This window comes from Seleniivibrio woodruffii, from assembly GCF_029267515.1.
GTDB lineage: Bacteria > Chrysiogenota > Deferribacteres > Deferribacterales > Geovibrionaceae > Seleniivibrio > Seleniivibrio woodruffii_A.
The window spans coordinates 172,076-228,909 of the sequence record NZ_JAJUIS010000002.1; the positions used below are offsets into that span (position 1 = coordinate 172,076).

Sequence of the window (56,834 nt, forward strand, 5' to 3'; positions counted from 1 at the left end):
TGCAACTTTAAGTTCAGCGTATTTTTCGCCGAGGAAGCCTTTTGAGCGGACTGCCAGAACAAGGTTGGCTGGTAGTGTATATTCCTTGTCTATCAGCATGATTACGACAGCTTTTCCGTTTTCCAGTTTGATGTCTTTAACTTTTCCGACCTCAACGCCGCTGAATATAACGTTCGCGTCTTTTGTAAGTCCGGATGCGTCTTCCACAACAGCCTGAATACTCACTCCGTTTCCTCCGGAAAATGACATATCCACCAGTTTTAAAGACATTGCCCCTATCAGTATAAGACAGCCGACCACGAATAATCCGACCTTAGCTTCAAGTCCCATCTTCATAAAAACACTCCGCTACATGATTTTGATAGGTCCCTCTTTCGAAGCCGAGAAGAACTGCTTCACATAAGGGTTATCTGTGGTTTTAAAATCTTCGGCAGTGCCGTAAAGCACGACCTTGCCGTCGTAAAGCATTGCTATATAATCCGCTATTTTAAGTGTACTCTCTATGTCATGGGATATAACTATCGACGTTATCCCCAGTTGTTTCTGCGTATCGTTGATGAGGTTATCCACCACGTCGCACATGATGGGGTCAAGTCCGGTTGTCGGCTCGTCATACAGCATTATTTCAGGTTCCAGGGCAATGGCTCTGGCGAGTCCCACCCTCTTTCTCATACCGCCGGAAAGCTCCGAAGGCATCTTATCCTCAATGTTGCTCAGTCCCACAAGACGGAGTTTCTCAGTAACTATGGCGTCAATCCTGCTTTTCGGCAGTTTGGTATGTTCAATCAGAGGAAACGCCACATTCTCGTATACGTTCATAGAGTCGAAGAGTGCTGCGTTCTGGAACAGTATCCCGAAGGTTTTGCGCATATTGACAAGCTCTTCCGGCTTCATAACAGTGATGTCCTGTCCGTTCACAAACACTTTGCCTTTTGTCGGAGGCATCAACCCGCAAAGCTGTTTCAGCAGTACGGACTTACCGGTTCCGGAGGGACCGATTATATAGGTTATCGCACCTTTAACGATTTTAAGGTCGATACCCTTGTGTATCTTGTGCGTTCCGAAACTTTTATGCAGATCAAAACATTCTATAGCGTATTCCATCAGCCACCTTAGAACATGAATGCCGTAAGTATATAGTCAAAAATGAGAATCATGACACAAGCCATGACAACGGATTCTGTTGTCGCCCTGCCGACACCCTCTGCGCCGCCGCGGGTCATATAACCCTTGTAGCAACCGACAAGGGTCACTATGCCGCCGAAAACGACTGACTTTATCATCCCGTTGGCGAAATCTTCAAAGTCTATGTAAGTGTACATATAATCCAGATAAAGGGTCTTGTTTATGCCGAGAACCTTGATGCTCACCAGATAGCCGCCGATAACACCGCAAAGCACCGTCACGGCGTTAAGCATCGGCATAACTATCAGTCCGGCGAGGATGCGCGGTACGAAGAGATAATGCACAGGGTCAACAGCCATGGCGTTCAGTGCGTCAACCTGCTCCGTGACCTTCATGGTGCCTATTTCGGCGGTGATGGCGGAACCTGCACGTGCAGCAACCATGATTGCCGAAAGCACGGGACCCAGCTCCCTTGCCATTGCAAGGGCGACCACCGTTCCAACAAGCTGGTCGGCTCCGAATTTGTGAAAGCCGATATAGCTCTGAAACGCAAAGACCATTCCTGTGAAACTTCCGGTCAGGATGATTACCGACATTGAGTTTGCACCGATGAACTCTATCTGTTTTAAAAGTAGTTTTGTACGGAACGGCTTTTTAAACGTTAGTTTAATCGTTGAATAAAATAAAAGAGCCATATGCCCTGCTACTTCAACGATATTTACAAGCGGTCTACCGAAAAAACTTAATACTTTTTCCATCAAACCCCTTTATCCGAGATAAACTCTTGGTATTCTGTCGGAAATGCCGCACAGCATTTCATATGAGATGGTGTTTGCCCACCCTGCCCACATATCCGCCGTGATATTTTCCCCCATTATCTCAACCCTCATTTCGCTGTCTGTGTCAACGCCTGAAAGGTCTATCATGGTCATATCCATGCACACTGTGCCTATAACCGGGCATTTGATGCCGTTTACAAGCATGTGGCTGACGTTTGTGAAACAACGCTGGTATCCGTCGGCATAACCGATGGGAACAACGCCGTATGTCATATCTTTTTCGGCGAAAAAGCGCCTGTTATAGCTGACCGCTTCGCCTTTTTTTATCTGTTTCACATGAACAACTTTTGAATAGATGCTCATTACTTTTCTGAGTGTAACATTATTTTCGCCGTAAAGGTAGCCGTAAAGCATCAGTCCCGGTCTGGCGAGTGAAAATTTATTGTTAAAAGCGGAAACTCCTGATGAGTTGAAAAGACTGGTGTTGCAGGTTATTCCGTTGTCAACAATGTATTTTTCAAAAATTCGTATCTGTTCTTCGGTATATTCCGTGTCGCTGTCTGATGAAGACAGGTGGCTCATAACGTGAACAGGGCGCAGGTTTTCATATCTGGAGAGGAAGTCGCTGAAAGGCATTTCAGGCGAAAATCCCAGTCTGTTCATTCCTGTGTCAATCTTGACAGACACATAGGCGGTGCGGTTCATTTTTCCGAGAAAATTATTGAAGGCAGCCGCAAATTTCTCATCAACCATGTTCAGCACGAGATTGTATTCCAGCACGTCGTCAAAGAAATCGCCGTCAACGTAGCCCAGGATGAAAATCATCGGTTCGCTGCCGAGATATTCGCGCAGAATCATTCCTTCAAGTATGGTTGCAACGCCGAATTTTTTGACCTTGTGCTTTTCATAGGCATAAGCGGCTAGCTTCATAGCTCCGTGTCCGTAGCCGTCCGCCTTAACGATGGCGATTATGTCGGTTCCCGCTTTCGCCCTCGCCTGTTCAATGTTGTGTCCGAACGCCTGAAGGTCAATTTCAGCGTAGGTTGGTCTCAGTGATTTGATCTTAGTCTTTGTCATACTCTATTCCTGCGTTGTGCAGCAGATACGCACGGATGAAAGCATCGAGGTTTCCGTCCATCACAGAGTCCACATTGCCTGTTTCGTGGCGGGTGCGCAGGTCTTTCACCATTTTGTAAGGGTGCATAACATATGATCTTATCTGGTTGCCCCAGCCTATATCGGTTTTGGTGCTTTCCAGTTTCTGCTTTTCTTCGTTCTTTTTTTCAAGTTCGTGCTCGTAAATCCTTGATTTAAGGATCTTCATGGCGTGAGCTTTGTTTTTGTGCTGGCTTCGTTCAGACTGACAGGTTACGACTATACCTGTAGGCATGTGTGTAATACGCACAGCGGAGTCTGTTGTGTTGATGTGCTGACCGCCGGCGCCGCCAGCTCTGTATGTGTCAATCTGAAGGTCGGATTCGTTTATCTCAACCTCGATATCGTCCTCTATCTCTGGCATAACGAATACTGCGGCAAATGACGTGTGGCGTCTGTTTGCGGAGTCGAAAGGCGAAATGCGCACAAGTCTGTGTACGCCTGTTTCTCCTTTAAGATAGCCGTAGCAGAATGGTCCTTTGATGTTTATCGTAGCGTTCTTTATGCCCGCCTCGTCACCTTCCATATAGTCAAGTATCTCGTATTTATAACCTCTTGTCTCTGCAAAACGGATATACATACGGTAGAGCATGGAAGCCCAGTCACTGGCTTCCGTTCCGCCGGCGCCTGAGTTTATGGTGACAATGGCGTTGTTGGCATCGTTGGGACCGCTGAGAACAAGCTGAAGCTCGAACTCGCGCACTTTTTTTGAAAACGCTTTGATAGCGTCCTCAATGTCCCCGTCAAGTCCTTCCTCGCCCTCTTTTATGAGTTCCAGAAGCACTTCGGTGTCGTCACGCAGTGTCAGAAGTTCATCCCACGATTCAAGTTTTTTCTTGAGAGTGGACTGCTCTTTCAAAATCAGTTTGGATTCTTTTTTGTTCCAGAAATCCGCATCATTCATGGACATTTCATCTATTTTCGCGATTTTTTTCCTGAGTTCGTCCTCATTCATCGCAGTAGCGAAGCTCGCCACCTCTTTGTTGAGTTTTTCCGCTTCGCTGATTATTTCGTCGATCATCATAAAAATTTATTCTCCGCTGACAGTCATTTTATCAAAAAGAGCAGAGGCAGATGTTACCCCCGCATAAGTTCTGTAGTCTTCAAAAACGGCGATAATGCCCCGCAGCAGGTCTTTCAGATTTCCTGAGAGCACAGCTTCACGGAACGGATGGACAATCTCCCGTCCGCTCATGAGCACACCGGAGATACCGACTGAGAAATCGCCGCTTACGGTGTCTGCCGTATGCATCCCCATAACGTCTGTGACTTTAACATATTCATTCATAAAATCATAAGGCATTTTATCCGTACTCGCTTTTAAAATAAGGTTGGATGTACCTATACCTATATGTCCGCCTCTGCCGGTCTGCGCATTTGCCGTGTTGCGCATTCCCATTGCGGATGCTGTGTAGCTGTTGTGGAGGAACGAATCCAGTATCCCGTTTGCAAATATGGGCGTAAGTCCAGTGTGGTGTCCTTCGTCGTCAAAGTACCTTGAACCGGTTCCGCCGCGCAGCTTAGGGTCGTCAAACAGCGTTAACGCTTCCGAAGCGGCTTTCTTCCCCAACCTGTCGCCCAATACGCTTATATTCTTGTAAACGTTATCTGCATTGACAAGCTCAATGATAATTTCAAGGAAATCTGCCATTACCAAAGGATTGAACAGTACCCCGTATTTACCTGTTTTCAGCCTTTTGGCGCCAAGCAGAGCACATGCAGAGTACGCAGCTTCTTCCGCAGCTTTTGTATAGTTAAGACCTTTAAGCGAAAAACTGTCCGCCATGCCGGAACCATCCTGCTCGCCCTTATGGTTAGCAATAGCATATGTGTATGAAGAATAGTATGTTTTTTCTGAGTATAGATCGTGACAGAACGGGGTGATTATTTTTGTTGATTCTTTTGCAGCGCTGATGACTGACTGCTGAACAGATTTCACTCTTATGTCTGCCGCTTTTGCAGTTTCAACAGCTTCCAGTGCCATGTCAGCCATTTGTGCTGTGGTCAGCGATTCGAAACAGCCGTCGTTCTGAATAAAGTCTTCGGCATATTCAGGCTTAAACGGAATATTATGAATATCCTTCGGCATAGTGTCTATAACTCTTTGGTGTGAAGAGAGAAAAGTTTCTATTATGTCGGTGTTTAAACCGTCTGCGCTCATAGAAACAATCCGTCCCTCTTTGAATGCACGGATAACGATGCCAGTTTCTGAGCCTATATCGATGCTTTCAAGGGTTTTACCGTTTAACAGGACGGATTTTGAAACAGATTCCGAAACAGTTACAGTGACGTTATCGTAAAAATGGCTGTGATGCTCCAGAATACTCTTTATATCATAGTTCATAATGTCCGTTTCATTGCTATTTCGTCGCAGTCGGGAAACTTAGCACATTTCAGGCAGTCAGACCATATTTTTTTTGGGAGCTGTTCTTTTTCTATCTCGACAAAGCCGAGCTTGCCGAAAAATCCCGGCTGATAAGTCAGCAGAAATGCGTCAGTTATACCGACTTCCCTTGCCATCTGCATCGAGCTTTCAACAACGGCGGTACCTATGCCCTTTTTCGTGCTGTACTGGCTCACGGCGACGGAGCGTATCTCCGCCAGATTCTCCCATGTCGGGTGCATTGCGCTGCATCCGAGTATCTCGCCGCCTTCATCCCAGACGACAAATTCAAGTATCTTTTCGTATATTTCGTTTATGCTGACAGGGAGCATCAGCCCCACTTTCGCATGGGTATTTACAAGGTTCTGGATGTTCTTCGCATCCGCCATAACGGCTTTTCTTATCATTTCACGGTTTCCTTGATGAACAGTCTGTAAATCCTTACTGCGGTATCTTTGTCGGGGAGCAGCTCAACGTGTTTCTTTGCGCTGAAATTGATCTTAATGTTTTCTGCGTTGAACTGCGTGATTGTTATGTAAATTACAGCGTTGTTTGTCCGCGCTTCAATTTTACCGTCTGCAATGCTTGAAAGGGTTATCTGTGCGTTCTCGCTGTTGAATATGCCTATAAGCACTTCAAAAGCCTGTTCCTTGGGCATTGTGAAAACGTCTGTAACGGAATCGTTTGTTGTTGTGTAAACAGCTCCGCCCGCAGCGCCGCCGAATATAAGGGGTGCCGGAACACAGCTATACATAACAAGAGCCGCTGCCGCAACGATAATAAGTTTATGTAATTTCATAGCATCCTCACAAAATCTTTATTTATTGAATAGTTTATAGAACAGACAGATTTTTTTCAAGAAAATTCGTTGACAAGATAAAATGGCAGGGGCTATTATCTCAAGGGTGAATGATGACAGAACGGATTAACTTTTTAAACATATCTTTATGAGTACACGGCCTTTTAGCCGCCACTGGCGGTTGAAAGGCTTTTTTTTTGAATAAACGGAGGCTGAAAAATGTCCGCGAAAGAGATTATGAACAAAGAAGAGATGGCGAGAACCCTGAACAGGATGGTGTTTCAGATTCTTGAAGCCATCAAAAGCGAAGACGGCTTCTGTCTGGTGGGAATCAGACGCGGCGGCGCTGTGCTTGCAAAGCGCATGGCTGATATTCTGGCAAAGGAGGGAAAAAAGGATATCAAAATCGGATATCTGGACATCACCCTTTACAGAGATGACCTCACCAGTATACACGACTATCCGGTTCTGCAGAGCACCGAGATAGATTTTGACATTACTGGCAGAAACATCGTGCTGGTAGACGACGTTATCTACACCGGAAGAACCACCAGAGCAGCTCTTGACGCTCTCATAGACTACGGAAGACCAAAAAAGATCCTGCTTGCGGCGTTCATCGACAGAGGACACAGGGAGTTGCCCATTCAGCCTGATTTCACAGGCAGAACAGTGCCTACATCCCGCAGTGAAATAGTTGATGTTCAGCTTGAAGAACAAGCCGGATGTGATTGTATATTAATAAATAAAAAAGCCTAGAACACAAGGAGTCAAACCATGGCTTACAAAAGAAAAGACCTTTTGGGGATGAAGGACTTGACCAAAGAGGAGATACTTTATCTTCTGGAAACAGCTCAGAAATTCACTGAAATCAACGAGCGCGACGTTAAAAAAGTACCCACTCTGAAAGGGAAAACGGTGATAAACCTGTTTTTTGAGCCTTCCACAAGAACAAGAACCTCTTTCGAGATCGCCGGAAAAAGGCTCTCCGCCGATACCATAAACTTCACTGCGTCCTCCAGCAGTACGACAAAGGGCGAAACCCTTATAGATACTGTGAAAAATATGGAGGCAATGAAATCGGACATCTTCGTTGTGCGCCACTCCTACTCCGGAGCGGTTAAGTACATCGCGGAACATACAGACGCAAAAATCATCAACGCCGGCGACGGACTTAACGAACACCCGACGCAGGCGCTTCTGGATATGCTCACCATCAGACAGAGCAAAGGCAGGCTTGAAGGGATTGAAGTCGCAATAATCGGAGATATCACCCATTCCCGCGTCGCACGCTCTGATGTGTGGGCTATGACAAAGCTGGGCGTTAACGTCCGTCTTTTCGGTCCCACGACAATGATACCCAAACACTCACAGGTATTCGGCTGCCGAGTATGCAAATCTATGAACGAAGCTGTCGAAGGCGCCGACGTTATTATAATGCTGCGTATTCAGAGAGAACGTCAGGGTAAGCTGCTTATCCCCTCTACAAAGGAATACGCAAAATATTTCGGTCTCACAAAAGACAAACTGGCTCTGGCAAAACCAGATGCGCTGGTAATGCACCCCGGCCCCATCAACCGCGGCGTTGAGCTTATGAGCAACGTTGCCGACGGCGACAATTCAGGAGTTCTGAAACAGGTGACAAACGGCGTTGCCGTGCGTATGGCTGCTCTTTACATTCTTGGCATAGGAAACAACAAGGGAGGAATTGATGAAAACGCTTCTTAAAAACTGCAAAATTGTCAATCATGATAAGGTCACAGAGGGCAATGTCCTGATAGACGGCGAAATCATAGCCTCCGTTACGGCACATGCAGACGAAAAAGCGGATAAGGTCATCGACTGCAAAGGGAAATATGCAGTTCCCGGTCTGATAGATCTCCACGTTCATTTCCGTGACCCCGGACTGGAATACAAAGAGGACATCACTTCCGGCGCGAAAGCTGCCGTTGCAGGAGGCGTTACGGCCGTATGCCCCATGGCGAACACAAAGCCAGTGAACGACAACAGGATAGTGACTGAATACATGATAAGAAAGGCTCAGTCTGACGGACTCATAGACCTTTTCCCAATCGGAGCAATGACAAAAGGTATGGAGGGCGAAGAACTTACAGAAATGGGCGATATGACCGAGGGCGGAGCCATAGGCTTTTCGGACGACGGCAAACCCGTTTGCAGTGCAGAAGTTTTCCGCCGCGCCGCCGAATACGCATCGCAGTTCGGTTCTTTCGTGATAAGCCACGCAGAGGACAAGAGCCTTGCCGGAGCGGGAGTTATCCACGAAGGCGAAGTTTCCGCCATTACAGGGCTTAAAGGCATTCCTTCAGAATGTGAGGAGGTCATGGTCGCCCGTGATATCCTGATGTCAAAGCTGACAGGCGCCCATGTCCACATCTGCCATATCAGCTCCAAAGGTACACTTGAACTGATCAAATGGGCTAAATCCATGGGGTATAACGTAACTTGCGAAGTTACCCCCCATCATTTCACATTGACCGAGCAGGAACTTCTGACCTACGATACCAACTGCAAAATGAACCCTCCCCTGCGTGCACAGGAGGACGTTGACGCGCTTATCGAAGGGCTTAGAAACGGCGACATCGACTGCATCGTTACCGACCACGCCCCACATCATCCCGATGAAAAGGCGCAGGAGTTCGACCTTGCACCGTTCGGCATAACAGGACTTCAGACGATGCTCCCCCTCTCTCTCGCACTTGTTGAAAAAGGTGTGATAGATATGCCTGCTTTCGTAAGGCTTACGTCTTATAATCCTGCTAAACTCATCAAAAAGACGGACAGAGGCGAGATAGCCGTCGGCAAACTGGCTGACATCGCCATTGTTGATCCGGAACTGGAGTACGTTTTTGACCTTACCCTTAACAAATCAAAATCAGTCAATACTCCGTACATGGGTAAAAAACTGAAAGGCGCTGCGCTTTACACGATTAAAAGCGGAAAGGTAGTTTTCGAATTTCCTATGAACTGATAAAGATATGCCGCCGGATGAAATATTCCGGCGGTTTATTTTATCATTGAAACCCCTTTGTCAGAGAATATTATCTGCCTGAAAACCGGTGTGGTTTCATACATCTTGCCATAAATATCGTTTCCTGTGAACTCCGCGGAAACGGCGTCCGCAGTTGTTTTCATATTAGTGTTTCCGAAAATATCAGGGAATATTATTGTCCCGATGTAATAAGCGTTTATGAATAGATTTTCATAGTGCGCCGCGTACCTGTTGTAAGGCAGGATTGTATATACCCTGTTGTTTTTTATCGCCGGAATGTTCCTGAAAAGTGCCTTATTTGCGGCGTAGTCCTGTTTCAGCTTATCCAGCATGGTATATTCGACAAAAAAGTAGTCCGGTTTTGCCTCAACCAGTTCGTTCAGGCTTATTTCGGAATACGGGATGGTGGATCTGAGATCTGATCCTATGCTCATATGATTCAACATTCGAAGATATGTGTAGCATTTTTCAACCGTATAGCTTGCTTTAGATGGTTTATACTGCTGGGAGAGAATGAAAAGTTTCTTTTTCGGTGCGTCCTTTGTCTTTTCTATAAGCTCTTTTCTGGTTTTCGCCATAAAGTTCATGATATCCTGCATATCTTTCTGTTCATCAAGGATATAACCTGTCAGCCTTATGGATTGGAGGATTGCATCAAAGTGGAGATATCCTGTTTCAGAACAGTTCATTGCGGCAACAGGAATTTGAACGGACTGAGCGAGTTTTTCAACCTGCTTTTCGTTTAAACCTGAAACCAGAATGATGTCGGGATCTGCTGCTTTGATGGATGCGTAATCCGGAGCGAAGTTATAGAACGACCTGAATATTGGCGGCATTTTATCGTATCCCTCAGGATAGATACATGAACAATACTTATGCACTTTTCCCATAGATGGTGATAAGTCTTGTGTTACCAATTGTTTGGAGTAGTCTGCATATTCGGTTAAAGCGGAACTTCCCGGTCCCACAGCCGAAATTTTTCTGATCTTATCCGGGACATAGACCTCTCTGCCGCAGGCGTCAATAACCTTGAAGTTGTCAGCAAGTGAGTAGCCGGACATTGCGAAAAGCACTATGACAATAAATAATTTAAACATTGCACACCGTATGAGACGATAATATCGGAATAATTATATACCCGCAATACAAATGTATTGACAAAAAAAGCGTCCGAGTGTTCAACTTCACACGGAGGTTCGCAATATGACAGAAGAAACAATTGACAAAGCTGCGGAAGCCGCTGTACGCCTTTTTAAAAGCGGATATTCCTGCTCCGAGGCAGTACTTCTTGCGTTTGAAATGAATACTGAAAAAAAGTTTTCTGAAGATGCAAAACGCGGTATGAGCGCCTATGTTGAAGGTCTCAGCGGTTCAGGCTGCGTTTGCGGCGCCCTTGCCGGAGCAGTATTTGTTTTAAGCACCATGGGTGGCAGACTCAGCACAGACGAACCCATAAATAAACTGAAACATGCCGTAAGCACACTTCACGACGATTTCCGCAAAGAGTTTTCAAGCGCCTGCTGCCGCGTGATAACCGCTAAGTCTGCAAAGCTGTTCGGTATAGGCAAGTTCAACACCTGCCCTCTCACAGTTGAGTTCTGTATCAGAAAAATAATGATTCTTGCTTCAGAAAACGAATGGATAAAGTGACAAAAAAAATCCCGGTTACATGCTTTAAGGGGGGAGGAGGGATAAAGCATAGAAATAACCGGGCAATAGTCTGTTTGGTATTTTTATTATAGTCTTCTTTATATAATTTTCAACTGAAATCGTAAGATATGTCAAATATTCAGCGGTATTAAATGAAAAAAGCCGCTCCCTGCAGGAAGCGGCTTTGTTTTGTCAGTTTGTGCGCTCTTTGTCTTTCAGAAGTTTATATTCCATTGAATCCATAAGAGCCTGGTATGAAGCGTCTACAATGTTTGCAGCGACACCAACCGTTCCCCATGTGCTGTCCTTGTCTTTTGATTCGATAAGAACTCTGGTAACGGCTTCCGTTCCCTCGCCCGATGTAAGGATGCGAACCTTATAGTCAACCAGTTCCATATCCGATATGCGGGGATAGAATTTTGAGAGAGCTTTGCGGACGGCTTTGTCCAAAGCGTTTACGGGACCGTTTCCGGATGCCGCTGTATGCTCCTGTTCATCGCCAACAACTATTTTTACAGTCGCTTCCGCCATTGGACTGTCAGATTCACCATGCTTTTCGTCGATGACTCTGTAGCTGACAGAGTCGAAGAAAGGCGTGAAGGTTCCCATGGTCTTTCTCATGAGAAGTTCGAACGAAGCCTCTGCCCCTTCATACTGAAAGCCTTTGTTTTCAAGCTCTTTCAGCCTGTCAACAACGGAGTTCACCTTCTGGTCGTTACTGTCTATATCCAGACCGAAGTCCTTTGCCTTGTAAACAAGGTTGGACTTGCCCGAAAGGTCGGAAAGCAGAACTCTCTGTTTGTTGCCAACCAGTTCGGGTTCTATGTGTTCGTAGGTTCTGGCGTTTTTAAGGATGGCGCTGACATGCACCCCGCCCTTGTGCGCAAAAGCAGCGCGTCCGACATAAGGCTGGTGTATGTTGTGTTTCAGGTTGCCAAGCTCGTTGACATATCTGGATACACTGCGAAGTCTGTTCAGTTTGTCTGCCGGAACACACTCATATCCATACTTCAACTGAAGGTTTGGAATTACAGAGCAAATATTTGCGTTGCCGCATCTTTCTCCGTAACCGTTTATCGTTCCCTGCACCTGAGTTATACCGTTCACAACAGCCATAACGGAGTTTGCAACCGCGCAGTCGCTGTCGTTGTGGCAGTGTATGCCAAGTGGATAGTCGCCTGTCACTTCTCGAAGCTGACGGATGATATCCGCAAGTTCCTGAGGCATGGTACCGCCGTTTGTGTCGCAAAGGATGATGCAGTCGGCTTTCGCCTCCATGGCAGCCTTGACGGTTTTAATGGCGTATTCTTTGTTCGCCTTAAAGCCGTCGAAAAAATGCTCCGCATCATAAAAAGCCTTGTCCACCTTTGATTTAAGGTATGACACTGAGTCATAAATTATATCAAGGTTCTGCTCAAGTTCAATTTTAAGAGCTTCAGTAACGTGCAGATCCCATGTCTTTCCGAAGATGGTCAGGTTGGGAACTTCAGCCTCAAGAAGCGCCTGAATGTTTTCGTCCGTGTCGCAAGTTCTTTTCGCACGTCTTGTGCTGCCGAACGCCGCAACATGGTCAATGGGTACGGATGATTTTTTAACATCTCTGAAAAACCCGATATCTCTGGGGTTGGAACCTGGCCAGCCGCCTTCGATATATCTTATGCCGAAATCGCAAAGTGCTTCAGCTATTTTCACCTTATCTGCTATGGTGAAGTTAACGTCCTCCGACTGAGTGCCGTCTCTCAGCGTGGTGTCGTATATCTCTATCTTTTTTGACATAATTTTACCTTAAAAAGATTACGCTTCGACAAAAGCCTCGTGCAGTATTCTCACCGCAAGCTCGGAGAATTTCTCTTCAACGACGCATGAAACTTTTATCTCGCTGGTGGTTATCATTTTTATGTTGATGTTATTCTCCGCCAGAAGAGAGAACATCTTTGCCGCAACGCCTGCATGGCTTCTCATACCCACGCCGACAATAGATACTTTGGCGATGTTCTCATCAGCCAAAACCTCCTTGGCACCTATCTCTTTTGCGATTGCGTTGCATACGTCGGTTGCGCGCAGGATGTCTGTTTTCTGCACGGTGAAAGACATATCTGTATTTCCGTCCTTCCCTACGTTCTGAACGATAACGTCAACGTTGATATTGCTATCGGCAATTTTATTGAATATTTTTGATGCGATTCCGGGATTGTCCGGAACAGCCGTAATAGTAATTTTAGCCTGATTTTTGTCTGAAACGACGCCGGTTACAACAACCTGCTCCATGTCTGAATCCTCCTTGGTTACTAATGTTCCGGGTTTGTCCTCAAGTGATGAAAGAACCATGATGTCTACGTTGTGGTTCATGCCCAGTTCAACGCTTCTGGACTGGAGAACTTTTGCGCCGAGAGACGCAAGTTCCAGCATTTCGTCATAGGATATCTTATCCAGTTTTTTGGCATGTTTGACAATTCTGGGGTCGGCGGTGTAAACACCGTCAACGTCGGTATATATTTCGCATACGTTGGCTTTCAGCGCGGCTGCCACAGCAACTGCGGACGTGTCGGAACCGCCCCTGCCGAGCGTTGTGATATCGCCCGTTTCAGGAAAAAGTCCCTGAAAGCCTGCAATGATACATATCTTTCCTTTTTTAAATTCTTCTCTGATGCGGTCTGCCTTAACGTCCATGATACGGCTGTTGGAGTGTGCCCCGTTGGTCACCATCCCTATCTGGATACCCGTTAGGGAAACAGCGGGATAGCCCATTGAAATGAGAGACTGCGCAACCAGAGGTGAGCTTGCGGACTCGCCTGTGGAAACAAGCTGATCGTATTCTCTGGGGCTGTACTTGGGGTCAATCTCTTTCAGGAGGTTGATAAGCCTGTCTGTTTCGCCGGACATGGCAGAAACCACACATGCTACGTCATGCCCCTGATCTTTCTTTTTTGCGATGATTCTCGCGACATTTTTGATGCGTTCGATGGAGCCTACGCTGGTTCCGCCGAACTTCATAACTACAATGCCCACTAAAGTCCTCCTTAAAAGCTGTCAACCGTTGATAACGGGACTTTTCAGAAAAAATTCTGCGATACGGAAACCGTTTTCTATGAAAAACGTGGGTTTCATAAACTCGTCATAGGTCTGGTTTTCATCCGGTTTAACCCCTGTTCCGTATATTATACAGGGTACAGGCTCCGCAACGTGCGTGCGGCGCTTAACGGGTGTGGGGTGGTCGGGTGAGACCATGATCCTGAAATCCCCGAATTTTTTCAGTCCGTCAAGGAGTATAGGGAGAAGACGGCTGTCGATGTTTTCCACAGCTTTAATTTTTTCACTTATACTACCCATATGTCCAGCTTCATCAGGGGCTTCGACGTGTATGAATACATAATCATTTTTTTCGAGAGATTTCAATGCGTATTCGGCTTTGCCCTCAAAATTGGTGTCTATAAATCCGGTCGCTCCCGGAACGTTAATAATTTCAAGTCCGCCGAACCTGCCTATACCCCGGATAAGGTCAACAGCGGCAACGACAGCACCGTTCAGCCCGTAAAGTTCTTTAAACGAAGGCATTTCGGGTTTAACACCCTCTCCCCAGAACCATATACTGTTGGCACGGGCATATTTTCCGCCATCGAAAACTTTTTTTGCACGCTCCATTATTGAGAGCAGTGTGTCTGCGCCCTTTCCTTTCGGGAGATACTGTTCCCATTCCTGCCCCATTATATCGTGAGGAGGTGTTGTCTGAAGTTCGAAATCGACATTGCGCATTATCATGAGGTTGCGGTATCCAACGCCTGGGTAAAATTCCGCACCTTCGCTTCTGAATATGCTGTCAAGCTCAGCTATACAAGCCTTTGCGACGTTTCCGTCAATATGGTGAGCGGAGAAATCGTCCATCACTTTTCCGTCCAGAGTAACAAGGTTGCAGCGGAACGCCATGTCCCCTTTGTTCAGTTCAATACCCTGACTGCCCGCCTCAAGCGGGCTTCTGCCTGAGTAGTAGACAGTGGGGTCATAACCCATCAGAGAAAGATTGCAGATATCGCTGCCGGGGTAGTACCCGTCGGGTGTGGATTTTATAAATCCGCCGACGCCCTCTTTTGCCATTCTGTCCATATTCGGCTTATCAGCCGCCTGCATGACGGTTTTTCCGCCAAGTTCTTCTATTTTATGGTCGCTCATCCCATCGGTGAGCAGTACGACATATTTCATTTAAACAAGCTCCTTAACTCTTATGGCGACTGTTTTGTCAGTAACACAGTCTTCTCCGTCTATTTCGGCTATCGCCTTCATAATGTTGTGCGCCACGGTCTTGTGTGTCATAAATACCATGGTCACAACCTCTCCGGGAGCCCTGTCGTCGGGCTGGATAGCCTGTGATATACTGATTCCGTATTTGCCCAGTATTCCGGCTATCTTTGCCAGAGTCCCCGGTTCGTCCAGAACCGTGAAGCGCAGGTAAAATTTTGATTTGATGTCTTTTATGTCCCTGATGGGATAGTAGTAATCGAAATCTCTTGTGAATCCGAGCACAGGAACTCGCTCTGCGCATCCGCTGGCGATGTCTCTTGCTATTGAAACAACGTCCGCTGTTACCGCTGAACCTGTGGGTTTGCCACCTGCGCCGCGTCCGTAGTACATTGTTTTGTCCACGCTGTCACCGATGAACTCGACAGCATTGAAAACGCCGCTGACCTGTGCCATCATTTCCGCGTTGGGCAGAATTGTCGGATGCACCCTTACTTCTATACAATCGTCGTGTTTTTTGGCTATTGCAAGGAGTTTTATCTTGCAGTTCAGCTTCTTGGCAAACTCAATATCCACCTTTTTGATGTTTGATATGCCTTCAACGTATATCTTGTCGAAGGGTACCAGAGTCTTAAAACCGATAGACGCAAGAATTGCTATTTTGTGGGCAGTGTCTATCCCTTCGATGTCAAAAGTTGGATCTGCCTCTGCGTATCCTTTTTCCTGAGCCGCTTTCAGAACTTCGGAGAACTCTTTTCCCTCAGCCTCCATTGAAGAAAGAATATAGTTTGCGGTACCGTTGATTATGCCGAATATCTCTTTGATATTGTTGCCGACAAGATCCTCTTTCAGTACGCCGATAAGAGGGATTCCGCCTCCGACAGCACCTTCGAAGCCGATTGTCACGTTGTTTGCCTGCGCCGCTCTGAAAATTTCTTCCCCATGCACGGCAAGGAGTGCCTTATTTGCTGTCACAACATGCTTTTTTGCGTTAAGTGCTTTCAGCATAATATCCTTTGCAAAAGTATATCCGCCCACAAGTTCGATTACGATATCGATTTCGGGGTCGTTGATAATGTCCTCTGCGCTGTTCGTGACAACCTGACAAAGCGCGAGCGTATCGTCAAGTTTGGTTTTATCTATTTTAATATCTGCAATAGTTTTCAGACAGATGTCGATTCCCGTTTTTTCAAAAATATTCTGCTTGTTTTTAAGCAGAATTTCAGCCGTTCCCTTGCCAACAGTTCCGTATCCGATGAGACCTGCGTTCACTTTCTTTGACATTAATTCCTCCGAATTTGGATACAACACAACCGTTAAAAATTATGTCCAACGATATTAGTTGATTTGGTATTTCAAGTCAAGAAAACTGCTGTGTTTTTTACGGAAAATCTAATCAATGTTTTAATTAATCGGGGGTAAATTCCACATTTCTTGTGCCTTCGGGTCTCCACGCCGGAGAGATGGTCTTTGCACCTATCCTTTTGCAGTTGAGTACGGATGCGTATGAAACAGTGTTTTTTCCGAATTTTGAGTTTATTTTATCTATAGCATCATATAGTTGAGGATATTTCTGAAAGTTATCCATTATGTTTGTCAGCGCAACATATTCTGAAACAAGATTTCCAAGAGTAACACCAAGCAGCCTTACAGGTGTTTCGTCCCATATTTCATCGAAAATGTTCACCGCTTCTTCATATATGTGATGGGTTGCGGAAGTGAAAAAACCGAACGTTTTCCGTTTGCCTATATTTCCCATTTGTGTGTCGCGGATGGTCAGGTGTACTGTTTTACCGGCAAATCCGTTTTTTCTGGCGCGGGCGGAAACCATCTCTGAAAGCTGAAGCAGATAGTTAAGCGCCTCCTCCCTTTTGTTCAGAAAAACCGGCATAGTCATGCTGTGCCCTATAGACTTCACCGGTGGTTCTTCCGAAACGACACCATCGGCATACTGTCCGCAGACCATCTTATAAAGTCTCGTGCCGTAAATTCCGAACATCTCTTCAAGCCGCTCCTGCCCGAAATCTCTTAAATCTTTAGGGGTGAATATCCCAAGTTCACGGAAGCGTTTTGCAAGTCTGCGACCTATACCCCAGATATCGCCGAGCTCAAAACTATCTATGAAGTCAATAACTTCATCCGGTTCAACCATGTAAAATCCGTCCGGCTTGTTAACGCCGCTCGCCATCTTCGCAATCAGCTTGTTCGGTCCGATGCCAACGGAGCATGTGATGTTAAAAGTCTTTTTAACATAAGATTTTATCATATATGCAGCATCAACTGGGTTTATCTCGGTTTTGGAAATATCCAGAAACGCCTCATCTATGGAATAAACCTCAACTTCCGGTGTTATGGTTCTCAGGTATTTGTTAATTTCGGTTGATATATAAGTGTATTTCCCTGTGCTTGCCGTAACCATTGTTACATGCGGGCAGGCTTTCATTGCCTCATACTTGCTCATTCCGGTTTTGACACCGCAGGCTCTCGCTTCGTAAGAGCTTGTTACAACTACCGTTCTTTCCTTTGCTCCTATAACGGCGATTGGTTTTCCGCGCAGATGAGGATTAGCCGACTGTTCAACAGACGCGAAGAATGCGTCCATGTCCATACAGAGGATCATCTTCCGTTCCCCTCGTCCATTCCTTCAAGGTACCAGCAGGCGTCCAGAGAGCTGAAAGACAGTTCAAAGACATTGAAACCGTCCGTCACTGTGTATTTATGTATTATGTCGTTTCCGGCGCGTTCCTTCCAACGGTAGCAGATGTCCTTAACAGTGACTTTTTCACCGTGCAGGCTGAACCATACCGGTCTGGGGGTTGCTTCAAACACAGCGCCCACGCGCACCCTTTCATGCAGGTTCAATATCATAACCGCCCTCCAGCGCGCGTATCACCATTTTGACAGTGCCGATAACCTGAAAGTCATCGTATTCACCGACGGGGATAGGAGCAAAATCGGGATTTGCAGGCATAAGAAAAATACCGGCGGATGTTCTTTCAAATGTTTTAAGAGTTACTTCGCCGTTCAGACGAAATGCTCCTATCTGTCCGCTTTCAATATGGTTTGTTATTTTGATGAGAACGCAGTCACCATCGAGAATCGCCTTATCCTTCATGCTTTCGCCATCGACACGCAGGAAAAAGTGGTTGTCGCCTATAGGTTTATCCAGACGTATATAACCTTCGACGTTTTCCTCGGATGTTACAGGTACGCCTGCTTTTATGCGTCCGAGAACAGGGGTGCCCTGTGTGTGGGTTTCGAGGCTTCTTGCAATGTTTCCGGTACGTTTCAGAGCGCCGGACTGTTCCAGCCTGTCCAGCATATTCTTTACGCTGGCGGTGGACGAAACGCCCATGCCCTTTGCTATCTCACGCACAGACGGAGAATATCCGTTGTCCTTTATGAACTTATCGATGAACTGCATGAACATTTTCTGTCTGTCTGTCATAAAAGCCTCCATAGACGAACATGTGTTCGCCTATGGTTATAATAGCTCAACAGAGACAAAAGTCAAGAGAATTGATTTACTTAATCTTTGAGCAGGAAAAGTCGTGAAATTTCACGTCTTTAAAGGTTTTTATATCGTATTGTGCTGCGTATCCGTCTTTGAGTGATTGTATCATGATATCTTTGCCCTCTTTTGTGACAGCTTCGCCAGGTTCGATGCCTCTAAGCGGTTTTGCCAGAAGTGGCGCTATGTTATGGCGGAATTTGAGAACCAGTTTCGCATCCTTTTCACGCGGGAAAACTATATCAATATTTCCTTTGCACATTGTTCTGCTGCCTATCCTGCTTGAATAGAGTTTAACATCTGACAGAACGAGAGAATATGTGCCGTCAGAGTTTTCTTTGATGTTAATCGTGTCAAACTCGCCTGACGGAACGTCAGTAGCTTCGTCTATTTTTTTTGAAACGTCGGAATTTTTAACGGCATAGTTCACAAACAGAAGCGCTATGAGCGCCACAAGAACCGAACCGAGAAGATATTTACCCATTAAGCCTTTCCGTCGGCGGGCTTGAATTTTTCCAGCCCGTACACTTTTATTTTCCGGTGCAGATACGTCCTTTCTATCTCAAGTATCTTTGCGGACTGGCTTATATTCCAGTCGTTCGCCTGAAGAGTCTGAAGGATATATTGTTTTTCGAAGCCTTCCTTTGCGTTTCGCAAAGCCGCTCCGTTTTCGGACTCATATTTGTCTTCTTCCAGAGCCCGCAGAAAGTCAGGTGCGTCCTCAACGTCCATTGTCTCGTGTTCGGACAGTACAACCATGCGCTCTATAAGATTTTTAAGCTGGCGGACGTTTCCGGGCCAGTCAAAAGCCATAAACAGCTCCATCAGAGACAGGCTGACCTTTTTAAGGTCGAGTCCGTTGAGTGAACATGCCTCGCGTATGAAATGCTGCATCAGAATCGGGATATCCTCTTTCCGCTCGCGCAGAGGCGGAACTGTGAGCGGCACCACGTTTATCCTGTAATAAAGGTCTTCGCGAAAATTCCCCGCCTCTATCTCGTCTTCAAGGTTTTTGTTGGTAGCTGTGATAAGTCTGAAATCGGAGTTGACCGGAGTGTTGCCTCCGACACGTGTAAAGCTGTTGTTTTCGAGCACTCGCAGCAGCTTAGCTTGTGCCGGCATGGACATATCCCCTATTTCGTCAAGGAAGACCGTGCCGTTGTCCGCCTCTTCAAATTTACCTGTTTTCTGTGACACAGCGCCTGTAAACGAGCCTTTTTCGTGTCCGAACATCTCTGTTTCCAGAAGCTCCGAGGGGATAGCGGCGCAGTTTATTTCAACAAACGCCTCTTTTGCCCTGCGACTGAGCATATGGATAAGCCTTGCAACGTGTTCCTTTCCTGTGCCGTTCTCTCCGTTTATCATCACCCATGCGTTTGTGGGTGCAATCTTTTCTATCTTCTTTTTAAGCTCGTTTATTGGTCTGCTGACACCGAGGATGTCATATTTTTTTATCAGATCACTTCTTGTTTCGCGCAGGTCGTGCATGAGTTGGAATTTGTCTGTAAGGTGTTTTACTATAAGAAGTATCCGCTCCAGAGAAAGGGGTTTTTCCAGGAAGTCATAGGCTCCTCTGCGTGTCGCCTCAACAGCGTTTTCAATGTTTCCGTGACCGCTGATTATAACCACCTCAAGGTTGGGGAAATAGCTTTTTATATCGCGCAGACCGTCTATACCGTCTTTATCCGGCAGCCATATATCCAGAAACAGTATATCGTAAACATGTTTTTTCAACTGGTCGAACCCGTCCGCAAAAGTTAGGGAGAAATCAGCCGAATATCCTTCGTCCTCAAGGATATCTTTAATGGCCGTGCATATTCCTTTTTCGTCGTCGATAATAAGTATTCTTGCCATAATTTAAGCCTTGCGAAACTCCATAAGAAAACGTGTGTATTGTCCGTATTCACTCTCAACGGTGATATTGCCGTTGTGCACCTCTATGATCTTTTTGACTATCGCAAGCCCCAGTCCGGTTCCGTCAGGTTTCTTGCTGAAATACGGGATAAAGACCCTTGTGATATCCTCCTGCGGGATACCCTCTCCGTTGTCTTTGTAATCAATGCGGATCATGTCGTCGGTTTCAGATACGTTGACGCTTATTTTACCTTTCTGGTTCATAGCGTCAATGGAATTATTTATCAGATTGATAAAAACCCGTTTAAGCTGCTGCTTGTCCCCTATGAATCCGATGTCAGGACAATTGATGTCTATTTCGACATTCTGGTTCGATGCGGCATAGAACGCGTATATTTCGTCAAACAGCCCTTTCAGGCTGAACTGCACCATTTTAAGCTCAGGCAGACGTGCAAACATGTTGAACTCGTTCACCATGCTCTGCAGGCTCTCCACCTCGGCAACGATAGTATCCATACTGGTCATTATGGTTTCTCTGTCACTTTCGCCCATGGACGCTTTTCTTTTTATCCTTTCAGCAGTGAGCTTTATGGGGGTCAGAGGGTTTTTTATCTCGTGGGCGATACGGGTTGCAATCTCTTTCCAGATACCGACACGCTGGAAATTCAGCAGGTCGGTAATGTCATCCAGAACTATGACAAGGTTGTCCACTTCGCCTTCCTGACTGAAAATTTTAGTTATTGTAGCTGTCATTGTGCGCAGTTCGCCTTTAAGCAGTATCTCTATCTGGAACTGGGTTTCACGCTCCTCTGTCTCTATGAATGACGCTGCGGGGGTGAGAACAGACGAAAGGAATGCCTCGTTAGCAAACTCTATGACGGTTTCGGCGTAATCATTCTTTTTCAGCAGTTCAAAACTATGTGTATAAAGGAAAATTGCCGATTTAACGTTTTTAAAGATGGAGTCGATGTACTGGTTGTCCCGCGTTATCTGGATGAACATTTCCGACAGTTTTTCGTTTTTAAGATTCAGTTCTGTGTTATGCGCGTTAAGACGTTTTATCATGGAGTTGAACGACCGCGCCAGATATGCAAGCTCGTCGTTGCCCTGCACATCCACCTCAACATCCAGATTTCCCTTTGAAACCGCCGCGGAAGCGGACGCAAGATTCTCTATCGGTCTTGTTATGCTTTTGGCATAAACAAGGCTGCCCCATATCGCTGCGAATACAACAAGCAGCGTCATGAGCATGGTTATCGCCTTGAAAGAGTTTTTGACTGGATACAGAAAGTGCTCTGTCTGCCTGTAGGTATTGTAGGACTGAAGGATATTCGCAACGTCCTCAGCCTGGTTTTTCGGAAACTCTTTGTAAACAACTACAACGCCCATTATTCTGCCGGAATTTTTGCTCGAATAAACCGGTCGCCCCACCCAGTATATCTGTTTTTTGTTAACAGCCGCATATCTTGCGATAAGTTCTTTGTTTAATATTCTCGATATGGTCTTATCAGTTACAACTTTTCTGATATTCTTGTTATCTTTGGATTTTTTTAGTATCAGCTCACCAAATCTGTTATATATCATAATGCCGTCCACACGGTCTTTGCCCATGTAGCTGCCGATAAATCTGTCCATTTTTGTGTGGTTATTTTTATACACGAAATCGCCAGATGAGATGAAGCTGGCAAGCAAATCGCTTTGCTCGATAACATAGTTTTCGGCCTGCGTTTGATAAACCTGCATCAGATTCATAGAGCTTTCAATAGCTACCTGAATCTGCGAATTGAACCATTTGTCTATGTTTTTTCCTATTATCTTGTTATTAAAAAAGAAAACTATCACAACAGGAATCACGGCGATAACTATTGAAAATGTTACAAGACGCGATTGGAGACGGGTGCCGAAGATGTTTTTCTTCCTGTCGATGAACATCTTAATAAGGTTTCTGAATATCAGAATAAAAACCACAATCAAGAGTATCAGATTTATGTTTGCCAGAAGAAAGATGGAGATATTAGAGTAAAGGGGGAAATCGTTATCCAGAAGCTCAGAACCGGCTATCAGATTAAACATCAGCAGGACTATGAGGATAGTTACGTAGATATATTTGTTTTTCCAGTTTATCTTAGGCAGATAAGACTTGTTTGTTCGAAATCTGAATCTCACGCTGTCAGCCTTCCATTTCTTTTGAGAAGAAATCATCTTCAGACTTACCGGATGACGGTTTCAGCTCGGAAGCATCGAAACTTATCTCCGCAACTTCTTCTTTAGGAACGTTTTTTTTCTCTTCCACAAGTCCGTCGAACATATCGGAAGCGTGTTGAGTATCTATCTCCACGTCTGACATATCAAAAGGGATTACGTCTTCCGCCCTGTCTTTCTTAGCGGGAGCATTAAAAAAATCATTATCGTTGATGGAGATATTCTGTTCCGGTTCATCACCGAATCCGCTGAAAGCTCCCTGAACTTCATTTTTTTCAGGTTCGAAATCAAATTTCTCAAATCCGCTGAACGACGTATCAGCGCTTGATTCTTGTTGTGACAGTCCGAAATCATCGGCAATATCAATTGATGTATTAACCTGAGAAGGTTTATCGTCCGAAACAAAGCTGTCCAGAGATATCGGTTCGTAGTCTGAGATACCGGCTGCTTTTTCAAACGTTTCAAACTCCGCAGAATCATAAGGAACAGGTTCAGGTTCGGAAGTGGCTGCTGCTTCAGGTTCAGTCACAACCTCTTCCCTCTTTTCCTCAGCTTTTTCATGGGCGGTTATTTTCTTTGCCTCTTCAATTGCAATACTGCATCCGGATCTTTCGCATACTTGCTCTATCTCGTTTATATTGAGTGTGTTTTCGAGATACATCTCATAGATAAGACCTTTTATCCTGTCTCTGTCACCGTTCAATGATTCCAGATAAAGCAGATGGTTAAACACGGACTTTTCTGAAACCGCATCCTTTATCCGCATTGACATATGGTAGGTAGCCGCCGGAGGAGCCACGGACACTATATCGTTAAATTCCACAGGATTGAAACTTTTACTGAAATATGACGCAAGCATGTTCTCCGCCATTTCAAAACTTTCCGGATTGCGTTCAATGAAGGCTTTCAGAAACGGTATTACAAACTGCGGCTGACTGTTTGATTCCAGAAGATACACGATCATATCGTCAATTTCAAAATCTGTAAGAACCCGGCTTTTGATACAGTCGGCAAGTATGCCGGAAAGCTCTTTATGGGATCCAAGAACGGTGAGTTTACGCATAACTTTTATTATCAGACGCTTATCATCGGAATTACGTTTTGCAATCTCTGTAAGCAGTGCCGAACATTCGGCAAATTTTCCCGCTGCCCTATACATATCCGCCAGAGCGAAAAGGTAGCGCATGGCTATTTTCTGCCTGTTCATTTTCTCATAGACGTCAGCAGCCGTGCGGTAAAATCTTGGTTTGTCGGATGAGATTATTATCAGTTTGGAAATGATGCTAAGTGCTTCATAATATCTTTCGGAGGCGAGATATCTTTCCATCAGCTTAATAAGCAACGATTCGCCTTTAGCCCTGTCGTCAGACATCAGATAGATGTTTGCCATCATTCTGATTGCGGACAGACTGTCACTGTTCCGAGCGTAATACTCTTCGTAGGCATGAAGGGCTTTTATATATTTCCCTTCCACATACAGACTGTGGGCGTCGAAAATATCCGGCTCTTTTGACCCGAAAAGCATCAGACATCCTTTTTTATTTTATTTTACCGTAAATTTCCGCTTATTCAAAGTATTCCGCGGACTGCACGTCAGTTTCCCAGACCATGACCTTTTCGGTAAGACCGCCGAAGGTTTCTTTCAGCCTGCCATATATAAAACGTGCGATATTTTCGCTGGTAGGGTTGTTTGTAATGAAAAATTCTACCTGTTCATTCAGGTATTTATGATCCAGTTCCTCAAGTATATCTTTAAGCCTTTTTTTGAGTACGGTAAAGTCTACAAGCATCTCAGTCTCGTTGAGTCTGTCACCTTTAAGATACGCTTCCACCCGCCAGTTATGACCATGCAAATTTTCGCATTTTCCATTATAATTCCGCAGGTTATGCGCACCATTGAACTGCTGTATGACTCTTACTCTATACATTATAACATCCCCTCAAGATCTTTGCGTGAAAGCACCCGTATCTCTCCGGCTTTCAATCCGTCGAGATTGACGCGCCCGATGCGCACACGTTTAAGGCGTTTCACCTGAATATTGAAATGTCTGAACATGTTGCGTATCTGCCGCTTTTTGCCTTCGTGGAGAATAACCCTGTAGCGGCGTTCGTCCATCTCCGTTACGATGCACGGAAGATAGTCTATCCCTTCGTAGCTTATTCCTCGTTTAAGTTCATCAACCTGTGCCTGATGAAGGCGTCTGGTAACACTTACGATATACTCTTTCTGTATCTTTTCATCGCTTTTCTGCAGTTTTCTGATGAAATCGCCGTCATTGCTGAAAATTATCAGCCCTTCGCTGTCATAGTCCAGTCTGCCGGAGTATGCAGGTTTTTTCTCTGCAAGTTTCGGGAAGATATCCAGAGTTTCTTTGCCCTGTCCGTCACCGTAAGCCGTAAGTACCTTCACCGGTTTATAAAATGCCCAATAGAAGAAGTCTTCGACCCCCACCTTTCCGCCGTCCAGTGTAACAACTGATGTTTCGTCCACCTGCACCCACGGACCTTCCGCAACTGCACCGTTAACCGTTACGCGTCCATCCGCAACGGCTTTGTCCGCATCCCTTCTCGAAAGGGATGTGTTTTCTGCTAAATATTTGTTAAGTCTTATCATTGTCTGGATTTAAGTTCCTGCCACTCTCTGAAAGTGGGAAGTTCGGAGATGTCGTTTATCCCCATGTATTCAAGGAAAAACTTGGTTGTGCTGTAGAGCAGAGGTTTTCCGGGTACGTCTTTTCTGCCTGTAACCTTTACGAGGTTTTTGTCCAGCAGATAGCGCACGGTTCCTGATGAATTCACGCCTCTGATCTCGTCTATTTCAAGCCTTGTAATAGGCTGTTTGTAGGCTATTATTGCCGCCGTTTCAAGTGATGCGCGGCTCAGTGTCTCTGTTTTTTCGCCGAAGAAAGGCTCAAGTTCCGTAAAAAGCTCTTTGTCAGTAACCATCTGGAAGCCGCCTGACACCTGACGTATTTTGATGCCCAGCGACATTTTGTTGTACTCTTCCATATAATCCAGAAGCCTGTTTTCGAGGTTTATGGGGTCGAGTATCTTGCGGAAAAATTTATTGTCCAGCGGTTCGCCCGCCAGAAACAGTGAGCTGTAAAAGATTTTTTTTTCTCTATCCATTTGCCGCACCCTGCTCTATCTGTTCAATAACTATCTCACCGAAGGTTTCCGCCTGCATGGCGCGCACGATGGCAAGTCGCATAAGTTCCAGCACGGAGAGGAATGATATCACAACTTCACGTCTGCTTGCACAGGTTTTAACTATGTCGGTCCAAAACAGCTTCTGTTTCTCCTGAATAAGCGCCTTTATCTTAACTATAACATCGGAAACGTCCACGATATCCTTCTCAAATTTCATCGGTTTTTCGGTATCCCTTTCCAGAGCGCTGAAAAATGCGTTTGCAATGCGGTACGGATCCTCCGTCTGCATGGATTCCCGCTCAATGTAGATTGCGGAGGTGCGCATCAGGTATTTCCCTGAATCGCCCTCAAGATCCTTCAACCTTTGTGCAACATCCTTATAGAACGAATATTCCACCAGTTTCTGTGTAAGGATGAATTTTTCCTCTTCCGGGTCAAGCTCTTCAAGCGGAAGAGATTCTTTCGGCAGCAACATTCTGGATTTGAGGTATATGAGATAGGACGCCATGTTTATAAACTCGGCGGCAACCTCGATATCCATCTTTTCCATCTCCTGCACGGCATCTACAAACTGTCCGGCGATAAAGGCGATGGGGATATCGTAAATATTCAGTTCGTTCTTATAAATCAGGTGGATAAGCAGGTCTAACGGACCTTCGAAGTTATCCAGCCTGACATCGAGCAAACGGCTCATATTTTAAGCGCTTTCCTCACTTTTTCCATCATGCAGGCTGCCTCTTCGTTGGCTCTGTCCTGCATGGGTTTTAAGAACTCGTTTATGTCTTTTATCTCGCTTTCAAATTTTCTGCGGCGCTCCTGCATGGGCTCAAGAAGCTCCTGCATGTGTCTGTAAAGTATCATTTTGCACTCCATACAGCCTATTGAGGCGGATGTGCAGCCTTTTACAATGTATTCTTTCTCCTCTTCTGTGGAGAACACTTTATGGTAGTCGAATACAGGGCATACTTCGGGGTTCCCCGGGTCTTTCAGTCTCTGACGGTTGGTATCCGTCACCATCTTTTTAATTTTGTTCTCAACCTCTTTAAGGTCTTCAGAAAGCATGATTGCGTTGCCGTAGCTCTTGCTCATCTTCCTGCCGTCCAGACCTGGAAGTCTTGGCACTTCGGTGAGCACGCCTTTAGGCTCTGTGAAAACCTCACAGTTATAAAGGTGGTGGAATCTGCGGATTATCTCACGGCTTATCTCAATGTGCGGAAGCTGGTCTTCGCCCACAGGAACGTATGTTGCGTTGTACATGATAATGTCCGCGGTCATAAGCACCGGATAGCTGAGAAATCCGAGGTTCGACAGATCTTTGTTGGTCTGTTCCTGCTTTATCTCCTTGTATGTGGGGCATCTTTCAAGCCAGCTCACAGGGGTGAGCATGGAGAGCAGAAGGCTAAGCTCTGCATGATAGATGTTGTGGGACTGAACGAACATAGTGCATTTGTTCGGGTCTATGCCGACACTAAGCCAGTCGAAAATGAGCTGTCTGCGGTTTTCTATGATGTCTTCCGGGTCTTCGTAGTTAGTTGTAAGGGCGTGCCAGTCCGCAACGAAGTAGAAACAGTCGTGTTTCTCCTGCAGTTCCAGCCAGTTTTTAAGTGCGCCGAAATAATGTCCGATATGCAGTCTGCCCGTTGGGCGCATTCCGCTTAATACTTTTTCCATCTATAAAACCTCTAAAGTAGAATATTCATAAAAAAGTTCATTGCAGGCAACAGGATATAATCTATCGCCCTTGTGAGGAACAGCACGAGAATGATTATGAAACCGTATCTTTCGATTGCGGCGAATTTGACAGCTTTGTCATATGGCAGGAAATTCGTAACAATACGCCCTCCGTCCAGCGGCGGGATAGGGATCAGGTTAAAAATGAACAGAGCAAGGTTTATTGATACGGAGATTTTCAACATACCTGCAAGGGGTACCAGCACCTTCATAAGCATACTGCCCTCCTGAACCTGCACGTTGTAAAGGACGCGCAGAAGGATAGCGGAGACTATCGCAAGAACGAAATTTGACAAAGGACCGGCAAATGCAACTATCGCCGGACCGTATTTCGTTTTGCGGTAAAGGTTTCCGTAATTCACAGGAACAGGCTTTGCCCAGCCGAACAGGCGGGTGATGATAAGAAACAAAAGCCCGAAAAGATCAATGTGGGCTATGGGGTTAAGTGTGAGTCTGCCCGCTCTTTTTGCCGTATCGTCGCCAAGGATGTATGCGCTCATGCCATGGGAGAACTCATGAACGGTAACCGCAAACATGAACGGAACTATCGCCAGCGCTATAAATCGTAAGTATTCTGCTATATTAAAATCCATCATAATTATTTATCACCTCTTACATTTCAAGTCAAAGACTTTACGAATCGAGATATGTTCAATTTTGAGATAATAGTTATTCAAATATGCACATTATGCTGTTCAAAGTCGAAATTTGTATTATACTTAACAATGCTTGCTCTACGTGAGAAGATATGAAGAATATCGAACATAACAATATTTTTGAATTAATTTCTTTAGATACAGGACTTTCTGAAGACGAACTGCCCGCGAAACTCCGCAGTATGGGAAGACGTTCCTTTATTGATTACGCTGTAAAGAACGGTTTCTCACTGGTTGGGACATCCATGCCCTTCGGTTCCGAAGTTCGCGACCCGAACGGCAAAGTGCTTATTAATTCAGGAGTTCCTATCGGGAAATACTTCGAAGCTCTCCTTGACAGATATGTCAACGACGACAGATTTAATACATCAACCATAACCATAGAATGTACTTCGGACGTTCTTAACTACTATCGCTCAAAAACCTACGAACGCATCGGAATGATACTTAACGATTTTATTTTTTCGCAGGACAAATACAGTTCGTTTTATACCAAGATAAAAGAAAATATGTTTGATGTTAAAGCTATAGACGTTTTTAACAGAGCGGTTGACCACATGCTCGCTTCTCCCGACGGCATAACCGCTATGGTAAAAATCTTCAAAAACTCCGTTGAAAAGCGTGAGATGATAACCGACAATTTCAACTCGGCATTTATAAGCCTCGCACTTGCGCCCTATTCCCGTAACCTGCTGATAAGTGACGAATCCGGCGGATTTCTCATGAAAATAGCCCTGACTTCCATACTCCAGAATATTGCAGAGCTTATGGACTGCAAAAATCAGGACTGCACAGACCGTTCGGCGCAGATTGCGAAGTCTCTGATAAACGACGATTCCGTTGAAGAAGCGATCCGCATGAAGATATACGCGGACGGGGACAAGTCGGTTCCGATATTTACGGATCAGGTGAACAGAAAAAACTTCTTCCTGCGTATGCTTGTAACAGTCAATCTGTTTGTGGAATTGGTTAAAATCAACAAAACAGACCCCCACAACCTTGAGGTGCACAAGTCGCTTTACGAGCTTTCAGAGCTTGGATATGCGGACAAGGAGATGGTTACTTTCATCAGCAAACTATTTCTGCCGGCTGTGAAATCTCTGGTACTGGAATATGCCTATAAAATCAAAAACAGTTGCGGCGCAGACCCTGTCATATGGAGCACCATAGGAGACATGCTGCCTGTGAAATTCCTTTGCCCAAAGCCTGACTGTCTCCATGCCGGACAGCATAAAACATTTATACCGGAAGATGTTAAAATTGAAGCGGACAACGTTTACCAAACCAGAATAAACGCCGGAATGTACCACACATGCAAACTGCTCACAGATAAATTGCAGGAATATTATAAATCCGTTTCTCAAAAAACTGAAGATTAAGCGCCCGCCTGCCTTTTATAATGCTCCCCCCACTCCGCCATGGCATCCAGAACTGTTTTCAGGCTGTATCCGGTCTCTGTAAGAGTGTACTCAACCTTTGGCGGCACCTCCGCATAAACTTTTCTGTCAACCAGCATACACTCCTCCATCGTACGCAGATTTGCTGTCAGCATCTTTTGGGATATGCCGCAGACAGACCTTTTCAACTCGCCAAAACGTTTCGTTCCATCCAGAAGGTCGCGTATTATCAGTATCTTCCATTTATCGCCCATAAGCATCAGTGTTACCTCCACCGGGCAGGCAGGAATATCCTTTTTCATTATCTTCCTCAATAGTATCTTTTAGGCAACTATAGCACAAAAAGGTGCTTACTTTACAATATATCCTTTGGAACTTAATGTAATCTTACAAATTGATTTTACAAGGAGATTGTCATGAAAATAGCAGTCATAGGCGCAAGCGGAAAACAGGGAAAGATGCTTGCAGAGGAAGCGCTTAGAAGAGGACACGAGGTCACGGCTGTTGTACGGAACAAAGCCAAACTTAATGGTTTCAGCGGAAAAGTCATCGAAAAGGATATTCTTGCACTGACATATGAGGATGTTAAAGATAATGATGCAGTGATAAACGCCTTCGGAACGGGTGCGGCTGACGATCCTGTTCTGCACCAGACCGTTATGGCTCATATGATTGATATTTTTTCCGGAAAACCCAACAGACTGCTTGTTGTTGGCGGAGCGAGCACCCTTTTTGTTGATAAGGAACATAAGGTACGCCTCCTCGACACGCCGGAGTTTCCTGATGTATGGAAACCGGTTGCGGGCAGCATGGCAAAGGCTTTTGAAATGCTTAAAACGCATAACGACGTGAACTGGACGTTTTTCAGTCCGGCGGCATTTTTCATTGCAGACGGCAAACGCACAGGCAGCTATATACTTGGTGAGGATGAGCTGATACTGAATTCGCAGGGGAAGAGCGAGATAAGCTATGCGGATTATGCCACAGCAATGGTTGATGAAGTTGAGAAAGGAAACTATATCAGAAAACGCTTTACGGCAGTTGCTGGATAAACACGGGGCTTTATGCCCCTTTTTTATTGTCCGAAATACTTTCTGACGAGTCCTTCAGCCATGTCCATATCGTTCAGGTAGGTTATCTTGATATTGTCCGGCTGCGATATCACCCATTTAACCTGAACTCCGTAAAGTTCCATTGCCTGCGCTTCATCGGTGATAACAATTCCCCTTTCGTCGGCATTTTCCACCGCCTTTTTCAAAAGGGCTGTCCTGAAAACCTGCGGTGTGTGCGAAAGAATATATTCATTCCTGTTGACGGTCTTTTCCACCCCGTTTCCGGATATCTTTTTCAGGGTATCCCGCACAGGCAGACCGCATATTGCCGCACCTGTTTCCTGCGCTGCATCAGCAACGCTTCTTACAGTATCATAGGTGAAGAAAGGTCTTACTGCGTCGTGTATGAGAACATATTCAGTCGAAACGGCTTTCAGACAGTTGTAAACCGTTTCATAACGCTCTCCGCCGCCCTGAACAAGCTGATAGTTTTTAACGTCCGCCTTTGAAAGCTGAGAATAGAGAAAATAGAAATCATCCGGATTCGCACCGAGAATGAACTCTTTGAAGGGACAGGCACGGTTCAGCGCTGTAAGTGTATAGTACAGAACAGTATGTCCGAGAACTTCAAAAAACTGCTTTTTAACGTCGCCGCCGAAACGTTTGCCCATTCCGGCGGCAGGAATTACAGCGGTTATATTCAATATTTCACCTTAGTAAATATAATTCGTCCCGATTCCGTCTGCAATAAACTTGTGACATTGACCTTTACGGTCTTACCTATCAGTTTGCGCCCGTTTTCGACCACAACCATGGTGCCGTCGTCAAGATAGCCGACCCCCTGATTGGACTCTTTACCCTCTTTAACCACGCTAATCTCGAACTCTTCACCGGGAAGAACCGACTGACGCATCGCCATTGACAGGGTATTTATGTTCAGAACTTTGATGTTCTGTATCTCAGCAACCTTCAAAAGATTGAAATCTGTTGTTATTATATCAGCTTTCAGCTTTTTAGCCAAGGCAACAAGTTTTTCGTCAACAGTGCCGATTTCCGGAAAATCGCTGTTGTTTATCTCAACGGGGATAACCGTCTGTTCCTGCAAACGTCTCAGCACATCAAGCCCGCGCCTTCCCTTCTGTCTGCGCAGGTGATCATGGGAGTCGGCGATGTTTTGCAGTTCTTTCAGAACGAACGTAGGGATAACAAGTCCGCCCTCAATAAGACCGGTATCAACAATGTCTGCCATTCGTCCGTCGATAAGAGTTGATGTGTCAAGCACTTTTGGCGATGCACTGTATTTTATCTGTTTGGGTTGTTTCGCCATAAGCCTTGAGAGAAGGCTCTCTATTATCCATGAAAACTTCTGTCCGGTGTTGACACCCAGATACAGTACAAAGAAATAGAACGCCAGCCTGAGCGAATCGTTGTTGAAATATGCGTCAAAGATTGAAGCGATTGAATAGCCGATTATAAGGAAGATTACCGCGCCGACAACTCCGCCGAAAAATTTGTAGCTTTTGATATCTGCAATAAGCGTTTCAATAAAAACTATGGCAAAAATAACACCAAGGGAATATAAAACTGCCTGCATCATGCCGATGCCAAGAGTATCCCTTACCAGTACGAATGCCGCCATTATGAAAAGTGCGTATAAAATTCTGAAAACCCACATGTTATCCTCGTTTTAAATGTTTCTCAAGAGCCTCGAAGTCCCCTTTTCTTCCAAGGGCGATGAGTGTGTCTTCGGCTCTGATGACCTCGTTGGGTCCGGGGTTGTAAACAAACCCGCCGTCGCTCTTTCTGATTGCGACGATTATGATACCGATCTTTCGGACGTTTGAATCAACAATAGATACGTTTTCCATAACACTGCCTTCTTGGATTACAACCTCTTCAACCATTATACCGTATTCCTGATTTCCCATCGCCATGGAGAGAAAATCGCTGACATATGGTTTTATGATGCTGTATGCAATGCTCTGCCCGCCGATGGTATACGGCGAAACTATCTTGTCGGCACCCGCCCATTCAAACTTTGTCGCAGCCTCTTCCTGTGCGACTTTTGCGACGATATAGAGATTTTTGTTCAGCCCCTTTGCGGTAAGCACGATGTACAGATTTTTCACATCTGTATCAACAACAGTGATTAGCCCTTTTGCGCGCATCACTCCCGCTTTTTTAAGAACCGCTTCATGGGTTGCGTCGCCGGTTACAAACACATATTTCTCGTCTGCGGATTCGCTCATCCTCTCTTCGGGATCGACTATGACAAAAGGAACCTTGTTCTCGCTGAGCAGCCCTGCAATTATCCTGCCCATGCGTCCGAAGCCGCAAAGGATATAATGGCTGTTCATGTTGTCGATGATGTGATTCATCTTCCTTCTCCCGAAAAAGTTTGTCAGATCCCCTGTTACCACATAGTCGATGAACTGGGTTGCTGTGTATGCAACCGTGCCCGTGCCTGTTATGATGAGGAATACTGTAAATATCTTTCCTGCGTCGGACAAAGGAAAGATTTCACCATAACCCACTGTTGCCATTGTGATAATAGTCATATACAACGAATCGAGAAAACTCGCGTGTTCGATGTGCATATAACCCAGAGTACCTGTCACAGCGACAAGAAATATAAGTGCTGTTCCGATGTAAACGTATTTGAGCTTATTGAATCCCATTAAAGGAACATTCCGATAAGCCTAAGCAGTAAATTCTTGAGAAAATACAGCAGGAATATCAGAATCATAGGGCTGATGTCCACAGGTCCCAAGGGGGGGATTATCCGGCTGAAAGGTACCAGCACAGGATCGGTCAGCGCGATTATCGTCTGCACAACAGGGTTCGAGGGATCGGGACTCACCCAGCTCATAAGTGCACGGATGATTATTATCCAGATATAGATACCCAGAAGACTTACGATCGACAAAAGACCTGATTTAAGAGACATGAACATCGAGGAAATAAGACTGGATGAAACAAACGTAAAGTCTGTTCCGTGCTGCATAAAAAGAATTACTGCTCCGTTTACAACGGTAAAAAAAACAAAAACGAAAACGATTGCCGGAATAGCCACCGCATTTGAGCGGATGGGAAAAACCGATCTTGCCGCTCTGACCCATAATGAGCCGAGACGGTTAAAATACATGGAAAAATATGACATGCGTCCGTTTCCGGCAAAAATGCCGAGAATAATGCTGACGATATAGAATATCATCAGGAAATTAAGCATGTCGGATATAGCGAAGAAAGCCGAAATGAAAAGGCTCATTCCGCCGAAGGCATAATACAGCAGAGCCATAAGCGCCGTCGCAAGAATAATGAACAGAAGCGTGGATCTGTCGGCGTTCTTTTTGTTCAGTTTAAGCATTTTTTCAAGGAGAGGATCGGTCAGCTTTGCCACCATCTTTCCGATGGGGTTGAAATAAAGCTCCTGCCTGGTCATAACGGTGCGCAGCAACAGCACAACCAGATAAGATTTTATCAGCATTGAGATAATAGACATCGCTTCCCCTTTTTATCTTCCGCCGAAAAGTGCAGTGCCAATGCGCACCATATTGCTGCCCTCTTCAACGGCTATTGTGTAATCGTCGCTCATTCCCATGGACAAAATGTCAAAAGCATTTCCCATTCTGACAGACAGCTTATCGAAAAGTTCTTTCATCGCAGTGAAATATTTCCTGTTTTTCTCTTCGTTGTCTGTCAGAGGCGGAATCATCATAAGCCCTCTGAGATTCAGGTTATTCATATTTATTATAGCTTTACAAAGAGCTTCCGCCTCTTCACCGCTTACACCGGACTTATCAGGGTCGTCTGCTATATTTACCTGTACCAGCACATCCTGAACTCGGCCTGTTTTGGAGAAGTATCTATCCAGTTCATCCGCCAGCCTTTCGCTGTCAACTGAGTGTATCAGCTTGAAAATATCTCCCAGATACTTCACTTTGTTGGTCTGCAAATGCCCGATGAAATGTAGCTCAAGCTCCGTAAGGTCTTTAAGTATCTCTCTTTTTTCTACAGCTTCCTGCACCCTGCTCTCGCCGAAAACACGATGCCCCTGTGCGTATGCGTCTGAAATCGCCTCCGAAGGATAATATTTGCTTACGGCGACCACCTCAACCTTATCAGTTCTGCCGACCTTTTTCATTGCGGCATCAATGTTTTTCCTTACTTCTGAAATTCTGTCAGAGAACATTTCCTCTCCTGACTATAACTCCCATCATGCGCCCTGTAACCCCTTTGTCCCTGCGGTGGGAGTAAAGGTTTTCATCTTCGAAAGTGCAGTTGCGCAGATGTTCAATGTGTCTGATGCCCGCTTTCGCGAGATTCTGCTCAATAACGGTGCGCAGACTGAGGAACAGTTTTCCGTCTTTAACCACTATGCTGTCGTGGCATATCTTTCCGAACGTATCCGCGAGGTCAGGACCTATCTCGTAATTTGAGCAGGAGATACCGGGACCGATACCGGCGAAAACGGGGAAATCATCGTATTTCTTAAATATTTTTATAGCTTCGCCCATTATGTCGGATGAAACTGATTTATGACCGCAGTGCAGAGCTGCGATGCCCTTTTTACCTGCCATGAAAACGTTGTAGCAGTCTGCTGTGAGCACACCGAGTGCGATATCCGTTTCCAGAGTAAAAAGTCCGTCTCCTTCTCTGTACATCACATCCGTGTAGTTTTCAGACGTAACCTCATAGACCATATTTCCATGCACCTGATTCAGGTTGACCAGTTTTTGAAGACTGAACTCACTTTTAAGAAGCTCAATATTCTTCATGGCTATGCGGTGATCCTCCGCTGTGCTGACTGCGAGGTTAAAACTGCCGTATTCTCCTCTGCTGTAGCCTCCGTGCCGTGTGGTAACGAAACATTCCACCCCTTCCGGCACTGTTTTATATGAATTTATGACGATGTTGTTCATAAAGGCAAATTGCTCCTATTTTGGGGTTATAATACAGCGGGTTAATTTGTACTTCAAGTAAAAAAGAGAAAAGCCCCGCGGAAGCAGGGCGCGAAATGTTAAATCTGATCCAGAATATCTTTTTCCACATGAGTTCTGGCACTTATTTCATCATCTGTCATGCCGGATAGTCTCAGACGCTTTATAGCATCCCCCATCCTTTCACCGATCTCTATAATGTGCCCGTCCGGATCGGATATTCTGAACGTGATCTGCCCCCATGGCTGTTCTATCAGCGGATTTACAACTTTTACCGCTTTCGACAGCCTTTCATAGTCACCCGCAATATTATCGCTTTCAAAAAAAAGCTCAAACAGAACAGAACTGCCCTCCTGTGGAGACCCGAAAATCAGCTTCTGTGCTGCGTCGCGCTTCCAGAGAGCCACTCCGCACCTGAACATTACATGTTCGTTTCCGTTGTCCATAAGCAGTTCCAAACCGAGAACATCCCTGTAAAAAGCCAGTGAAGCTCTCACATCCTCTGCCATTACTGCCATTCCGCCATATTTTATCATACGGCACCTCCTGAAACTAAAATATCACATACAACCATACGGAAATTGTATGAAACGGACACCGAGAGAGTTTTTGTAACGTATAAAATCGGAAGGAACCGAACCGGAATATTTTCTGAAATCTTTTATGAAATGTGCCTGATCGTAATATCCGGAGGCATAGGCGATGTCGGTTAACCGCCATATACCGCTGTTGACCATGGCAAGAGCCTTCTGGAAGCGCCTAACGGCTACCATCTTTGCTGGCTGTGCTCCTGTGTGTCTGTAAAACATTCTGTTCACTGTCCGCGCAGAGCATCCGAAATAAGAAGTGATATCACCAATGCTTTTTTCAGGTTCTGAAAGCCAGAAAGATATCATGGAGTTAAGAACAGGTTCGCATGATGCGAAAACAGAGTCCAAAGCGGATGGCAGAAAACTTTCACCCGCTTTTTTAAGTCCGTCCGCCATTTTCCTGTTCAGAAGACAAGCTGCATCGTCCCCGTCGCATATACTGTCTGCGGACATGCCTGTCAGGGCTGTGAAACCTCCCGGACGGAAGCGTATGCCTCCGATATGCACACTGCCAAAGAGAGGTACAAAGCTCAGCTCCACTCCGGTACTTACAGTCTTCGCTGGAGTGCCGGAGCCGAGGTCAAAAATTATGTCGCAGCAGCCGTCGGCGAATACAGGAAACATAATTTTTTGATTATAAAAACCTTTAGATACCCAGTATGCAGCTATGAATGGTCTTAGATGCAGCGCAGGCTGAAATTCCTGATAGATAGGCTCTCTCATTGCTGTTTCTGGTGTTTTCTGAGTTCCGACGGTATAAACTGCGCCAGAACAAGGGACAAAAAGGCGAGCAGAGCGGCGATAAGAAACGGTATCTTTCTGTCAACCATCCACAAGATACCGCCTGCAAAGGGTATGAACACCGCAGCGATGTGGTTTATGGTAAATCCCATAGCTGAACCGTTGGCAAAATCTTCCGGTTCGGCTATTTTCTGATAAAAGGTTCTGATGGATATGACAAAACTGTAAACAAGGTTATCTATGATGTACAGCAGTGCCACAAGGAGCTTGCTGTCAGTGAAAGCGTAGCCGATAAAAACCATTGTCAGTGTAGTATATTCTATGCTTAATAGCCTGCGCTCTCCATATTTGTTCACCATCTTTCCGATAACCGGATTGAAAAAGAAATTGGTCATGTTGTTTATAATGAACAGATAAGCTATTTCTTTGGTGGAAAAACCGAATTTCTCAACCATGAGGAACACTGAAAATGCTGTGAATACCTGTCGGCGTGCACCAGAAAGAAAAGTCAGGGCATAATAGAGCCAGTACTTGGCTTTAAGCTGTAATTTCTTTTTCTGTGCCGGAAGGCTTGAGTCAATAGGATTCAGTTTCAGGCAATATATGCCCGCCGCCACAGCGAGAAGTCCGGTTACGAGAAAAATATACTTATATTCCATAAACTTGAGCAGAATTATAACCAGCACTCCAGCAGCTATGTTTCCGCCGGCGGCAACACTGCGCAAACGGCTAAGAACGAGCGGAGTCTCCAGCTTGTTAAAATACTGTAATGTCAGCGACTGGTTAACCGTTTCAAAGAAATGGAAGCCGAAAGACATAATCAATGTCGAAATTATTACGCCCGTTGTAGATGGAAGAAAGCCCGTCACGGCAATGCCGAATCCCAGGACTATGAGGCTTACAACGGCAAGTTTGTGTTCCGGCAGAACGACGATAGCAAGTATCACCAGAAGCGACAGAAAGCCCGGTATCTCGCGTATTGACTGGGTAAGCCCCATGTAAAAGCCGTCCAGAGAGGCTTTTTCCACCGCAAAGTTATTGAATATCGTTGACCAGCTCTGGAACGATATGTATACCGCAAGATTTAAAAGAAGCAGGAACACGAACATGTCCCTGCGGTTTTCTCTGATCATATATCCTTCAGATGCTTAATACATTTTTCATGATAGCAGACACCCTCATCCATGATGAGGTAATGGATCGTCTCTTTCATTTTTTCCGGACTTATGGGGATAAATCTTCCGGACGCCGAGGCATAAACAGAGCCGGCAGCGTCTTTCAATTCACCCGTGACCTCGCATATTCCTTTGTGCATCCCGTGGTATTTTGCTTCCACAATAAGGTTTGTCATTGTGGGAGTATTCCTTCGGAACTTCACTTCAAGACTTCTGGTGAAGCAGAGTCTGTTCATGCTATCTTCAAAGATAAAGGGCGACCAGCCCATCGTTTCGTCAAGAAGCGCTGTGCATATGCCGCCATGTACAACATCTTTAAATCCGCAATAATCCGAAGGGATGAAAACGTCGCTGCACAGCATTCCGTTTTCGGCATAAAACTTATGTTTCAGCCCCACAGGGTTCTGCTGCCCGCAGATAAAGCATCCTGTGGAGTGCGGGATGTATTCTTTCACTTAGCCCACACCACAAGGTTCAGCTCGAATATATTCTTCAGATATTTATGGCGTGGGACAACGGCAAAGCCCACCTTCATTTTGCCTGCGTTTTCAATTCTGAAATGAGCCGTATATCTGCTCAGTTCCCCGTTTTCAGCAGATTCAAGCTGTATGAATTTAGGGTTTTTCAGAACGCCGCTCTCGCCGTCATACTCAACAACTGCGTAAACAGCAAGACTGTCGTTCCCGATTTTAGGCGAACGCACTTTCGCTTCGAAAGTGACATATCCACCCATTTCTATGGCTTCCGCCTGCACTCCGCTGTCGGCTATTTCAACAGAATCCCATCCGCTGATAACATTTTCCTTCCACTCAAGATACTTGGAAGCACCTTCGAAATCATTGGATGAGATATCTTTGTAAAGTTCATGAAGCTGAACGTAATATTTATCAGTGTACTCCATAACCATTCTGGACGTATTAAAGAAAGCGGCACAGACTTTGACAGCCTGCTTCATCATATGCGTCCACTCTCTGGGGATGCCCACCTTGTCGCGGTTATAGAACAGCGGGATTATCTCATTCTCAAGTTTGTCGTAAAGTTCCATGCTCTCGACAAAATCCTGATACTCCTGTTTGTCGTATTCCTCTCCGGCACCAATAGCCCATCCGGTTTCGCCGTTATAGCCCTCAGCCCACCATCCGTCGAGAATGGAGAGGTTCAGACCGCCGTTAGCGGCTATCTTCATGCCGCTGGTACCGGATGCCTCCATAGGGCGCAGGGGTGTGTTGAGCCAGATATCCACGCCGTGTGCGAGGTGTCTTGCCACTTCAATGTCATAATCCTCAATGAAAACAACTTTGTCTCGGAACTCAGGCTTGCGGCAGATATGGAATATCTTTTTGATTATTTCCTTTCCGCCGTCGTCTTTCGGGTGCGCTTTTCCGGCTATGATTATCTGGACGGGTCTTTCCGGATTGTTCAGGATTTTTGCCAGACGCTCCTCGTCCATGAACAGCAAATATCCGCGTTTATATGTTGCAAAACGGCGCGCAAAGCCGATTGTAAGTGTATCTGAATTGAGAACGTCATCCGCTTTGGTTATTTCGCTTGCGGTTCCGCCGCGCTTCATAACCTGTTTTTTCAGCCTTTCGCGGGCAAAGATAACCAACCTCTCCCTCTGCTTACGTTTTGCATCAAAGAATGCGTTGTCAGGTATCTTCTCAATGTCGTGCCATACGTCGAAATCGTATGGTTTGTAATACCATGCCTCTGAAAGATATCTGGTGTATATCATTTTGAAGCTCTCAGCAATGAACGTAGGCAGGTGGACACCGTTGGTAACGTGTCCGATCGGAACGTAATTATCAAGTGCGTTGCTCCAGAGGTTCTTGAACATCTGCCTTGAAACCTCACCGTGTAGGGCACTTACACCGTTTCGAAACGTGCTGAGACGTATTCCCGCGATAGCCATTGCAAAGCCTTCCGATTCGTTAAACGGGTTCTCACGTCCGAATCCCATTATCTGGTTGATATTAAAGCCGGACGGCTCGAATATAGGTCCGAGGTATTTTTTTATCTGGTCGAAACTGAACACGTCGAAACCTGCGGGAACAGGCGTGTGGGTAGTGAACAGTGTACTCTTTTTAACGACTTCAGCCGCCGTGCGCAGGCTCATTCCGCCTTCAACACAGAGTCTTATGCGCTCAAGAGCTGCAAACGAGGGGTGTCCTTCGTTCAGATGGTAAACCGTGGGACGGAATCCCATGGCTTTCAGTGCTCGAACACCGGCTATGCCGAGAATTATCTCCTGTTTCAGTCTCATATCCGAATCGCCGCCGTAAAGCTGCGCTGTAATGCTTCTGTTCTGCGGGGTATTGCTCGTAAGGTCTGTGTCCAGCAGATAAAGGGTGATTACGCCTATCTCCATTTTCCAGACCTTAACGTTCACATCGCTGTCTGCGATTCTGATCTGAACGTATATTTCGTTGCCTTCCGCGTCTTTAACTGGTGTTACAGGCATTCTGTGAAAGTCGTTGTAAGGTATTGACTGCTGCTGCCAGCCGTCAGAATTAAGATACTGATGGAAATAGCCGTTTCTGTAAAGAAGACCGACAGCTATAAAGGGTATGCCTATGTCGCTGGCAGACTTGCAGTGGTCTCCTGAGAGTACGCCCAGACCGCCGGAATAGAGTTTAACGGACTCGTGTATACCGTATTCCGCGCTGAAATAGGCTATCTGCATCCCCTCCTCTGTTTTTCCGCTGTGGGCGAGGTCGAACCATTTGGGGAGCATTTTATATTCGTTAAGGCGTTCGTGTACGTTGTCCATGACATTCATGAAGACCGGATCGCCGACAAGTCTGCGGAAATCCTTATCTGTGAGCTTGGAAAGAATCCACACAGGGTTATGCTCGCACTGTTCCCAGAGATCCATATTTATCATACGGAAAAGCTCTCTGGCTTCCCAGTTCCAGCTATACCAGAGGTTATGCGCTATCTGCTCCAGAGGGCGGAGTTTGTCGGGGAGTTTGGTTTTCACATTAAATTCATAGACTTTCATAGAATCACCCTTAAAAACTTGATAAGTCATATTAGCACACAAAAGAGAAAATTTATAAACATAATTGTGTCATATTCCTGTGTGTCCGAAGCCGCCTGAGCCCCTTTCCGTTTCAGACAATTCGCCCGCAGGTTCAAAAACGGCTCTTGTTACGGGCGCAACGACCATTTGTGCTATTCTGTCGCCTTTTTTATAGACAAACGTTTCCTGAGAAAGGTTTATAAGAATAATGCCTATTTCGCCCCGATAGTCTGAATCTATCGTACCTGGGGTGTTGACAATTGTTATGCCGTTTTTAAGCGCAAGACCGCTTCTGGGGCGTATCTGCGCCTCGAAACCATCAGGCAGCTCTATGTATATTCCTGTTTTAACCAGCGTTCTTTCAAAAGGCTCAATTTCGCCGCCGTGCGCAGCCATCAGGTCAACGCCGGCAGCGTGCGCGGTTTTATATTCCGGCATCAGAGCCGGATCGTCCGCCTTTATCTTCACTTTACAAGTCTGCATAAAGAATACTTCCTCCCGAATATTTCTGCCGCCGTGCGCATTATGCTCGTTTTGTCCAGCGCCTCGATTCTGCCCATTATCTCTTCACTCTCTATGAGCCTGCCGAAATGATATATCTGCCTGAAATTCATCTGAACGCGGCTTTCAAGTGTTTCGAAATTTGACACATATGAAAAAATAAGCTGATTTTTTATCATGGTCAGCTCGTCGTCGGTTATACCCTTTTCAGCGAGCTTTTTAATTTCAGCAAACACCAGTTCAAGTACCTTGTCGCCGGATTTCTCCGCACAGGAATACATTATGTTGGCATAGCCGGCGTTTTTATACTGGACAGTTTCAGCCTCAATATTGTAGCACAGCCCGCGCTTCTCTCGTATCTCCTGAAACAGTCTGGAACTCATAAGCCCGCCAAGTATCATAACTCCGCCTGACAGTGAATATCTGTCGGGGCTGCCATATTCGAACGCAGGGTACATGAGCTGAACGTAGCTTTGTCCTGATTTGAAATGAAAATCGTGATTTTCAGGCGTATAACTTGGGATGTAATGATTTAGCTTTCCTGCATAATTATCTTGTGATAAAGGAAAATATTTATCAATATGTTTCGATACCTCATCTCTGCTCACGTCGCCGCTTACGGCGATTATACAGTTGTCGGGAGTGTAGTTTTCTTTATAAAATCGCTTCAGTTCCTCAAACTCAAGTCCTTCAACGGAAGCCACAGTGCCCGACACAGGGTATTCCAGAGCGCAGCCTCTGAAAAGCTCCTCCTCTGCCACTTCTCCGAGATATTCGTCCGGATTATCCATAACGGAGTTTATCTCGTCTATGATAATTTGTTTCTCCTGAATAAAGTCCTCTTCGCTGAAGACAGGGTAAAAACAGATATTAGCCATCAGTTTAATGAAGAGTTCCAGATTACCTGAAAAACCTTTTATGTAATATGCAGTTGTCTCTTTCGATGTATAGGCGTTCATATAGCCGCCGTACATCTCCGAAAGTCTGCTGATCTCTTCGTTGGAATAGTCTCTGGTGCCGCGGAACGCCATATGCTCTATGAAATGGGAAACGCCGTTGTTCTCCCTTGTTTCGTTTGCGGAACCGGTGTCAAAGAAAACGGAAATGGTAAAAAGCCCCGGAAGACTGGTTACATTCTCGTAAATAACGGGAATATCTCCGACTTTGTATATTTCTCTCATTAAGTGTCCTTATGAATTGAATGAAGACGATTTTACACCGCAAAACGGAGTATATCAACGGCAAAAATAAAGGGGCTTTGCAGCCCCTTCAAATTTAATTTTCTTCTTTTTCCGCAGGTTTTTCTGTGGAGAGAAGAACTTTTCTGGAAAGTTTGTAGCGTCCGTTGGGGTCTTTGCCCACAACTTTCACCTGAACGGTATCTCCAACACTGAGGTAATCCTCTATCTTGTTGATACGTTCGTTGCTGTACTGGGAAACGTGAAGCAGCGCCTCGATTCCGGGGATAAGCTCCACAAACGCGCCGTATTCCATTATCTTTTTGACTGTGGCATCGTAAACCGCGCCCTCTTCCACCTCTGCAACGATCTCGTTTACACGTCTCTGAGCGATGGTTATAGCGTCTTTGCTTACAGCGAAGATGTTTATCTTGCCTGTGTCGTCGATATCTATGGATGCGCCTGATTCCTCGATGATGGATTTGATCATCTTTCCTCCCGGTCCGATAACCATACCGATCTTCTCAGGGTTGATCTTCATGGTAAGGTATCTGGGAGCCGTGGGAGCGAGATCTTCTTTAGGCTCGGCAAGAACGTCTGTCATTTTGCCGAGAATGTGAAGTCTTGCAGCTTTTGCCTGCTCAAGAGCAGTTTCAAGAAGCTCTTTGGAAAGACCTTCAATTTTGATGTCCATCTGAAGTGCTGTAATACCGTCTTTGGTACCGGCAACTTTGAAGTCCATATCGCCGAGGTGGTCTTCAGTTCCCATAATGTCGCTGAGAACCGCGTATCTGTCGTTACCTTCATAGATAAGACCCATAGCAACGCCCGCAACGGGAGCTTTAACAGGAACGCCTGCATCCATAAGGCTGAGGCATCCGCCGCACACAGTCGCCATAGAGGATGAACCGTTAGATTCAAGAACCTCTGAGACTATACGCACGGTATAGGGGAAGTTGTCCTCGTCGGGCAGAACGTAGGAAAGAGCGCGCTCAGCGAGTGCACCGTGACCTATTTCACGTCTGCCGGGACCTCTCATGAAGCCTACTTCACCAACACAGAAGGGAGGGAAGTTGTAATGCAGCATAAAGCGTTTTCTGCCTTCGCCGTCGATGTTGTCGAGTATCTGGGTATCCATTTTGGTACCGAGAGTGGCAACGACAAGCGCCTGAGTTTCGCCTCTGGTGAAGAGTGCGGAACCGTGAGTCATCGGAAGAAGCGCGTGTTCAATATCGATGGGACGTACTTCAGTGTATGAACGTCCGTCGATTCTTGTTTTAGAATCTATTGTGAAGTTTCTGAAAGCTGTTTTCTCAACTTCGTGATAGATGTTTTTATAGTGACCTTCTTTAGCGGCATATTCCTCTTCGCCCACTTTTTCTTTCATAAGCTCAAGAAATTCTTCGCCAAGTTTATCGATAGCGGCGTATTTCTCAAGTTTCTGAGGAATAACCAGAGCCGCTTTGATTTTGTCACCGATAACAGCCATGGCTTCTTCTATGTCCGAAGCGGGAACGGCGAAGCTCTCATATGCGAACTTCTCTTTGCCGAGGGCTTTGACCATCTCAAGCTGATGAGCCACGAGCATACGGATGTGTTTATGTCCGAACTGAAGGGCTTCAACAACCTCTTCTTCGGAAACGTTGTTCATCCCTGCCTCAACCATAACTATTGCGTCGTCAGTACCTGCAAGGGTAATGCTGATGTCGAGTTCATCATAGCGGTTTGTGGGGGGATCGATGACAAGCTGCCCGTCCAGTCTGCCCACTTTGACACCGGCGATAGGTCCGTTGAAAGGGATATCAGATATCATGAGCGCCGCGCTTGCAGCGTTCATTGCGAGCATATCGGGGGAGTTTACGCCGTCGTATGAAACAACGGTTGCTATCACCTGGGTCTCATTTCTGAAACCGTCAGGGAACATGGGGCGCAGTGGTCTGTCTATCAGGCGGGAGATAAGGGTTTCTTTATCAGAGGGCTTCGCCTCTCTTTTAAAGAAACCGCCGGGGATCTTGCCCGCAGCATAGAATTTTTCGAAGTAGTTCACTGTCAGAGGGAAAAATCCCTGATTGGCAGCAGCTTTCTTCTGACCAACGGCAGTAACGAGGACGATTGTGCCGCCCTGTTTAATCCAGATGCTGCCATTTGCCTGCTTCGCTTTCCATCCGGTTTCAAAAATTATTTCGTCGGCGTCTTCACGCAGGCGAATGGGAAAAGTCAGTACATTTTTTTCCATTTAGTGTTACTTCCTGATTCCGAGAGCTTCGATGATTCTGCGGTATCTCAGGTAGTCTTTCTTCTTAACATAGTCGAGAAGTTTTCTACGCTGACCTACGAGAAGAAGAAGACCTCTTCTTGAGTGGTGGTCTTTGGGGTTAGTTTTAAAATGTTCTGTCAGATAAGAAATTCTTTCTGTCAGAAGTGCAATCTGTACTTCGGGAGAGCCTGTATCGGATTCGTGGGTTTTGTTCCCTGCGATAATCTCTTCCTTGCGTTCTTTGGTCATTACCATTGTAAATTACCTCCATGATAAGCTAAATATTAGCAAAATTATTTTATTATATCCAGTCTGTCAGACCAGTAATTTCACAATTATGAAAGGCTGATCAGTAAATTCGCTTTTTTCTGCAAATGCCAGCAGTTCGCCGTTTCTGTCCGTAAGAAAAACGTGACCCCCGTCAACGTCTGGCAAACTGAGATAATTATGTCTTTTGACGGATACTCCGTTTTTAACCAGTTTAACCGCCTCGTCCCTTATTATCGCCTTTTCCCAGCCAAGAGCTTTATCCACTGGAATGACAGCCTCTTCGAGCCTGCCCTCTTCCTTCATGTTTTCAAGATCTCCGAGTCTGAAAGCTGTTGACTGGGTGAACTTACCGTTCACCGTGCGGATTAGTCCGCTCATAACCCCGTAACAGCCTAGTTTCAGCCCCGCTTCGTGGATAACACTTCTGACGTATGTGCCTTTTCTGCATTTCATGCGAAAAAGCCCGTCCGGATAGCTGTATTCCATAAGTTCAATGTCCGTTATGAACATCACGCGGCTGCCTGCATCCTCAATCTCGCCCTTTCTGGCAAGATCATAAGCTCTTACACCGTTAATTTTGACGGCGGAATAAGCCGGAACAGTGAGTTCAACATCGCCTATGAAGGTTTTCAGAACAGCCTCGACTTCCTCTTTTGACGGTTTGATATCGCGGTTTTCCGCGGTTATATCACCGTCGGTGTCGTAACTGTCTCTCGCTTCGCCAAGACGGAACTGAGCTACGTATTCTTTGTCGAGAGCCATCATGTAATCTGCAAGTTTGGTGGCATAACCCAGACAGACGGGAAGAACACCTTCCGCCAGAGGGTCGAGAGTGCCGGTGTGACCGCATTTTTTTGTGTTAAAAATCCTGCGGGCAGCCCTGACAACTGCGAATGATGAAATACCTTTTTCTTTATAGATATTTACAACGCCATCCATTACTGCTCATGATTGATGGTTTTCAAAACGTCGTCAATCTTCTGACCGTAATCGGATGAGTCATCATAAATGAAGCGGAGGTCGGGAACCTTTTTGATGGTAAGGTTTTTAATGATGCAGTGCTTAATGAAGCCTGCGGAGCGGTTAAGCCCTTTTTCAATCCCTTCTTTTGCACTTTTATTATAAGTGCTGAAAAATACTTTGGCACTGGACAGGTCTTTGGAAATTTCAACGCCCGTGATAACAACATCTTTAACTTTCGGGTCTTTGACCCCGATAAGGATCACGTTTGCAATCTCGGCGCGTAAAAGCTCCGCCACTCTTCTGTCTCTCACCAAAATATCTCCTGCTCAATCTCCGATTGCACAGCAACCGCCCCATCATGAGCGGAAACCGTATCAACGGTCGGCAAAACTGCGTTCCGCACCGAAAAACGGTGCGGAACATTAACTATCGTATATTATACTTAAAAGGTCAAGAACTTATTTGTTCTCCGGCTGATATATAAGATATCTTCGTCACATATTCTTCCTCGCAAAGACGCAAGCTGCTGTCATTGCGAGGAAGCCTTCAGGCTGACGCGGCAATCTCAAACCTGAAAAACTTATTTATTCTCTTCCTTCTCTTTTGCTTCCGAGTCTCTGCGGACGTCCTCAAGAGTTCTCTTCTCTTCAACCATAATATAGAACTCGAAAACGTCGCCTTCTTTAATATCATTGTATTTTTCAACGCCGATACCGCACTCGTAACCCTGAGCAACCTCTTTTGCATCGTCTTTGAAACGTTTCAGAGAGTGGAGTTTGCCGTCGTAGATAACGATGGAGTCACGGATGACTCTGACACTGGCGTTTCTTGCAACCTTGCCCTCTGTAACGTATGAGCCTGCAATCTTACCGATTTTCGGCACAGAGAATACCTGACGAACTTCCGCACGTCCGAGAACCTCTTCTTTGCGGGACGGGTCAAGCATACCTTCCATCGCCTGTTTAACGTCATCAATCGCCTGATAGATAACGGAGTAAAGGTTAAGCTCAACGCCCTCCTGTTCCGCTTTGGCTTTCGCCTGCTGTCCGGGGCGTACGTTGAAACCTATGATAATGGCGCTGGACGCTGTAGCGAGAATGATATCGTTCTCTGAGATACCGCCCACACCGCTTGAAATGATATTTATCTTCACTTCGGGGTTGGAAAGTTTTATCAGAGAGGATTTCAGAGCTTCCAGTGAACCCTGAACATCAGCTTTGAGAACTATGTTAAGCTCTTTCAGCTTGCCCTCTTTAATCTTATTGAAGATATCAGCAAGGCTGACAGCAGATTTCTCTGCCAGAGTGTTTTTACGTTTCTCATCAGTTCTGAACTCAGCGATAGCCTTAGCTGTTTTTTCATCGGCTGTAACGATGAACCTGTCACCAGATTCAGGAACGCCGGAGAAGCCCATTATCTCAACGGGAACGGAAAGCCCCGCTTCCTTGATTGCGGCTCCTTTATAGTTGAACATCGCCCTTACCTTACCGGATTCCGTACCGACGACAAAGTTGTCGCCTCTGGTCAGCGTACCTCTGTTGATAAGAACGGTCGCTACTGGTCCCTTCTGTTTATCCAGCTTGGACTCAATTACGATACCCTCTGCCGGAGCATGGGGGTTGCCTTTAAGTTCAAGGAGTTCCGCTTCAAGAAGAACTCTTTCAAGCAACGCGTCAACGTTGATGTTCTGCTTTGCGGAAATTTCCTGAAACTGAGTATCGCCGCCCCAGTCCTCGGAGATAACTCCGTATTCGGAGAGCTGGTTGCGCACCATGTCAGGGTTGGCGTTCTCTTTATCTATCTTGTTGATTGCGACAATCAGCTTAACGCCAGCCGCTTTCGCGTGGTCGATAGCCTCTTTTGTCTGGGGCATAACGCCGTCGTCAGCCGCAACAACAAGGATAACAATATCCGTAACGCTTGCACCTCTTGCACGGAGGGTTGTGAACGCCTCGTGACCGGGTGTATCAAGGAAGGTTATTGTTCCGTGGTCAAGTTTCACTTCATAAGCACCGATGTGCTGTGTGATACCGCCGGCTTCACCCTCGGCAACGGCTGTAAGACGTATTCTGTCCAGCAGCGACGTTTTACCGTGGTCAACGTGACCCATAACGGTAACGATGGGCGGTCTGGGAACAAGGTCTTCGTCCTTGTCCTCGTGTTTAGGAATAAGGTCGTCTTCCGTAAGGAATTTCACCTTAACATCTATACCGTACTCTGCGGCAAGCAGAGTTGCCGTATCGCCGTCAATAGCCTGATTCACGCTTGCCATTACGCCCAGCCCGATAAGTTTTTTGATAACCTCGGTTGCTTTAACGCCTATGAGTTTGGCAAACTCGGAGACAACAACGTTCTCGCCTATCTGAACGCTTGACGGGCGCACAATAACAGGTTCCTGTTTCTCCTCTTTTCTGCCTTTCTGTTTTTTAAAGGGCTTGCGTACGTTCCTGTTGTCGTTTCTTTTCTCTTTGGGAGCCTCTTCGACTTCCTTTTCGACTTCCACAACAGGGGTTCCGTCGGAAGAGAGTATCTGCTGTTCAAGCTCGAAAAGCTCGATACCTTCGTCCACACCCTTATGTATATTCTTTTCCTTTTTTCCTACTACAGTTTTTGCTTTAACTTTTTTAGTTTCAACTGTCTCTGTCTTAGGTTTTTCACGGATAACTTTTTTCTTTTCAGCCAGTTCCGCTATGGATTTTTCCTCCATCTGCGGTCTTCCTGCACCACCGCCCTGCGGACGGTAAGGCGGTCTGTCACCACCCTGATAAGGTGGTCTGCCGTCACGGTTATAGGGAGGACGATCACCTTGGGGTCTGTCGCCCTGGGGTCTGCCGTCACGGTTATAAGGCGGACGGTCGCCGCCCTGATAGGGAGGTCTGCCGTCACGGTTATAGGGCGGTCTGTCGCCCTGCGGACGGTTATCTCTGTTGTATTGAGGTCTGTCACCTTGCGGGCGGTTATCTCTGTTATACTGAGGTCTGTCGCCGCCTTCGCGATTATACTGGGGACGATCACCCTGCGGACGGTTATCTCTGTTGTACTGAGGTCTGTCGCCGCCTTCACGGTTGTATTGAGGTCTGTCGCCATACTGACGGTTGTCCCTGTTGTATTGAGGTCTGTCACCCTGCGGGCGGTTATCTCTGTTATACTGAGGTCTGTCACCGCCTTCACGGTTATACTGGGGACGGTCACCCTGCGGACGGTTGTCCCTGTTGTACTGGGGTCTGTCTCCGCCTTCACGGTTATACTGGGGACGGTCGCCCTGCTGGCGGTTGTCCCTGTTGTACTGAGGTCTGTCTCCGCCCTCGCGGTTATATTGGGGACGGTCGCCCTGCTGGCGGTTATCTCTGTTATACTGAGGTCTGTCGCCGCCCTCGCGGTTGTAATGGGGACGGTCACCCTGCGGACGGTTTTCATACGGGCGTTCCTCTCTTTGGGGACGCTGCTGCTGTGCAGGTGCCTGAGGCTGTTCCTGTTTAGCAGGCTGTTCCGCGGGTGCAGACTGATCTGCCGGTTTTGCAGTTTCCTGAGCAGGAGTTTCTGTTTTCATAGGCTTAATCTCTTCTGCCGACGGAACCTGATGGGGAGCCGCCGTTTTCTCTTCAACCGGAGCGGAAACAACTTCTTCTCTGGTTGTTACTCTTATTTCATCAACAGTACGAATAGTATTCTCAAGTTTCTTCTTTCTATCGATAAGCTCTTGTTTGGAAATCTTTCTGACTGCTTCATTTTCTGTAGACCCCATCTTGATTTCTCTTGATTTCGGGTGTCTTTTATGGCGTTCCATAGCTTTTTTAAGCATTTCCTGTCTGCGGTCAAGGTTTATGAGCTTAGGGTCAAGCCCCAGCGACTTGACAGCATCGTCGGAGATGGTTCCGTCTTCAGCCACCTTGTGTCCGGCTCCCTGTACGTTGTTGAGAACCTCGTCTTCATTTTTTCCAAGTTTTTTAGCTACATCAGTCAGTTTGATTCCAGACATATAATTTCACCTGTTCAGCGGGTACGTCTAAGTTGGTTGCAAAGCAAAGATCTTGTCAGCTTCATCTTTTTCAGCCCGATATCCCTGCACTTTTCATTATCGCAGACATAGGCTCCACGCCCTTGTCTGTTCCCATCTGTGTCTTCTTCGGGTTTTTCAGAGTAAACATAGCGCACAAGCTCCGATTTCTCTCTTTTTGCTCCGCAGGACACGCAGGTTCTTATAACCCTTTTCATAGTATCTTAGTTTTCTTCGTTCTCCTCAGAATCCATATCTTCGAATTTGCTGGCAAGGAAATCTATTGCCGCATTGATTATATTAACGGCTTCGTCCTCACCTTTGCTCACGGCATCCGCAACCTCATGAGGGCTGGCGTTCGACAGTTTTTCTATATCATCAAGCCCAGCCTCTATAAGTTTTGAAACTTCCTCAGCGGAAAGCACTGAAAGGTTTTCAAGATTGTATATTTCATAAAATTCTTTAAGTTCCTGTTCCTGATCCTGCATACGCTCTTTTCTTATTTCAGCGTATTCGGATTCTTTCAGAACGTCCAGTCTCCATTCGGTAAGTTTCGCCGCGAGTCTTACGTTCTGACCTTTTTTACCTATGGCAAGTGAGAGCTGGTCGTCAGGAACGACAATCTCTATTGTATCTTCATCTTCAAACACGTTGGTAAGCACAACGTCAGCAGGTGAAATTGCATTGCATACGAATTTGATAGGATCCGGAGACCATTCTATAACGTCTATCTTTTCGCCTCTGAGCTCGTTGCTGATGGCATTGATACGAACACCTTTAAGACCGATACATGCTCCTACGGGGTCAATACTGCTGTTCATGGTGTAAACGGCAACCTTTGCCCTGTCTCCCGGTTCTCTTGAAACGGCTTTAACGTCGATAATACCTTCGTAAACTTCGGGTATCTCAACTTCGAACAGTTTTTTAAGGAACTGAGGATGCGTTCTGGAAAGGATAAGCTGAGGCCAGCCTTTCACTATTTTGATATCCAGAAGCAGCGCGCGGACATAATCTCCTCTGTTATAGAAGTCGCCGCCTATCATCTCCCTCTTGGGAAGAACAGCTTCTGTTTTACCTATATTTATGATAAGGTTATCTCTGTCAGTTTTGAGAACTACACCGTTGACAACATCGCCGACCCTGTCCTGAAACTGGTCGAGGACAACCTGTTTTTCAGCTTCTCGGATCTTTTCGAAAAGTTTCTGTTTCGCAACAAGTGCCGCCTGTCTGCCAAGCTCCTCCAGTGTTGTTGGAACCATGATAACGTCGCCGAGCTGCGCGTTTTCTTTATATTGCTGGGCATCGTCAATATAGATTTCCGTCCATTTGTCGTCTACTCCTTCGCAGACTTCTTTGGGGAGCAGAATGTCTATGATGCCTCTGTCTATATCAACCTCAACGTCGGGTTCAAGAAGTTTGCCGATCTTTCTTGCAACGGCAGCCAGAATGGATTCTCTGAGAGCTTCACAGAGGATATCTCTGGATATTCCTTTCTCTCTGCCCAGTTCATCGACAACTTTCGTCAGTTCCTTGCTCATTAGTCCTCCTAAAACTCAATCTCCAGATTGGCCTTGGAAATATTTTCTATGTTCAGTTTAAAAGTCTTATTCTCTTTTTCAACAAACAGATCTACAACGCCGTTTTCCGCTTTTCTGATAACTCCGGTATAATTGGACCTGCCTGATTCATCTTTGGTTTTAGTAACAACCTTACACTTACTTCCGATAAATCTACTGAACTCGTTTTCTGTGCGCAGCGGACGCATAAGTCCGGGTGTAGATACCTCAAGCATATAGTTTTCATACGGTATAAGAGATTCGTCCGTATCAAGATATGCAGAGATAAGTTTACTGATTTCGGAACAGTCTTCAATCCCCGTTCCTGTGTCGTTATCAATGGTGATTCTAAGAACTTTGCCGCCCGGTTCGCTTCTGAGCGTAATGTCGAAAAGTTCGCAGTTTTTGCCTTGGACGATAGATCCGATCTGAGGTCGTATCTTATCAAGAATTATTTTACTAACAGGGTTCTTCATCTGTCTCCGAATAGCAGTTTATACCACACAAAAAAATTGGCGGGCTATGCCCACCTGATTTTGTTTCTAGCACACGGCTGATTAAATAGCAAGCACTTTCTTACAAGAATGCCCGATGTATGGGCTTTCAGATGAAATAGAAGCCGTATTTCAGGTCAACCACCCTTTCGATGAAGCTGTCTATCAGAGTCGAGTCAGTACATCCGTGACCGCCGATGTGTATTCCCGGTTTGATACGGTCGCCGTGGAAATCGCTTCCCGCCGTAACCAGCAGCTTATGCTTTTTTGCTGCGTCAACATACTTCTGCACCTGCTCAGGGGTATGATATGTGCTGTACGCCTCAATACCGGAGATACCGTCGGTTATCAGCTCCTCTATGCTCCTGTCCTTATAAAGCCCCGGATGGGCTATACAGAGAACGGCTTTGCCTTTCAATCTTTCAACAGTTTCGTAATAGTCCAAAAGTCTCACATCAACCCACGCCTTTCCGTCCTTGAAAAAGTAGTCGAAATAAAAGTTTGTGAAAGGCGATACGGATTTCTCACCCTCAAGGTAGTCGTAAAGCGCATCTCTGTTTTCAGGATGTTTCGTGAGCACTGTCAGAAAAGTAACACCGGAAGCTGTTCTGCCGTTGGCAGCTTTCATAAGTTCACCGTATTCTATGGTGAAACCCATGTCCTGAAGTCTTTCCACACGCATTTGGGTCTGAAGGTCACGGTTCTGCTTAAAGGTTTCCAGTATGCCGATAAGCGTGTGGCAACCCTCATTAAACCCGTAAGCGCAAACGTGTATCTCTCTGTCTCCGTGGAATGTTGAAAGCTCAACACCGTTGATGAACATGGTTTCGGAACCGTATCTGCCCTTGTTCCATTTCATCTCGTTACAGGCTGTAAGGGTGTTGTGGTCGGTAATGGAAAACGTGCTTATACCCCTTGTACGCGCAACTGTGAGTATCTGTGCAGGGGTGAGAACACCATCGGAGCTGTGGCTGGAATGTATATGCAGATCAAAACTGCCCACAGAATATTCCACACCACACCTCCGTCAGTAGTTTATTAAAAATTGTATCCGGTATTAAACGCTTCAAGGTTCAAATCAATGGTTTTGGGTGGAACACGGTCTTTAATAGCCTGTTCCCACTCCTCTTTACCAAAAGGAACCGATTTTGCGAGTATTCCGAGAACAACCATACCGGCAATTTTCTGATTGCCAAGCTCAATGGCCTTGGATATGGCATCAACTTCGTACACTTTGCTGAACTTAGATTTTACAGAATCTACTTTGCTCTGCGGGTATTCCGCGGCACCGTCCGCCACAGAGGGAGGAAGAATCATCTGCGTGTTAAGAATAAGCGTAGTGTTATCCGAAATATACTCAGAATATCTCAAAAATTCCATTCTTTCAAATGAAACTACAATATCTGCACTTTTGAGTGGGATTGTCGGTGAAGCAACGGTTTCCCCTATGCGGATGTGAGTGACAACGCTGCCTCCCCTTTGCGCCATACCGTGAATCTCGCTCTTTTTAACGTCATATCCCGCCGCCAGAGCAACATCACACACGATGTTGCTGGAAAGGACGGTACCCTGTCCGCCAACGCCTACCATGAGTATGTCCAGTTTCATCATTTGCTCCTTTGCTCTATAGCGCCGAATTTGCAGACCTTGATGCAGAGATGGCATCCGGTGCAGAGGTTTTCGTCTATAAGTGCGACGCGTTTTGAAGCGTCCCATGCGATGGCGGGGCAGCCCAGTTTTGTACATACACGGCAGCCGCTGCATTTGTCCTCATGGATGAAATAAGGTTCTTCTATCACGCTTCTGTCGGCGAATATGCAGGGTTTATTGGTAATGATGACGCTGGGTTCGGGTTTAGAGGTCTCCTCTTTCAGAACCTCCATGGCGTTTGCAATATCGAACGGGTCTATGACGCGGATATTCTCCTCTTTAACGCCCACAGCCTTGCAGATTGCGGCAAAGTCTATCTTTTGCATAGGGTTGCCGTGTATATCCTTGCCGGAGCCTGCGTTTGGCTGGTGTCCGGTCATGCCTGTGATGGTGTTGTCAAGGATGATGACAGTGGAGTGACCCTGGTTGTAAACGGTATTCACCAGCGAATTTATGCCTGTGTGCAGGAAGGTCGAATCGCCTATAACGGCAACGGATTTTTTTGACATATCATCTGTAGCTTTGTCCAGACCGTGCGCCATGCCGATGCTGGCACCCATGCAGACTGTGGTATTAATAGCCTGTAGGGGCGGCAGAAGTCCGAGAGTATAGCAGCCTATATCTCCGGTAACAAAAAGTTTCAGTCTGCTGATGGCATAGAAGACACCTCTGTGCGAACAGCCCGGGCACATGTTGGGCGGACGGAAAGGAAGTGTAGTATCTACGTCCGTTTCAACGGGGGGTAGCCCGAAAAGTTCGCGCACGGCATCAACGGAAAGTTCGCCGCAAACGTCCCTGTTAAGGGGCTCAACTTTAATTCCCTGTGCTTTTATCTCTGTTTCATAAAATTTATCAAGCTCTTCAACCACATACAGTTTATCTACCGATGAGGCGAATTTTGCTATCTTTTTCATTGGCAGCGGCCATGCGAGATCAAGTTTAAGGGTTGACGCTTCGGGCACAGCCTCTCTCACATAAGTGTAGGCAACGCCTGAGCATACAACACCTATCTTCTTGTCTCTCATAGCTATTTTATTATATTTTTCACCCTCGGCAAGCTCTGTAAGAAGTTCAAGTCTGTTTTCGACAAACCTGTGTCTCTTCCTTGCGTTGGCAGGAATCATAACCCATTTCGGGATATTATTTTCGGGAGCGAATTTGGGCGCCTCAACCCTGTCTTCAAGTTCAACAATGGTCTGAACGTGGGAAATCCTCGTTGTGGAGCGCACCAGTACGGGCGTGCAGTATTCCTCGGACAGAGCAAACCCGTCTTTGGTAAACTGTTTCGCTTCCTGACTGTCGCAGGGTTCAAACATTGGTACTTTGCCGAAGCGTGCAAAATGTCTGCTGTCCTGCTCGTTCTGGGAACTGTACATATTGGGGTCGTCGGCGACTATGACAACCAGTCCTGCGTTAACGCCTGTGTATGAAAGGGTCATGAGCGGATCCGCCGCAACGTTAAGTCCGACGTGCTTCATGCAGGACATCGCCCTTTTTCCGCCGAGGCTCGCGCCTATCGCCACTTCCAGACCGACCTTTTCGTTTGTAGCCCACTCCGTGTATATCTCTTTATAATGCGATACGTTCTCAGTTATCTCTGTGCTGGGTGTGCCGGGGTATGAACTGACCACACCCACGCCCGCCTCATATGCTGCGCGGGCAAACGCTTCGTTACCGCTTAAAACTTTCTTCATCAGCCGTTCCACCTTTTAAGCTGTTTCAGAAGCTCGCTTTCGGGATATGCGGTTTCAAACTCTTTCATAAGTTTGTCTTTTTCAGCGCCTGTAGCAGCAAGGCAAGCTCTGTAATACCATACGGAGCGGAGTTTGCCTGAATTGATATATGCTTTCGCATCGACGCCCTGACCTTCAACATCGGCTTTAAGGCTGTCTGCAAGCTCTTTCAGGTCGCCATCGGATTTTGCGAGCAGTTCTTTTGCAGCCGCGGTGTTCTTACCGAGGACATACATCTGTGCGGAACGCAGATTGATATAGTTTGCCGCATCAGTAAATTCGGATGCGGATTTACTGTAGTCTGCAACCTTGGCTGCCTCATAGTTGTTCATCATAGCCGTAAGCTCAAGCATCCCGACTTTGTTAACCATCATGGAGTCTTTGGATTTGTTCATTTTGTTGAACGTATACCCGATTACAAACAGGACAAGGAGGGCAACAATGCCGACAACCATTTTTTTCAGGTTTCTGGCTAAAAAATGCTCCACCTGATCAATAGGCTCTTCTTCGATGTCAATAACAGGTTTTCTCTTGCTCACTTTCTTCCTCCGTAAATTCTGTCAAAAAGAACTTTATTATTATTAATTACTTTATCAACTTGTTCAGGTGTAAGCCCTGCACCTGCCAGAATCCTTTTCGCCTGTTCAAAGCTAACTCTGTCGCCGGGTGCATGGTAATCATTGTTTATCACAAGCTCGCCGCCCAGTCCAAGAACAGTCTTGGCAACGTGTCCGTTGGTTATACTGTGCCCTTTTCTGGTGGATATCTCGAAATAAACGCCCTTTTCAATACCTTTTTTCACGATATCTTCTGTGATAAGTCCGGGATGGGCAAGTATATCCACGCCGGCTTCAACAGCGGCAAGGTTTGTACCCTCCTCCACAGGTTCAACAATGGTCTCTCCGTGGACAACTATTATATCCGCTCCGGCTTTGCGCGCCTTAACAGTCAGCTCTCCTATTTTGTCAGGCGTAACGTGAGTCAGCTCAAGACCGATAATGACCTTGAAATCATCATTCTGCGCGTTCACCTGTTCCTTGAAACGGAGCTGATTCTCCAATATAAGCAAATAATTGGACTCGT

Annotated in this window: 59 protein-coding genes (2 of these 59 running past the window's edge); 6 read left to right on the forward strand and 53 right to left on the reverse strand. The window is 46.0% G+C overall.

Annotation, left to right across the window (positions count from 1 at the left end; genetic code table 11):
* The 8 genes in view from Q7P67_RS03415 to Q7P67_RS03450 are tightly spaced (at most 12 nt apart) and all read right to left on the reverse strand, a layout consistent with a single transcriptional unit that may run on beyond the window.
* Window positions 1-336, reverse strand: the 5' portion of a protein-coding gene (locus Q7P67_RS03415; RefSeq protein WP_303850486.1) for an MlaD family protein. It extends 1,233 nt beyond the left edge of the window; only the first 336 of its 1,569 coding nucleotides appear in the window; the start codon lies at window positions 334-336; the stop codon falls past the left edge of the window.
* 12 nt (window positions 337-348) lie between these two features.
* Window positions 349-1,104 (reverse strand): ABC transporter ATP-binding protein, encoded by a 756-nt coding sequence (locus Q7P67_RS03420; protein ID WP_303850487.1) that lies wholly within the window; start codon window positions 1,102-1,104, stop codon window positions 349-351.
* Between the two features lie 8 nt (window positions 1,105-1,112).
* Window positions 1,113-1,883 (reverse strand): ABC transporter permease, encoded by a 771-nt coding sequence (locus Q7P67_RS03425; RefSeq protein WP_303850488.1) that lies wholly within the window; start codon window positions 1,881-1,883, stop codon window positions 1,113-1,115.
* A gap of 9 nt (window positions 1,884-1,892) precedes the next feature.
* Window positions 1,893-2,981: an alanine racemase gene (gene alr, locus Q7P67_RS03430; protein WP_303850489.1), complete on the reverse strand. Its 1,089-nt coding sequence runs from the start codon at window positions 2,979-2,981 to the stop codon at window positions 1,893-1,895.
* Window positions 2,968-4,083: a peptide chain release factor 2 gene (prfB, locus tag Q7P67_RS03435; protein WP_303850490.1), complete on the reverse strand. Its 1,116-nt coding sequence runs from the start codon at window positions 4,081-4,083 to the stop codon at window positions 2,968-2,970. The genes alr and prfB overlap by 14 nt, the downstream gene beginning before the upstream one ends.
* Window positions 4,084-4,089: 6 nt before the next feature.
* Window positions 4,090-5,403, reverse strand: coding sequence for a TldD/PmbA family protein (locus Q7P67_RS03440; RefSeq protein WP_303850491.1), 1,314 nt, complete (start codon window positions 5,401-5,403; stop codon window positions 4,090-4,092).
* On the reverse strand, window positions 5,400-5,849 hold the full coding sequence (locus Q7P67_RS03445) for an N-acetyltransferase (RefSeq protein ID WP_303850492.1): 450 nt from the start codon (window positions 5,847-5,849) through the stop codon (window positions 5,400-5,402). Before Q7P67_RS03445 ends, Q7P67_RS03440 begins: the two co-directional genes overlap by 4 nt.
* On the reverse strand, window positions 5,846-6,241 hold the full coding sequence (locus Q7P67_RS03450) for a hypothetical protein (RefSeq protein ID WP_303850493.1): 396 nt from the start codon (window positions 6,239-6,241) through the stop codon (window positions 5,846-5,848). The genes Q7P67_RS03445 and Q7P67_RS03450 overlap by 4 nt, the downstream gene beginning before the upstream one ends.
* Before the next feature lie 219 nt (window positions 6,242-6,460).
* Here Q7P67_RS03450 and pyrR point away from each other — a divergent pair, with 219 nt between their 5' ends.
* The 3 genes from pyrR to Q7P67_RS03465 are packed head-to-tail and all read left to right on the forward strand — an operon-like array spanning window position 6,461 to window position 9,227.
* On the forward strand, window positions 6,461-6,997 hold the full coding sequence (pyrR, locus tag Q7P67_RS03455; RefSeq protein ID WP_303850494.1) for a bifunctional pyr operon transcriptional regulator/uracil phosphoribosyltransferase PyrR: 537 nt from the start codon (window positions 6,461-6,463) through the stop codon (window positions 6,995-6,997).
* Between the two features lie 18 nt (window positions 6,998-7,015).
* Complete coding sequence (locus tag Q7P67_RS03460; RefSeq protein WP_303850495.1) at window positions 7,016-7,966, forward strand: aspartate carbamoyltransferase catalytic subunit; 951 nt, start codon at window positions 7,016-7,018, stop codon at window positions 7,964-7,966.
* A complete protein-coding gene (locus Q7P67_RS03465) occupies window positions 7,950-9,227 on the forward strand; it encodes a dihydroorotase (protein ID WP_303850496.1) in 1,278 nt (425 codons plus the stop codon). The genes Q7P67_RS03460 and Q7P67_RS03465 overlap by 17 nt, the downstream gene beginning before the upstream one ends.
* A gap of 35 nt (window positions 9,228-9,262) precedes the next feature.
* Here Q7P67_RS03465 and Q7P67_RS03470 read toward each other — a convergent pair whose 3' ends face one another.
* Window positions 9,263-10,345: an ABC transporter substrate-binding protein gene (locus tag Q7P67_RS03470; RefSeq protein ID WP_303850497.1), complete on the reverse strand. Its 1,083-nt coding sequence runs from the start codon at window positions 10,343-10,345 to the stop codon at window positions 9,263-9,265.
* 106 nt (window positions 10,346-10,451) lie between these two features.
* On the opposite strand from Q7P67_RS03470, the gene Q7P67_RS03475 reads away from it, so the two are divergent.
* Window positions 10,452-10,898, forward strand: a complete 447-nt coding sequence (locus Q7P67_RS03475; RefSeq protein ID WP_303850498.1) for a C-GCAxxG-C-C family protein — start codon at window positions 10,452-10,454, stop codon at window positions 10,896-10,898.
* A 192-nt stretch (window positions 10,899-11,090) separates the two neighbouring features.
* Here Q7P67_RS03475 and cimA read toward each other — a convergent pair whose 3' ends face one another.
* The 17 genes from cimA to Q7P67_RS03560 form a co-directional block, all read right to left on the reverse strand.
* A complete protein-coding gene (gene cimA, locus Q7P67_RS03480) occupies window positions 11,091-12,674 on the reverse strand; it encodes a citramalate synthase (RefSeq protein WP_303850499.1) in 1,584 nt (527 codons plus the stop codon).
* An 18-nt stretch (window positions 12,675-12,692) separates the two neighbouring features.
* The gene (locus tag Q7P67_RS03485; protein ID WP_303850500.1) at window positions 12,693-13,907 is read right to left on the reverse strand and encodes an aspartate kinase; all 1,215 of its coding nucleotides are present in this window, start codon (window positions 13,905-13,907) and stop codon (window positions 12,693-12,695) included.
* Window positions 13,908-13,928: 21 nt separating this feature from the next.
* Window positions 13,929-15,095, reverse strand: a complete 1,167-nt coding sequence (locus Q7P67_RS03490) for a cofactor-independent phosphoglycerate mutase (RefSeq protein WP_303850501.1) — start codon at window positions 15,093-15,095, stop codon at window positions 13,929-13,931.
* Window positions 15,096-16,415, reverse strand: coding sequence for a homoserine dehydrogenase (locus Q7P67_RS03495; RefSeq protein WP_303850502.1), 1,320 nt, complete (start codon window positions 16,413-16,415; stop codon window positions 15,096-15,098). It lies immediately after the preceding gene.
* 124 nt (window positions 16,416-16,539) lie between these two features.
* Complete coding sequence (gene dinB / locus Q7P67_RS03500) at window positions 16,540-17,751, reverse strand: DNA polymerase IV (protein ID WP_303850503.1); 1,212 nt, start codon at window positions 17,749-17,751, stop codon at window positions 16,540-16,542.
* Window positions 17,748-17,999, reverse strand: a complete 252-nt coding sequence (locus Q7P67_RS03505) for a hypothetical protein (protein ID WP_303850504.1) — start codon at window positions 17,997-17,999, stop codon at window positions 17,748-17,750. The genes dinB and Q7P67_RS03505 overlap by 4 nt, the downstream gene beginning before the upstream one ends.
* Window positions 17,980-18,579 (reverse strand): transcriptional repressor LexA, encoded by a 600-nt coding sequence (gene lexA, locus Q7P67_RS03510; protein ID WP_303850505.1) that lies wholly within the window; start codon window positions 18,577-18,579, stop codon window positions 17,980-17,982. Before lexA ends, Q7P67_RS03505 begins: the two co-directional genes overlap by 20 nt.
* 76 nt (window positions 18,580-18,655) lie before the next feature.
* Window positions 18,656-19,126, reverse strand: a complete 471-nt coding sequence (locus tag Q7P67_RS03515) for a hypothetical protein (RefSeq protein ID WP_303850506.1) — start codon at window positions 19,124-19,126, stop codon at window positions 18,656-18,658.
* Window positions 19,126-20,496: a sigma-54 dependent transcriptional regulator gene (locus Q7P67_RS03520; RefSeq protein ID WP_303850507.1), complete on the reverse strand. Its 1,371-nt coding sequence runs from the start codon at window positions 20,494-20,496 to the stop codon at window positions 19,126-19,128. The genes Q7P67_RS03515 and Q7P67_RS03520 overlap by 1 nt, the downstream gene beginning before the upstream one ends.
* Before the next feature lie 3 nt (window positions 20,497-20,499).
* Window positions 20,500-22,662, reverse strand: coding sequence for an ATP-binding protein (locus Q7P67_RS03525; RefSeq protein WP_303850508.1), 2,163 nt, complete (start codon window positions 22,660-22,662; stop codon window positions 20,500-20,502).
* A 4-nt stretch (window positions 22,663-22,666) separates the two neighbouring features.
* Entirely contained in the window at window positions 22,667-24,223 is a 1,557-nt protein-coding gene (locus tag Q7P67_RS03530; protein ID WP_303850509.1) for a lipopolysaccharide assembly protein LapB, read from the reverse strand.
* Window positions 24,224-24,263: 40 nt separating this feature from the next.
* On the reverse strand, window positions 24,264-24,626 hold the full coding sequence (queD, locus tag Q7P67_RS03535; protein ID WP_303850510.1) for a 6-carboxytetrahydropterin synthase QueD: 363 nt from the start codon (window positions 24,624-24,626) through the stop codon (window positions 24,264-24,266).
* Window positions 24,626-25,312 carry a pseudouridine synthase gene (locus Q7P67_RS03540; protein WP_303850511.1) on the reverse strand — a complete coding sequence of 229 codons (687 nt, stop codon included), beginning with the start codon at window positions 25,310-25,312 and terminating at the stop codon, window positions 24,626-24,628. Before Q7P67_RS03540 ends, queD begins: the two co-directional genes overlap by 1 nt.
* Entirely contained in the window at window positions 25,309-25,827 is a 519-nt protein-coding gene (scpB, locus tag Q7P67_RS03545; RefSeq protein ID WP_303850512.1) for an SMC-Scp complex subunit ScpB, read from the reverse strand. The genes Q7P67_RS03540 and scpB overlap by 4 nt, the downstream gene beginning before the upstream one ends.
* Window positions 25,820-26,542, reverse strand: a complete 723-nt coding sequence (locus Q7P67_RS03550) for a ScpA family protein (RefSeq protein WP_303850513.1) — start codon at window positions 26,540-26,542, stop codon at window positions 25,820-25,822. The genes scpB and Q7P67_RS03550 overlap by 8 nt, the downstream gene beginning before the upstream one ends.
* Window positions 26,539-27,519, reverse strand: coding sequence for a tryptophan--tRNA ligase (gene trpS / locus Q7P67_RS03555; RefSeq protein ID WP_303850514.1), 981 nt, complete (start codon window positions 27,517-27,519; stop codon window positions 26,539-26,541). The genes Q7P67_RS03550 and trpS overlap by 4 nt, the downstream gene beginning before the upstream one ends.
* Before the next feature lie 11 nt (window positions 27,520-27,530).
* Window positions 27,531-28,175 (reverse strand): site-2 protease family protein, encoded by a 645-nt coding sequence (locus Q7P67_RS03560; protein WP_303850515.1) that lies wholly within the window; start codon window positions 28,173-28,175, stop codon window positions 27,531-27,533.
* Window positions 28,176-28,327: 152 nt separating this feature from the next.
* Here Q7P67_RS03560 and Q7P67_RS03565 point away from each other — a divergent pair, with 152 nt between their 5' ends.
* A complete protein-coding gene (locus Q7P67_RS03565; protein WP_303850516.1) occupies window positions 28,328-29,614 on the forward strand; it encodes a hypothetical protein in 1,287 nt (428 codons plus the stop codon).
* Here Q7P67_RS03565 and Q7P67_RS03570 read toward each other — a convergent pair.
* A complete protein-coding gene (locus tag Q7P67_RS03570; RefSeq protein WP_303850517.1) occupies window positions 29,611-29,934 on the reverse strand; it encodes a helix-turn-helix domain-containing protein in 324 nt (107 codons plus the stop codon). The genes Q7P67_RS03565 and Q7P67_RS03570 overlap by 4 nt on opposite strands.
* A gap of 114 nt (window positions 29,935-30,048) precedes the next feature.
* Between Q7P67_RS03570 and Q7P67_RS03575 the strand changes: the two genes are divergently transcribed.
* Window positions 30,049-30,684, forward strand: a complete 636-nt coding sequence (locus Q7P67_RS03575; RefSeq protein ID WP_303850518.1) for an NAD(P)-dependent oxidoreductase — start codon at window positions 30,049-30,051, stop codon at window positions 30,682-30,684.
* A 23-nt stretch (window positions 30,685-30,707) separates the two neighbouring features.
* On the opposite strand, the gene ispD is transcribed toward Q7P67_RS03575, so the two are convergent.
* The 26 genes from ispD to Q7P67_RS03705 form a co-directional block, all read right to left on the reverse strand.
* Window positions 30,708-31,388 carry a 2-C-methyl-D-erythritol 4-phosphate cytidylyltransferase gene (gene ispD, locus Q7P67_RS03580; RefSeq protein WP_303850519.1) on the reverse strand — a complete coding sequence of 227 codons (681 nt, stop codon included), beginning with the start codon at window positions 31,386-31,388 and terminating at the stop codon, window positions 30,708-30,710.
* The gene (locus Q7P67_RS03585) at window positions 31,385-32,359 is read right to left on the reverse strand and encodes a PIN/TRAM domain-containing protein (RefSeq protein ID WP_303850520.1); all 975 of its coding nucleotides are present in this window, start codon (window positions 32,357-32,359) and stop codon (window positions 31,385-31,387) included. Before Q7P67_RS03585 ends, ispD begins: the two co-directional genes overlap by 4 nt.
* 1 nt (window position 32,360) lies before the next feature.
* Complete coding sequence (locus Q7P67_RS03590; RefSeq protein WP_303850521.1) at window positions 32,361-33,362, reverse strand: TrkA family potassium uptake protein; 1,002 nt, start codon at window positions 33,360-33,362, stop codon at window positions 32,361-32,363.
* Complete coding sequence (locus Q7P67_RS03595; RefSeq protein WP_303850522.1) at window positions 33,362-34,186, reverse strand: YggT family protein; 825 nt, start codon at window positions 34,184-34,186, stop codon at window positions 33,362-33,364. The genes Q7P67_RS03590 and Q7P67_RS03595 overlap by 1 nt, the downstream gene beginning before the upstream one ends.
* A 12-nt stretch (window positions 34,187-34,198) precedes the next feature.
* Window positions 34,199-34,876: a YggS family pyridoxal phosphate-dependent enzyme gene (locus tag Q7P67_RS03600; protein ID WP_303850523.1), complete on the reverse strand. Its 678-nt coding sequence runs from the start codon at window positions 34,874-34,876 to the stop codon at window positions 34,199-34,201.
* Window positions 34,866-35,606, reverse strand: coding sequence for a polyphenol oxidase family protein (locus tag Q7P67_RS03605; RefSeq protein WP_303850524.1), 741 nt, complete (start codon window positions 35,604-35,606; stop codon window positions 34,866-34,868). Before Q7P67_RS03605 ends, Q7P67_RS03600 begins: the two co-directional genes overlap by 11 nt.
* A 98-nt stretch (window positions 35,607-35,704) precedes the next feature.
* On the reverse strand, window positions 35,705-36,160 hold the full coding sequence (locus Q7P67_RS03610) for a VOC family protein (protein WP_303850525.1): 456 nt from the start codon (window positions 36,158-36,160) through the stop codon (window positions 35,705-35,707).
* A 24-nt stretch (window positions 36,161-36,184) separates the two neighbouring features.
* On the reverse strand, window positions 36,185-36,937 hold the full coding sequence (locus Q7P67_RS03615) for a helix-turn-helix domain-containing protein (protein ID WP_369695988.1): 753 nt from the start codon (window positions 36,935-36,937) through the stop codon (window positions 36,185-36,187).
* The gene (locus tag Q7P67_RS03620) at window positions 36,934-38,088 is read right to left on the reverse strand and encodes an MFS transporter (protein WP_303850527.1); all 1,155 of its coding nucleotides are present in this window, start codon (window positions 38,086-38,088) and stop codon (window positions 36,934-36,936) included. The genes Q7P67_RS03615 and Q7P67_RS03620 overlap by 4 nt, the downstream gene beginning before the upstream one ends.
* The gene (locus Q7P67_RS03625; protein WP_303850528.1) at window positions 38,085-38,585 is read right to left on the reverse strand and encodes a PaaI family thioesterase; all 501 of its coding nucleotides are present in this window, start codon (window positions 38,583-38,585) and stop codon (window positions 38,085-38,087) included. Before Q7P67_RS03625 ends, Q7P67_RS03620 begins: the two co-directional genes overlap by 4 nt.
* Entirely contained in the window at window positions 38,582-41,131 is a 2,550-nt protein-coding gene (gene glgP / locus Q7P67_RS03630; RefSeq protein WP_303850529.1) for an alpha-glucan family phosphorylase, read from the reverse strand. Before glgP ends, Q7P67_RS03625 begins: the two co-directional genes overlap by 4 nt.
* A gap of 69 nt (window positions 41,132-41,200) precedes the next feature.
* Window positions 41,201-41,635: a dUTP diphosphatase gene (dut, locus tag Q7P67_RS03635; protein ID WP_303850530.1), complete on the reverse strand. Its 435-nt coding sequence runs from the start codon at window positions 41,633-41,635 to the stop codon at window positions 41,201-41,203.
* A complete protein-coding gene (locus Q7P67_RS03640; protein WP_303850531.1) occupies window positions 41,617-42,834 on the reverse strand; it encodes a pitrilysin family protein in 1,218 nt (405 codons plus the stop codon). The genes dut and Q7P67_RS03640 overlap by 19 nt, the downstream gene beginning before the upstream one ends.
* A 94-nt stretch (window positions 42,835-42,928) precedes the next feature.
* A complete protein-coding gene (pnp, locus tag Q7P67_RS03645; protein WP_303850532.1) occupies window positions 42,929-45,067 on the reverse strand; it encodes a polyribonucleotide nucleotidyltransferase in 2,139 nt (712 codons plus the stop codon).
* A gap of 6 nt (window positions 45,068-45,073) precedes the next feature.
* Entirely contained in the window at window positions 45,074-45,343 is a 270-nt protein-coding gene (gene rpsO / locus Q7P67_RS03650; protein WP_303850533.1) for a 30S ribosomal protein S15, read from the reverse strand.
* A 60-nt stretch (window positions 45,344-45,403) separates the two neighbouring features.
* Window positions 45,404-46,297 (reverse strand): tRNA pseudouridine(55) synthase TruB, encoded by an 894-nt coding sequence (gene truB / locus Q7P67_RS03655; RefSeq protein ID WP_303850535.1) that lies wholly within the window; start codon window positions 46,295-46,297, stop codon window positions 45,404-45,406.
* The gene (gene rbfA, locus Q7P67_RS03660) at window positions 46,297-46,632 is read right to left on the reverse strand and encodes a 30S ribosome-binding factor RbfA (protein ID WP_303850537.1); all 336 of its coding nucleotides are present in this window, start codon (window positions 46,630-46,632) and stop codon (window positions 46,297-46,299) included. Before rbfA ends, truB begins: the two co-directional genes overlap by 1 nt.
* A 269-nt stretch (window positions 46,633-46,901) precedes the next feature.
* Window positions 46,902-50,300, reverse strand: a complete 3,399-nt coding sequence (gene infB / locus Q7P67_RS03665) for a translation initiation factor IF-2 (protein WP_303850538.1) — start codon at window positions 50,298-50,300, stop codon at window positions 46,902-46,904.
* Window positions 50,301-50,314: 14 nt separating this feature from the next.
* Entirely contained in the window at window positions 50,315-50,536 is a 222-nt protein-coding gene (locus tag Q7P67_RS03670; RefSeq protein ID WP_303850539.1) for a YlxR family protein, read from the reverse strand.
* Between the two features lie 6 nt (window positions 50,537-50,542).
* A complete protein-coding gene (gene nusA, locus Q7P67_RS03675) occupies window positions 50,543-51,856 on the reverse strand; it encodes a transcription termination factor NusA (RefSeq protein ID WP_303850540.1) in 1,314 nt (437 codons plus the stop codon).
* An 8-nt stretch (window positions 51,857-51,864) separates the two neighbouring features.
* On the reverse strand, window positions 51,865-52,350 hold the full coding sequence (gene rimP / locus Q7P67_RS03680; protein WP_303850541.1) for a ribosome maturation factor RimP: 486 nt from the start codon (window positions 52,348-52,350) through the stop codon (window positions 51,865-51,867).
* A gap of 127 nt (window positions 52,351-52,477) precedes the next feature.
* Entirely contained in the window at window positions 52,478-53,383 is a 906-nt protein-coding gene (locus tag Q7P67_RS03685) for a PHP domain-containing protein (RefSeq protein WP_303850542.1), read from the reverse strand.
* Window positions 53,384-53,406: 23 nt separating this feature from the next.
* Complete coding sequence (locus tag Q7P67_RS03690; RefSeq protein ID WP_303850543.1) at window positions 53,407-53,979, reverse strand: indolepyruvate oxidoreductase subunit beta; 573 nt, start codon at window positions 53,977-53,979, stop codon at window positions 53,407-53,409.
* Window positions 53,976-55,712: an indolepyruvate ferredoxin oxidoreductase subunit alpha gene (iorA, locus tag Q7P67_RS03695; protein ID WP_303850544.1), complete on the reverse strand. Its 1,737-nt coding sequence runs from the start codon at window positions 55,710-55,712 to the stop codon at window positions 53,976-53,978. The genes Q7P67_RS03690 and iorA overlap by 4 nt, the downstream gene beginning before the upstream one ends.
* Complete coding sequence (locus tag Q7P67_RS03700) at window positions 55,712-56,290, reverse strand: hypothetical protein (protein WP_303850545.1); 579 nt, start codon at window positions 56,288-56,290, stop codon at window positions 55,712-55,714. The genes iorA and Q7P67_RS03700 overlap by 1 nt, the downstream gene beginning before the upstream one ends.
* On the reverse strand, window positions 56,287-56,834 hold the 3' portion of the coding sequence (locus tag Q7P67_RS03705) for a histidinol phosphate phosphatase domain-containing protein (protein ID WP_303850546.1). It continues 121 nt past the right edge of the window; the window shows 548 of its 669 coding nt (coding positions 122-669); the start codon falls outside the window, past its right edge; its stop codon occupies window positions 56,287-56,289. Before Q7P67_RS03705 ends, Q7P67_RS03700 begins: the two co-directional genes overlap by 4 nt.

What these genes read in the sequence shown, in the direction of transcription:
- Q7P67_RS03420 (WP_303850487.1), bottom strand. Translation starts at nt 1,104, where the DNA reads ATGGAATACGCTATAGAATGTTTTGATCTGCATAAAAGTTTCGGAACG.
- Q7P67_RS03425 (WP_303850488.1), bottom strand. Translation starts at nt 1,883, where the DNA reads ATGGAAAAAGTATTAAGTTTTTTCGGTAGACCGCTTGTAAATATCGTT.
- alr (WP_303850489.1), bottom strand. Translation starts at nt 2,981, where the DNA reads ATGACAAAGACTAAGATCAAATCACTGAGACCAACCTACGCTGAAATT.
- prfB (WP_303850490.1), bottom strand. Translation starts at nt 4,083, where the DNA reads ATGATGATCGACGAAATAATCAGCGAAGCGGAAAAACTCAACAAAGAG.
- Q7P67_RS03440 (WP_303850491.1), bottom strand. Translation starts at nt 5,403, where the DNA reads ATGAACTATGATATAAAGAGTATTCTGGAGCATCACAGCCATTTTTAC.
- Q7P67_RS03445 (WP_303850492.1), bottom strand. Translation starts at nt 5,849, where the DNA reads ATGATAAGAAAAGCCGTTATGGCGGATGCGAAGAACATCCAGAACCTT.
- Q7P67_RS03450 (WP_303850493.1), bottom strand. Translation starts at nt 6,241, where the DNA reads ATGAAATTACATAAACTTATTATCGTTGCGGCAGCGGCTCTTGTTATG.
- pyrR (WP_303850494.1), top strand. Translation starts at nt 6,461, where the DNA reads ATGTCCGCGAAAGAGATTATGAACAAAGAAGAGATGGCGAGAACCCTG.
- Q7P67_RS03460 (WP_303850495.1), top strand. Translation starts at nt 7,016, where the DNA reads ATGGCTTACAAAAGAAAAGACCTTTTGGGGATGAAGGACTTGACCAAA.
- Q7P67_RS03465 (WP_303850496.1), top strand. Translation starts at nt 7,950, where the DNA reads ATGAAAACGCTTCTTAAAAACTGCAAAATTGTCAATCATGATAAGGTC.
- Q7P67_RS03470 (WP_303850497.1), bottom strand. Translation starts at nt 10,345, where the DNA reads ATGTTTAAATTATTTATTGTCATAGTGCTTTTCGCAATGTCCGGCTAC.
- Q7P67_RS03475 (WP_303850498.1), top strand. Translation starts at nt 10,452, where the DNA reads ATGACAGAAGAAACAATTGACAAAGCTGCGGAAGCCGCTGTACGCCTT.
- cimA (WP_303850499.1), bottom strand. Translation starts at nt 12,674, where the DNA reads ATGTCAAAAAAGATAGAGATATACGACACCACGCTGAGAGACGGCACT.
- Q7P67_RS03490 (WP_303850501.1), bottom strand. Translation starts at nt 15,095, where the DNA reads ATGAAATATGTCGTACTGCTCACCGATGGGATGAGCGACCATAAAATA.
- Q7P67_RS03495 (WP_303850502.1), bottom strand. Translation starts at nt 16,415, where the DNA reads ATGTCAAAGAAAGTGAACGCAGGTCTCATCGGATACGGAACTGTTGGC.
- dinB (WP_303850503.1), bottom strand. Translation starts at nt 17,751, where the DNA reads ATGATCCTCTGTATGGACATGGACGCATTCTTCGCGTCTGTTGAACAG.
- Q7P67_RS03505 (WP_303850504.1), bottom strand. Translation starts at nt 17,999, where the DNA reads ATGATATTGAACCTGCATGAAAGGGTGCGCGTGGGCGCTGTGTTTGAA.
- lexA (WP_303850505.1), bottom strand. Translation starts at nt 18,579, where the DNA reads ATGACAGACAGACAGAAAATGTTCATGCAGTTCATCGATAAGTTCATA.
- Q7P67_RS03515 (WP_303850506.1), bottom strand. Translation starts at nt 19,126, where the DNA reads ATGGGTAAATATCTTCTCGGTTCGGTTCTTGTGGCGCTCATAGCGCTT.
- Q7P67_RS03520 (WP_303850507.1), bottom strand. Translation starts at nt 20,496, where the DNA reads ATGGCAAGAATACTTATTATCGACGACGAAAAAGGAATATGCACGGCC.
- Q7P67_RS03530 (WP_303850509.1), bottom strand. Translation starts at nt 24,223, where the DNA reads ATGCTTTTCGGGTCAAAAGAGCCGGATATTTTCGACGCCCACAGTCTG.
- queD (WP_303850510.1), bottom strand. Translation starts at nt 24,626, where the DNA reads ATGTATAGAGTAAGAGTCATACAGCAGTTCAATGGTGCGCATAACCTG.
- Q7P67_RS03540 (WP_303850511.1), bottom strand. Translation starts at nt 25,312, where the DNA reads ATGATAAGACTTAACAAATATTTAGCAGAAAACACATCCCTTTCGAGA.
- scpB (WP_303850512.1), bottom strand. Translation starts at nt 25,827, where the DNA reads ATGGATAGAGAAAAAAAAATCTTTTACAGCTCACTGTTTCTGGCGGGC.
- Q7P67_RS03550 (WP_303850513.1), bottom strand. Translation starts at nt 26,542, where the DNA reads ATGAGCCGTTTGCTCGATGTCAGGCTGGATAACTTCGAAGGTCCGTTA.
- trpS (WP_303850514.1), bottom strand. Translation starts at nt 27,519, where the DNA reads ATGGAAAAAGTATTAAGCGGAATGCGCCCAACGGGCAGACTGCATATC.
- Q7P67_RS03560 (WP_303850515.1), bottom strand. Translation starts at nt 28,175, where the DNA reads ATGATGGATTTTAATATAGCAGAATACTTACGATTTATAGCGCTGGCG.
- Q7P67_RS03565 (WP_303850516.1), top strand. Translation starts at nt 28,328, where the DNA reads ATGAAGAATATCGAACATAACAATATTTTTGAATTAATTTCTTTAGAT.
- Q7P67_RS03570 (WP_303850517.1), bottom strand. Translation starts at nt 29,934, where the DNA reads ATGAAAAAGGATATTCCTGCCTGCCCGGTGGAGGTAACACTGATGCTT.
- Q7P67_RS03575 (WP_303850518.1), top strand. Translation starts at nt 30,049, where the DNA reads ATGAAAATAGCAGTCATAGGCGCAAGCGGAAAACAGGGAAAGATGCTT.
- Q7P67_RS03585 (WP_303850520.1), bottom strand. Translation starts at nt 32,359, where the DNA reads ATGTGGGTTTTCAGAATTTTATACGCACTTTTCATAATGGCGGCATTC.
- Q7P67_RS03590 (WP_303850521.1), bottom strand. Translation starts at nt 33,362, where the DNA reads ATGGGATTCAATAAGCTCAAATACGTTTACATCGGAACAGCACTTATA.
- Q7P67_RS03595 (WP_303850522.1), bottom strand. Translation starts at nt 34,186, where the DNA reads ATGTCTATTATCTCAATGCTGATAAAATCTTATCTGGTTGTGCTGTTG.
- Q7P67_RS03600 (WP_303850523.1), bottom strand. Translation starts at nt 34,876, where the DNA reads ATGTTCTCTGACAGAATTTCAGAAGTAAGGAAAAACATTGATGCCGCA.
- Q7P67_RS03605 (WP_303850524.1), bottom strand. Translation starts at nt 35,606, where the DNA reads ATGAACAACATCGTCATAAATTCATATAAAACAGTGCCGGAAGGGGTG.
- Q7P67_RS03610 (WP_303850525.1), bottom strand. Translation starts at nt 36,160, where the DNA reads ATGATAAAATATGGCGGAATGGCAGTAATGGCAGAGGATGTGAGAGCT.
- Q7P67_RS03615 (WP_369695988.1), bottom strand. Translation starts at nt 36,937, where the DNA reads ATGAGAGAGCCTATCTATCAGGAATTTCAGCCTGCGCTGCATCTAAGA.
- Q7P67_RS03620 (WP_303850527.1), bottom strand. Translation starts at nt 38,088, where the DNA reads ATGATCAGAGAAAACCGCAGGGACATGTTCGTGTTCCTGCTTCTTTTA.
- glgP (WP_303850529.1), bottom strand. Translation starts at nt 41,131, where the DNA reads ATGAAAGTCTATGAATTTAATGTGAAAACCAAACTCCCCGACAAACTC.
- dut (WP_303850530.1), bottom strand. Translation starts at nt 41,635, where the DNA reads ATGCAGACTTGTAAAGTGAAGATAAAGGCGGACGATCCGGCTCTGATG.
- Q7P67_RS03640 (WP_303850531.1), bottom strand. Translation starts at nt 42,834, where the DNA reads ATGAGAGAAATATACAAAGTCGGAGATATTCCCGTTATTTACGAGAAT.
- pnp (WP_303850532.1), bottom strand. Translation starts at nt 45,067, where the DNA reads ATGGAAAAAAATGTACTGACTTTTCCCATTCGCCTGCGTGAAGACGCC.
- rpsO (WP_303850533.1), bottom strand. Translation starts at nt 45,343, where the DNA reads ATGGTAATGACCAAAGAACGCAAGGAAGAGATTATCGCAGGGAACAAA.
- truB (WP_303850535.1), bottom strand. Translation starts at nt 46,297, where the DNA reads ATGGATGGCGTTGTAAATATCTATAAAGAAAAAGGTATTTCATCATTC.
- infB (WP_303850538.1), bottom strand. Translation starts at nt 50,300, where the DNA reads ATGTCTGGAATCAAACTGACTGATGTAGCTAAAAAACTTGGAAAAAAT.
- Q7P67_RS03670 (WP_303850539.1), bottom strand. Translation starts at nt 50,536, where the DNA reads ATGAAAAGGGTTATAAGAACCTGCGTGTCCTGCGGAGCAAAAAGAGAG.
- nusA (WP_303850540.1), bottom strand. Translation starts at nt 51,856, where the DNA reads ATGAGCAAGGAACTGACGAAAGTTGTCGATGAACTGGGCAGAGAGAAA.
- rimP (WP_303850541.1), bottom strand. Translation starts at nt 52,350, where the DNA reads ATGAAGAACCCTGTTAGTAAAATAATTCTTGATAAGATACGACCTCAG.
- Q7P67_RS03690 (WP_303850543.1), bottom strand. Translation starts at nt 53,979, where the DNA reads ATGATGAAACTGGACATACTCATGGTAGGCGTTGGCGGACAGGGTACC.
- iorA (WP_303850544.1), bottom strand. Translation starts at nt 55,712, where the DNA reads ATGAAGAAAGTTTTAAGCGGTAACGAAGCGTTTGCCCGCGCAGCATAT.